50 protein-coding genes (2 of these 50 running past the window's edge) are annotated in these 56,122 nt (G+C 66.4%); 14 read left to right on the top strand and 36 right to left on the bottom strand.

Going from position 1 to position 56,122, the window contains the following annotated elements; all coding sequences use genetic code 11:
- Positions 1-1,228, bottom strand: partial view of a TCR/Tet family MFS transporter gene (locus BMY90_RS02855; protein WP_092701298.1) — the 5' portion only. It extends 119 nt beyond the left edge of the window; 1,228 of the gene's 1,347 nt are visible here — the first part of the coding sequence; its start codon is at positions 1,226-1,228; its stop codon lies beyond the left edge, outside the window.
- 104 nt (positions 1,229-1,332) lie between these two features.
- Positions 1,333-1,689, bottom strand: a complete 357-nt coding sequence (locus BMY90_RS02850) for an EF-hand domain-containing protein (protein WP_008216543.1) — start codon at positions 1,687-1,689, stop codon at positions 1,333-1,335.
- Positions 1,690-1,839: 150 nt separating this feature from the next.
- On the opposite strand from BMY90_RS02850, the gene cysK reads away from it, so the two are divergent.
- Entirely contained in the window at positions 1,840-2,796 is a 957-nt protein-coding gene (gene cysK, locus BMY90_RS02845) for a cysteine synthase A (protein ID WP_092701784.1), read from the top strand.
- A 27-nt stretch (positions 2,797-2,823) separates the two neighbouring features.
- Here the strand turns inward: cysK and folE are convergent, their stop codons facing one another.
- The 3 genes from folE to BMY90_RS02830 all read right to left on the bottom strand — a co-directional run bounded on the left by folE (position 2,824) and on the right by BMY90_RS02830 (position 5,817).
- On the bottom strand, positions 2,824-3,432 hold the full coding sequence (gene folE, locus BMY90_RS02840; RefSeq protein ID WP_008216546.1) for a GTP cyclohydrolase I FolE: 609 nt from the start codon (positions 3,430-3,432) through the stop codon (positions 2,824-2,826).
- 70 nt (positions 3,433-3,502) lie between these two features.
- Positions 3,503-4,375, bottom strand: coding sequence for a class I SAM-dependent methyltransferase (locus BMY90_RS02835; RefSeq protein ID WP_092701294.1), 873 nt, complete (start codon positions 4,373-4,375; stop codon positions 3,503-3,505).
- A gap of 5 nt (positions 4,376-4,380) precedes the next feature.
- Entirely contained in the window at positions 4,381-5,817 is a 1,437-nt protein-coding gene (locus tag BMY90_RS02830) for a DNA recombination protein RmuC (protein ID WP_092701291.1), read from the bottom strand.
- A gap of 195 nt (positions 5,818-6,012) precedes the next feature.
- Between BMY90_RS02830 and alaC the strand changes: the two genes are divergently transcribed.
- From alaC to BMY90_RS02815, 3 genes are all read left to right on the top strand, one after another.
- Positions 6,013-7,272, top strand: a complete 1,260-nt coding sequence (gene alaC, locus BMY90_RS02825) for an alanine transaminase (protein ID WP_092701288.1) — start codon at positions 6,013-6,015, stop codon at positions 7,270-7,272.
- 68 nt (positions 7,273-7,340) lie between these two features.
- A complete protein-coding gene (locus BMY90_RS02820; RefSeq protein WP_008216553.1) occupies positions 7,341-7,817 on the top strand; it encodes a GNAT family N-acetyltransferase in 477 nt (158 codons plus the stop codon).
- A gap of 145 nt (positions 7,818-7,962) precedes the next feature.
- Positions 7,963-9,156, top strand: coding sequence for an NAD(P)/FAD-dependent oxidoreductase (locus BMY90_RS02815; protein ID WP_092701285.1), 1,194 nt, complete (start codon positions 7,963-7,965; stop codon positions 9,154-9,156).
- A gap of 40 nt (positions 9,157-9,196) precedes the next feature.
- Here the strand turns inward: BMY90_RS02815 and BMY90_RS02810 are convergent, their stop codons facing one another.
- The 7 genes from BMY90_RS02810 to BMY90_RS02780 form a co-directional block, all read right to left on the bottom strand.
- Positions 9,197-10,030: an alpha/beta hydrolase gene (locus tag BMY90_RS02810; RefSeq protein WP_245734830.1), complete on the bottom strand. Its 834-nt coding sequence runs from the start codon at positions 10,028-10,030 to the stop codon at positions 9,197-9,199.
- 136 nt (positions 10,031-10,166) lie between these two features.
- A complete protein-coding gene (locus tag BMY90_RS02805; RefSeq protein WP_092701279.1) occupies positions 10,167-11,339 on the bottom strand; it encodes a class I SAM-dependent rRNA methyltransferase in 1,173 nt (390 codons plus the stop codon).
- Positions 11,340-11,375: 36 nt separating this feature from the next.
- Positions 11,376-11,813 (bottom strand): hypothetical protein, encoded by a 438-nt coding sequence (locus tag BMY90_RS02800; protein WP_092701276.1) that lies wholly within the window; start codon positions 11,811-11,813, stop codon positions 11,376-11,378.
- Between the two features lie 78 nt (positions 11,814-11,891).
- Complete coding sequence (locus BMY90_RS02795; RefSeq protein ID WP_092701274.1) at positions 11,892-13,070, bottom strand: glutathionylspermidine synthase family protein; 1,179 nt, start codon at positions 13,068-13,070, stop codon at positions 11,892-11,894.
- A complete protein-coding gene (locus BMY90_RS02790; RefSeq protein ID WP_092701271.1) occupies positions 13,070-13,681 on the bottom strand; it encodes a DUF1190 domain-containing protein in 612 nt (203 codons plus the stop codon). The genes BMY90_RS02795 and BMY90_RS02790 overlap by 1 nt, the downstream gene beginning before the upstream one ends.
- Positions 13,682-13,751: 70 nt before the next feature.
- Positions 13,752-14,696, bottom strand: a complete 945-nt coding sequence (locus BMY90_RS02785; protein ID WP_092701781.1) for a serine/threonine protein kinase — start codon at positions 14,694-14,696, stop codon at positions 13,752-13,754.
- A 475-nt stretch (positions 14,697-15,171) separates the two neighbouring features.
- Positions 15,172-15,609 (bottom strand): hotdog fold thioesterase, encoded by a 438-nt coding sequence (locus tag BMY90_RS02780; RefSeq protein WP_092701269.1) that lies wholly within the window; start codon positions 15,607-15,609, stop codon positions 15,172-15,174.
- A 24-nt stretch (positions 15,610-15,633) separates the two neighbouring features.
- Between BMY90_RS02780 and BMY90_RS02775 the strand changes: the two genes are divergently transcribed.
- Positions 15,634-16,740, top strand: coding sequence for a 2Fe-2S iron-sulfur cluster-binding protein (locus BMY90_RS02775; RefSeq protein WP_092701266.1), 1,107 nt, complete (start codon positions 15,634-15,636; stop codon positions 16,738-16,740).
- A 71-nt stretch (positions 16,741-16,811) separates the two neighbouring features.
- Here BMY90_RS02775 and BMY90_RS02770 read toward each other — a convergent pair whose 3' ends face one another.
- The 3 genes from BMY90_RS02770 to BMY90_RS02760 all read right to left on the bottom strand — a co-directional run bounded on the left by BMY90_RS02770 (position 16,812) and on the right by BMY90_RS02760 (position 18,328).
- Positions 16,812-17,258: a rhodanese-like domain-containing protein gene (locus BMY90_RS02770; protein ID WP_008216573.1), complete on the bottom strand. Its 447-nt coding sequence runs from the start codon at positions 17,256-17,258 to the stop codon at positions 16,812-16,814.
- 108 nt (positions 17,259-17,366) lie between these two features.
- Positions 17,367-17,777, bottom strand: a complete 411-nt coding sequence (locus BMY90_RS02765; RefSeq protein WP_092701263.1) for a hypothetical protein — start codon at positions 17,775-17,777, stop codon at positions 17,367-17,369.
- 26 nt (positions 17,778-17,803) lie between these two features.
- Positions 17,804-18,328 (bottom strand): YiiD C-terminal domain-containing protein, encoded by a 525-nt coding sequence (locus BMY90_RS02760; RefSeq protein WP_092701260.1) that lies wholly within the window; start codon positions 18,326-18,328, stop codon positions 17,804-17,806.
- A gap of 64 nt (positions 18,329-18,392) precedes the next feature.
- On the opposite strand from BMY90_RS02760, the gene BMY90_RS02755 reads away from it, so the two are divergent.
- From BMY90_RS02755 to BMY90_RS02740, 4 genes are all read left to right on the top strand, one after another.
- Positions 18,393-19,172 (top strand): uroporphyrinogen-III synthase, encoded by a 780-nt coding sequence (locus tag BMY90_RS02755; protein WP_092701257.1) that lies wholly within the window; start codon positions 18,393-18,395, stop codon positions 19,170-19,172.
- Positions 19,173-19,227: 55 nt separating this feature from the next.
- Complete coding sequence (locus BMY90_RS02750; RefSeq protein ID WP_092701254.1) at positions 19,228-20,361, top strand: uroporphyrinogen-III C-methyltransferase; 1,134 nt, start codon at positions 19,228-19,230, stop codon at positions 20,359-20,361.
- Positions 20,358-21,611 (top strand): heme biosynthesis HemY N-terminal domain-containing protein, encoded by a 1,254-nt coding sequence (locus tag BMY90_RS02745; protein ID WP_092701251.1) that lies wholly within the window; start codon positions 20,358-20,360, stop codon positions 21,609-21,611. The genes BMY90_RS02750 and BMY90_RS02745 overlap by 4 nt, the downstream gene beginning before the upstream one ends.
- 185 nt (positions 21,612-21,796) lie before the next feature.
- On the top strand, positions 21,797-23,797 hold the full coding sequence (locus BMY90_RS02740) for a multicopper oxidase domain-containing protein (RefSeq protein WP_008217146.1): 2,001 nt from the start codon (positions 21,797-21,799) through the stop codon (positions 23,795-23,797).
- A gap of 905 nt (positions 23,798-24,702) precedes the next feature.
- Here BMY90_RS02740 and BMY90_RS02730 read toward each other — a convergent pair.
- The 3 genes from BMY90_RS02730 to polA all read right to left on the bottom strand — a co-directional run bounded on the left by BMY90_RS02730 (position 24,703) and on the right by polA (position 30,649).
- Positions 24,703-26,985 carry a DNA helicase II gene (locus tag BMY90_RS02730; protein ID WP_092701245.1) on the bottom strand — a complete coding sequence of 761 codons (2,283 nt, stop codon included), beginning with the start codon at positions 26,983-26,985 and terminating at the stop codon, positions 24,703-24,705.
- A gap of 74 nt (positions 26,986-27,059) precedes the next feature.
- On the bottom strand, positions 27,060-27,278 hold the full coding sequence (locus tag BMY90_RS02725) for a hypothetical protein (protein WP_008217143.1): 219 nt from the start codon (positions 27,276-27,278) through the stop codon (positions 27,060-27,062).
- A gap of 593 nt (positions 27,279-27,871) precedes the next feature.
- The gene (polA, locus tag BMY90_RS02720) at positions 27,872-30,649 is read right to left on the bottom strand and encodes a DNA polymerase I (RefSeq protein WP_092701242.1); all 2,778 of its coding nucleotides are present in this window, start codon (positions 30,647-30,649) and stop codon (positions 27,872-27,874) included.
- Positions 30,650-30,736: 87 nt separating this feature from the next.
- Here polA and BMY90_RS02715 point away from each other — a divergent pair, with 87 nt between their 5' ends.
- Positions 30,737-31,252: a DUF2782 domain-containing protein gene (locus tag BMY90_RS02715; RefSeq protein ID WP_245734828.1), complete on the top strand. Its 516-nt coding sequence runs from the start codon at positions 30,737-30,739 to the stop codon at positions 31,250-31,252.
- 76 nt (positions 31,253-31,328) lie between these two features.
- Here the strand turns inward: BMY90_RS02715 and BMY90_RS02710 are convergent, their stop codons facing one another.
- Positions 31,329-32,231: a LysR family transcriptional regulator gene (locus BMY90_RS02710; RefSeq protein WP_092701239.1), complete on the bottom strand. Its 903-nt coding sequence runs from the start codon at positions 32,229-32,231 to the stop codon at positions 31,329-31,331.
- Positions 32,232-32,324: 93 nt separating this feature from the next.
- Between BMY90_RS02710 and BMY90_RS02705 the strand changes: the two genes are divergently transcribed.
- Positions 32,325-33,344: a bile acid:sodium symporter family protein gene (locus tag BMY90_RS02705; RefSeq protein ID WP_092701236.1), complete on the top strand. Its 1,020-nt coding sequence runs from the start codon at positions 32,325-32,327 to the stop codon at positions 33,342-33,344.
- A 192-nt stretch (positions 33,345-33,536) separates the two neighbouring features.
- Here BMY90_RS02705 and purH read toward each other — a convergent pair whose 3' ends face one another.
- From purH to cutA, 10 genes are all read right to left on the bottom strand, one after another.
- Entirely contained in the window at positions 33,537-35,162 is a 1,626-nt protein-coding gene (purH, locus tag BMY90_RS02700) for a bifunctional phosphoribosylaminoimidazolecarboxamide formyltransferase/IMP cyclohydrolase (protein ID WP_092701233.1), read from the bottom strand.
- 88 nt (positions 35,163-35,250) lie between these two features.
- Entirely contained in the window at positions 35,251-35,544 is a 294-nt protein-coding gene (locus tag BMY90_RS02695; protein ID WP_050984273.1) for a helix-turn-helix domain-containing protein, read from the bottom strand.
- A gap of 170 nt (positions 35,545-35,714) precedes the next feature.
- Complete coding sequence (locus BMY90_RS02690; protein ID WP_092701230.1) at positions 35,715-36,500, bottom strand: zinc-ribbon and DUF3426 domain-containing protein; 786 nt, start codon at positions 36,498-36,500, stop codon at positions 35,715-35,717.
- A gap of 77 nt (positions 36,501-36,577) precedes the next feature.
- Positions 36,578-37,480, bottom strand: a complete 903-nt coding sequence (prmA, locus tag BMY90_RS02685) for a 50S ribosomal protein L11 methyltransferase (protein ID WP_092701227.1) — start codon at positions 37,478-37,480, stop codon at positions 36,578-36,580.
- A gap of 104 nt (positions 37,481-37,584) precedes the next feature.
- The gene (gene accC, locus BMY90_RS02680; protein WP_092701224.1) at positions 37,585-38,967 is read right to left on the bottom strand and encodes an acetyl-CoA carboxylase biotin carboxylase subunit; all 1,383 of its coding nucleotides are present in this window, start codon (positions 38,965-38,967) and stop codon (positions 37,585-37,587) included.
- Between the two features lie 2 nt (positions 38,968-38,969).
- The gene (accB, locus tag BMY90_RS02675) at positions 38,970-39,434 is read right to left on the bottom strand and encodes an acetyl-CoA carboxylase biotin carboxyl carrier protein (RefSeq protein ID WP_092701220.1); all 465 of its coding nucleotides are present in this window, start codon (positions 39,432-39,434) and stop codon (positions 38,970-38,972) included.
- 69 nt (positions 39,435-39,503) lie between these two features.
- The gene (aroQ, locus tag BMY90_RS02670; RefSeq protein ID WP_008209816.1) at positions 39,504-39,947 is read right to left on the bottom strand and encodes a type II 3-dehydroquinate dehydratase; all 444 of its coding nucleotides are present in this window, start codon (positions 39,945-39,947) and stop codon (positions 39,504-39,506) included.
- Positions 39,948-40,096: 149 nt separating this feature from the next.
- Positions 40,097-40,639 (bottom strand): TlpA family protein disulfide reductase, encoded by a 543-nt coding sequence (locus BMY90_RS02665; protein WP_092701217.1) that lies wholly within the window; start codon positions 40,637-40,639, stop codon positions 40,097-40,099.
- Position 40,640: 1 nt separating this feature from the next.
- Entirely contained in the window at positions 40,641-42,875 is a 2,235-nt protein-coding gene (locus BMY90_RS02660; RefSeq protein ID WP_092701778.1) for a protein-disulfide reductase DsbD family protein, read from the bottom strand.
- 190 nt (positions 42,876-43,065) lie between these two features.
- Positions 43,066-43,389, bottom strand: coding sequence for a divalent-cation tolerance protein CutA (gene cutA, locus BMY90_RS02655; RefSeq protein WP_008215584.1), 324 nt, complete (start codon positions 43,387-43,389; stop codon positions 43,066-43,068).
- Between the two features lie 211 nt (positions 43,390-43,600).
- Between cutA and BMY90_RS02650 the strand changes: the two genes are divergently transcribed.
- Positions 43,601-43,894, top strand: coding sequence for a co-chaperone GroES (locus BMY90_RS02650; RefSeq protein WP_008213337.1), 294 nt, complete (start codon positions 43,601-43,603; stop codon positions 43,892-43,894).
- 102 nt (positions 43,895-43,996) lie between these two features.
- Positions 43,997-45,640 carry a chaperonin GroEL gene (groL, locus tag BMY90_RS02645; RefSeq protein ID WP_092701214.1) on the top strand — a complete coding sequence of 548 codons (1,644 nt, stop codon included), beginning with the start codon at positions 43,997-43,999 and terminating at the stop codon, positions 45,638-45,640.
- 315 nt (positions 45,641-45,955) lie between these two features.
- On the opposite strand, the gene BMY90_RS02640 is transcribed toward groL, so the two are convergent.
- The 4 genes from BMY90_RS02640 to cysG form a co-directional block, all read right to left on the bottom strand.
- Complete coding sequence (locus tag BMY90_RS02640; protein ID WP_037098430.1) at positions 45,956-46,471, bottom strand: hypothetical protein; 516 nt, start codon at positions 46,469-46,471, stop codon at positions 45,956-45,958.
- Positions 46,472-46,704: 233 nt separating this feature from the next.
- On the bottom strand, positions 46,705-48,585 hold the full coding sequence (locus BMY90_RS02635; RefSeq protein ID WP_092701211.1) for an LTA synthase family protein: 1,881 nt from the start codon (positions 48,583-48,585) through the stop codon (positions 46,705-46,707).
- A gap of 577 nt (positions 48,586-49,162) precedes the next feature.
- Entirely contained in the window at positions 49,163-49,819 is a 657-nt protein-coding gene (locus BMY90_RS02630; protein WP_092701208.1) for a peroxiredoxin, read from the bottom strand.
- A gap of 47 nt (positions 49,820-49,866) precedes the next feature.
- A complete protein-coding gene (gene cysG, locus BMY90_RS02625) occupies positions 49,867-51,318 on the bottom strand; it encodes a siroheme synthase CysG (RefSeq protein WP_092701205.1) in 1,452 nt (483 codons plus the stop codon).
- Between the two features lie 321 nt (positions 51,319-51,639).
- On the opposite strand from cysG, the gene BMY90_RS02620 reads away from it, so the two are divergent.
- A complete protein-coding gene (locus BMY90_RS02620) occupies positions 51,640-52,647 on the top strand; it encodes a LysR substrate-binding domain-containing protein (RefSeq protein ID WP_008210336.1) in 1,008 nt (335 codons plus the stop codon).
- 690 nt (positions 52,648-53,337) lie between these two features.
- On the opposite strand, the gene BMY90_RS02615 is transcribed toward BMY90_RS02620, so the two are convergent.
- The 3 genes in view from BMY90_RS02615 to cysI are tightly spaced (at most 5 nt apart) and all read right to left on the bottom strand, a layout consistent with a single transcriptional unit that may run on beyond the window.
- Complete coding sequence (locus BMY90_RS02615; RefSeq protein ID WP_175481479.1) at positions 53,338-53,892, bottom strand: bifunctional sulfate adenylyltransferase/adenylylsulfate kinase; 555 nt, start codon at positions 53,890-53,892, stop codon at positions 53,338-53,340.
- A 5-nt stretch (positions 53,893-53,897) separates the two neighbouring features.
- On the bottom strand, positions 53,898-54,605 hold the full coding sequence (locus tag BMY90_RS02610) for a phosphoadenylyl-sulfate reductase (RefSeq protein WP_092701199.1): 708 nt from the start codon (positions 54,603-54,605) through the stop codon (positions 53,898-53,900).
- A protein-coding gene (gene cysI, locus BMY90_RS02605; RefSeq protein WP_092701196.1) for an assimilatory sulfite reductase (NADPH) hemoprotein subunit crosses the window boundary here: on the bottom strand, positions 54,602-56,122 show its 3' portion. It continues 183 nt past the right edge of the window; the window shows 1,521 of its 1,704 coding nt (coding positions 184-1,704); the start codon falls outside the window, past its right edge; the stop codon is at positions 54,602-54,604. The genes BMY90_RS02610 and cysI overlap by 4 nt, the downstream gene beginning before the upstream one ends.

The following is a 56,122-nucleotide window of genomic DNA, read 5'->3' as shown; positions in this document are numbered from 1 at the left end:
GCGAGGGACGGGTGGCGCGCACGGCCACCAGGGTGGCGGCGGCCAGCAACAGCGCAGCCAGCACGAACGCGGCGCCGGGCAGATGGTGTACCGGCGCGTGGTTGCTGATGAATAGCGCGAAAAGATTGGCGAACAAGGCCGGGCCGAAGATGCCGGCGAGACTGGCCAGGCTGCTCAGCGCACCTTGCAGGCGACCCTGTTCGTGGGCGTCGACTTGATGCGTCACCAGCGCTTGCGCCGGCGGGCCGGCCAGCCCGCCGAGCGACAGCAGCGGGATGCCGAGCAGGAACAGCCAGGCGGTCGGCGCCAGGCCGAACAGCACGTAGCCGCCAATGCACAGCACCAGTCCCAGCAGGATCATCCGTCGCTCGCCCAGTGACGGCATCAACCGGCGCACCAGCACGGCCTGCACCAGCCCGCTGCACAGGCCGACCAGGCCCAGCGTGTAACCCACCACCTGCGGTCCCCAACCGAAGCGGTAGTCGGTGTACAGCACGTAGGTGGAGTTCAGCGAGAACTGCGCCAGGTTGATCAGGAAGAACACCGCCGCCAGCCCGAACACCTGCGGATAGCGGCGCAACAGCATGACGGCGCCCAGCGGGTTGGCGTGGCGCCATTCGAAGCGCTTGCTGCGGCGCTCCGGCGGCAGCGACTCGGGCAGCACGAACCAGCCATAGCAGAAATTCACCAGCGACAATCCGGCCGCCACCCAGAACGGCAGGCGGATCGACAGATGGCCGAGAAAGCCACCCAGCGCCGGGCCCACGATGAAACCGATGCCGAACGCCGCACCCAGCGTGCCAAACGCTGCCGCGCGCTTTTCCTTCGGCACAATGTCGGCGATATAGGCGTTCGCGGTGGTGAAGCTGGCAGCGCACATGCCCGATATCGCACGGCCCACGAACAGCAGCCACAACACCGGCGCCAACGCCATCACGATGAAATCCATGCCCAGTCCGAAGCTGGAAATCAGGATCACCGTGCGGCGACCGTAACGGTCCGACAACGCGCCCTGTACCGGCGAGAACACGAATTGCATCAGCATGAACAGTGCGCCGAACGCGCCCACCCACACCGCGGCCTGCGCAATGCTGCCGCCGATCAGTTCGACAATCAGGTGCGGCAACACCGGGATGATGATGCCGAACGCCAGCATGTCCACCGTCACCGTGACAAAGATGAAGGCGAGCGCGGCGTGGCGCGAGGGTGACGGCTTGGATGCGTCCATGGAAGCGAGGGCAGGTGGGGTGGGCACGATAGCGCATCTGCCGAGGGCCGGCGCGGGAAACAAGTCACCCGGCTCGCGTCCGTGGCGTTCGGCTTCGGCGGGGTTCAGCGCGGCGGTGCGGCCAGTTCGCGTGCGTCGAGATAGCCGTCGTGATTCCGGTCCAGGCGATGGAATTGCCGACGCAGGTTGGCCTGCCAGGATGTCAGCGTCACCGGGCGGCCGTGTCCACCGGGAAGCTCGCTGGCTTCCAGGATGCCGTCGCCGTTGCTGTCCATCCGATGGAAACCCTGGCTCATGTAGGCGACGTATTCGGCCATGCTGATCCGGCCATCGCCATTGCTGTCCATCTGGCGCAGATAGTCGGATGGCGTTCGCGGGTAACCCTGGGCGGCCAGCGTGGCGCAGGCGAGCATCAGCGGCAGGGCGAATCCGGAGCGGCGCAAGGGCATGAACGATGGCATGGGCCGTAGTGTGCGGCATGTCGATGAGGCGCGGCGAGACCGACCGCACGCCCGGTGCCACGCGGCCCGGATCGGTGGCGAAAAAGCGATGGCTTTTGCCGGTGAACAGGTTTAGCGTAACCGGCCCGGATGTCCATTTTCGAGGTCGCCATGATCTACGAAAGCATTCTCGACACCATCGGTGGTACGCCGGTTGTCCGGCTGCACCGGCTGGCACCCGCGCACGTCACGCTGTACGCCAAGGTGGAGGCGTTCAACCCCGGTGGTTCGGTGAAGGATCGCCTCGCCATCGCGGTGATCCTGGACGCCGAGCGCAAAGGCCTGCTCAAGCCCGGCGATACCGTGATCGAAGCCACCTCGGGCAATACCGGCGTGGCGTTGGCCATGGTTTGCGCGGCACGCGGTTACGGGTTCGTTGCCGTCATGGCCGAGACCTTCTCGGTGGAGCGCCGCAAGCTGATGCGCGCCTACGGCGCGAAGGTGATCCTCACGGCGGCGGCCGAACGCGGCACCGGCATGGTGCGCATCGCCGAAGAACTGGCGCAGAAGCATGGCTGGTTCCTGCCGCGCCAGTTCGACAATCCGGCCAACCCGGCTTACCACCGCAGCACGACGGCCGCAGAAATCCTCAGTGATTTTGCCGGTCGCCGGCTGGACGCCTTCGTCTCCGGCTGGGGTACCGGCGGCACGCTGACCGGCGTGGGCGAGATGCTCAAGCTGGCGCGGCCGGAGGTGAAGATCGTGGTCGCCGAACCCGCGGTGGCGTCGATGCTGGCGGGCAAGGAGTGGCAGCCGCACAAGATCCAGGGCTGGACGCCGGACTTCGTGCCCGGCGTGCTCAATCGCAAGGTGTTCGACGTGGACTTGCCGGTGGACGACATCGCCGCGCGTGATACCGCACGCCGGCTGGCCACGGAGGAAGGCATCTTCGTCGGAGTGTCCGCCGGCGCCACGGTGGCGGCGGCACTGGATTACGCGAAGACGGCGGAGCCGGGCAGCGTGATCCTGGCGATGTTGCCGGACACGGGCGAACGCTACCTGTCCACCTTCCTGCTCGAAGGCGTGGTTGAAGGCTCCGACGACGAGTGGCTGGCCGGCCTGGGTTGAACCACGCCAGCCGGTAACGCGCCGGCCTCAGCGCGAACGCACGCTGCCGTGCAGGCCGATGAATTCGAGGAACTCGGCGCGGGTACGGGCGTCGTCGCGGAACGAGCCCAGCATCTGGCTGGTCACCATCGACACGCCACGCTTGTGCACGCCACGGGTGGTCATGCATTCGTGGCTGGCGTCGATCACCACCGCCACGCCGGCCGGCTGCAGGTTTTCCTGGATGCAGTGGGCGATTTCCGCGGTGAGCTTTTCCTGCACCTGGAAACGCCGGGCGAAACCGTCCACCACGCGCGCCAGCTTGCTGATGCCGACCACGCGGTTGGTCGGCAGGTAACCGACGTGGGCGCGGCCGATGATCGGCGCCATGTGATGCTCGCAATGGCTTTCGAACTCGATGTCGCGCAACACCACCATCTCGTCGTAGCCCTCGACTTCCTTGAAGGTGCGAAGCAGGTAGTCGCCCGGGTCCTCGGCATAGCCGGCGAACCAGTCGCGATACGCCTTGACCACGCGCTTGGGCGTATCGAGCAGGCCTTCGCGCGAAGGATCCTCGCCGGCCCAGCGCAGCAGCGTGCGCACGGCATCCTCGGCTTGTTCGCGGGTGACGTCGGTGGGGTGGTTCGGCTCGCTCATGCGGGTTCCTGGGGGACGGCGCGGGTCTGCCAGTGTAGCGCCCGCCGAATCCGGCGGCGACGGGTGCGGTTCAAGCCGGCCGCGGCGCGATGGAGCAAAACACGGTGACCCGGTGCGGTTGCGGCGGTTCGAGCGGCACCAGCCATGCTTCGCCCGCGACGATCGCCGTACACGGGCCCAGCGTGGCCACGCGGATGCGACGGGCGGACGCCTCGCGCTGCAGCCGATCCAGCACGCTGCGCAAAACCGTGCCGGTGAACGGCGTGTAGAGGTAGAACACGGTGCCGGTGGAGAGATCGGCGGCGCGGGCATCCTGTTCGACGAAGGTGACGCCCGTGAGCGCCAGTGCTTCGGCGCAACGGCGGGCACAGGCGATATAAGCCGCGTTGCGCTCGATGCCGATGCAGCGCGCGCCCGTGCAGATCGTCGCCAGCAGCGGCACGTGGCCGAGGCCGGAGCCGAGGTCGACCAGCACGTCCGTTGCGTCGAGGCGAGTGCGCTCGATCATGTCGAGGATGTGGCGGGCCGGCGTGGGCTGGTAGAACACCATCTCGGCCGGCAACGCATCGTCGTCACCAGCGGGTTCGTCGAACGGCAGCACACCGGCGAGCACGCTGTCGAGGGCGTCGTAGGCCTGGCCATCCGGCGATGTGTCAGCCGGTGCGGCGAGTGCCTGCAGCCAGTGGCGCATGACGGCTTTGCCTTCGCCGTCACGAATGGCTGCACGGATGGCGAGGTAAGCCGTGTGGTTGACGGTTTCCAGCTGCCGCATCAACGCGCTGGCGTGCCGGCGGACCGCATCGGCCACGTCGTCGAAGAGCAGGGCATCCAGCCGGTCCATCGCCTCGATGCGTTCGCGCAGTCGCTCCGGGCGCTGCAGCGAGTCATCGCGTTCGATTTCCGCGATGCGCGCCTGCAGGACCGCCGTGGCATCGGGTGGCATGGGCGTCAGGCCTCGCTGTCTTCCTCGTCATCCGTGCCGGGGGATGGCAGCACGGCGCCGATCAGGTCGTCGGCCTCGTCCTCGGTCAACGATTCCACGCTGCGCAACCGGCGCTCGATCGCGCGGGTGCGCACGCCGGTGGCGTCGATGTGCTTGCCGGCCTCGTCGAGCTTCTTCTTGACCTTGTCCAGCACGTCGCCGAACTTGCCGAACTCGGTTTTCACCGCGCCGAGCACGCTCCATACCTCGCTGCTGCGCTTGGCGATGGCCAGCGTGCGGAAGCCCATCTGCAGGCTGTTGAGCAGGGCGCTCAGCGTGGTCGGGCCGGCGATGGTGATGCGGTGGTCGCGTTGCAGGTTTTCGAACAGGCCCGGTCGACGGATCACTTCGGCGTAAAGCCCCTCGGTGGGCAGGAACAGCACCGCGAAGTCGGTGGTGTGCGGCGGTGCCACGTACTTGCCGGCGATGCGCTTGGCCTCCTCGCGCACGCGCAGTTCCAGCGCGCGCCCGGCGAGCGCTGCGGCATCGGCATCGGCGGCATCCTGTGCGTCGAGCAGGCGCTGGTAATCCTCGACCGGGAACTTCGCGTCGATCGGCAGGTACAGCCGTCCGCCGTCCTGCTGGCCAGGCATGCAGATGGCGAATTCCACCCGCTCGCTGCTGCCCGGCACGGTGGCCACGTTGGATTCGTACTGGTCGGGAGTGAGCATTTGCTCCAGCAGGGCGCCCAGCTGCACTTCACCGTAGATGCCGCGGCTCTTCACGTTGGTCAGCACGCGCTTCAGGTCGCCGACGCCGGTGGCGAGGTTGCGCATCTCGCCCAGCCCTTGCTGCACGGCTTCGAGGTGGCGGGTGACGATCTGGAACGATTGCCCGAGCCGGGTTTCCAGCGTGCTCTGCAGCTTTTCGTCGACGGTGGCGCGCATCTGTTCCAGCTTGGCGGCGTTGTCCTGCTGGATCGCGCCGAGCTTGGCCTCCAGCGTGGCGCGCACTTCGCCCATGCGCTTCTCGTTGTCGGCGGTGAGGGCGCCCAGCCGCTGCTGCTGCTGTTCGCCGAAGCGGTTCAGCGCCAGCGTGAGTTCCTCGCGGCTCTTGCGTGCGTCATCGGCCAGGCGTTGTGCCAGCGTCTGCAGCCCGGCGCTGGTGCTGTCGGTGAGCGCGGCGAGCCGTTGGCCGAAGCCGTCGATGCGTTCGGCCTGCTGGCGCGACATGCCGGTCAGCTGCTCGCCGACGTGGTTGCGAAAGCGATCGAAGCCCTGCTGCAGCTCCTCGCGACCGGCGCGCTGTTCCTCGCGCAGCGTGCGCTGCAGGCGTTCGTTGTCGTCCTTCAGGGCATCGAGCCGGGCGCCCAGCTCGTGGCTGCCGGACTTGCGCAGCAGGATGAATACCTGCAATGCCAGCACGACGAGCACGGCCAGCAGGAGAATGTCGGTGATAGGCATGGATCGTTTCCGCGGATTCAAGGGTACAAGTTTACGCGCTGGCGTCTCAGTTTCCGGGACGGCGCGTCAACGCTGGACGTCGGGCCGATCGTGGCGATATGGTTGCCCGTATCGCGGCGCCACATGCCGTGACAGGCCGCATGGCGGCCGGCGTCGCTCGGACGGTTCCGGGCGCCTACGACCATCGAGATCATCATGACCGAGCCCGGTTCTCCGCGCCGTTTCGCGCGCATCGAACGTCTTCCGCCCTACGTTTTCAACATCACCGCCGAGCTGAAGATGGCGGCGCGTCGGCGCGGCGAGGACATCGTCGACTTCAGCATGGGCAACCCCGATGGCGCCACGCCGCCGCATATCGTGGAGAAGCTGTGCATGGTGGCGCAGCGGCCGGACACGCACGGCTATTCGACATCGAAGGGCATTCCGCGCTTGCGCCGCGCGATCGCGCATTGGTATGCCGATCGCTATGGCGTCGAGCTCGATCCCGAAAGCGAGGCCATCGTCACCATCGGCTCGAAAGAGGGCCTGGCGCACCTGATGCTGGCCACGCTGGATCGCGGCGACACCGTGCTCGTGCCCAATCCCAGTTACCCGATCCACATCTACGGCGCGGTGATCGCGGGCGCGCAAATCCGTTCGGTGCCGATGGCGCCGGGCATCGATTTCTTCGCCGAGCTCGAGCGCGGTATCCGCGAGAGCATTCCGAAGCCGAAGATGATGATTCTCGGCTTCCCGTCGAACCCCACCGCGCAGTGCGTGGAGCTGGACTTCTTCGAGCGGGTGATTGCGCTGGCCAGACAGTACGACGTGCTGGTGGTGCACGACCTGGCCTACGCCGACATCACTTACGACGGCTGGAAGGCGCCATCGATCATGCAGGTGTCCGGCGCGAAGGACATCGCGGTGGAATTCTTCACCCTGTCCAAGAGCTACAACATGGCCGGCTGGCGCATCGGTTTCATGGTCGGCAATGCCGAGCTGGTTGCAGCGCTGGCACGGATCAAGAGCTATCACGATTACGGCACCTTCACCCCGCTGCAAGTGGCTGCGATAGCTGCACTGGAAGGCGACCAGCAGTGCGTGCGCGACATTGCTCATCAATATCAGTTGCGCCGCGACGTACTCGTCAAGGGGCTGCATGAAGCCGGCTGGATGGTAGAGAACCCGCGTGCGTCGATGTACGTCTGGGCGAAAATTCCCGAGCCGTACCTGTCGCTCGGTTCGCTGGAGTTCGCCAAGAAGCTGCTGGCCGAGGCCAAGGTGTCCGTGTCGCCCGGCGTGGGTTTCGGTGATTACGGTGACGACCACGTGCGCTTCGCCCTGATCGAGAACCAGGATCGCATCCGCCAGGCGGTGCGCGGCATCAAGGCAATGTTCCGGAAGGATGGCCTGCTCCCCGCTGCGGCGAAGGCAGCAGGCGAGACGACGAAGGATGCGGGCGCCGGCACCGGCTGAGTTCATGCGGTCCGCCTGCCTGAGTCATCGTGGTCATTCCACGGGCAGGATTTTTCGGGAGGGGACGGTTGGAGATCCGGATCGACAAGCTGGAGAGCCCCGCGGTTCTTGCACTGCTTCGCGAGCATCTCGACTCGCTGGCGCCGACCGCGCCGGCAGAGAGTCGCCACGCACTGGATCTGGAGGGATTGCGTCGTGCCGACGTCACCTTTTGGTGTGTCTGGGATGGCGAGGCGCTGGCCGGGTTCGGGGCGCTGAAGCAGCTGACCGGATCGCATGCCGAGATCAAGTCCATGCGCACCGCCGCTTCGCATGTGCGGCGTGGCGTCGCTTCCATGCTGTTGCGGCACCTGGTGCAAGAGGCCATCACCCGCGGTTATTCGAGGCTGAGTCTGGAAACGGGCTCGATGGCATTCTTCGAGCCTGCACGGCGCTTGTATGCATCGTTCGGGTTCGAACCGTGTGCGCCTTTTGGAAGTTACAAACGCGATCCGAACAGTGTTTACATGACCCGGAAACTCGACGGACGGGCACCCGCTGGATGAGCCGGGCGCACAAGCGCGAACCGGTGCCCTCCGCGCGCTTCCGACTCCGTGCCGGATGGCAACCGGAGATGGGCGGCGGTGATTTCACGCTGTCGTATCCAGTGGCAGGTAAAGATGGTGCAATCCGTCCAACGTGGAGCCTGTCGTGGAATGCAGTCATGACTATCTGATCGTCGGGGGCGGCATGGCCGCAGATGCCGCCGCCAAATCCATTCGCGAGATCGATGCCGCTGCCGATGTCGGCATCGTGGGCGACGAGGCAGCGCCGCCCTATCAGCGGCCACCGTTGTCCAAGGCGTTGTGGAAGGGCGACAAGTCGCCGGGCGATATCGACCTGGATACGGCCGCCAGCGGAGCGGTGGTGCACGGTGGTCGGCGCATCGTGGCACTGGATCGTGCCGCGCACCTCGCGCGCGACGACCATGGCAACAGCTATCGCTATTGTCGATTGCTGCTGGCTACCGGCGCCACGCCGCGGCGACTGCCTTTCGATGCCGGCGAACGGATGATCCATTTCCGCACGCTGGACGACTATCGCGCATTGCGCCGCTTCGCGGTCAAGGGCGCGCACGTGGCGGTGGTCGGCGGCGGCTTCATCGGCAGCGAACTGGCCGCCTCGCTGGCGGGCGCGGGCTGCAAGGTGACAATGCTGTTCCCCGGGCCGTCGATCGGTGCGGGTCGCTATCCCGATGCGCTGTGTCATTTCCTCGACGACTACTACCGCGAACATGGCGTGACCGTGTCTGCCGGCGTGAACGTGGTAGATGGCAAGGCAGTTGGTGAGGGCGTGGAACTGGCGCTGTCCGATGGCGAGACCTTGCGCGTGGATGCAGTGGCGGTGGGCATTGGCGTGACGCCGAACGCCGAGTTGGCGGAACAGGCCGGGCTGAAAGTCGATAACGGCGTTGTCGTCGATGACCGTCTGCGCAGCAGCGACGCCGACATCTGGGCCGCCGGCGATATCGCCAATTTCCGCAACCCGGCGCTGGATCGACGCCTGCGCGTGGAACACGAGGACGCCGCCGTCGGCATGGGCAAGCACGCCGGCCGCGTGATGGCCGGCATCGACGAGCCATACGACACGCTGCCGTTCTTCTACTCCGACCTGTTCGACCTGGGCTATGAAGCCGTCGGCCTGCTCGACAGCCACCTCGACGTGGTCGAGGACTGGCGCGAACCGTGCCGCGAAGGCGTGGTGTATTACCTCGACGGTGGCCGCGTGCGCGGCGTGCTGCTGTGGAATACCTGGGACCAGGTGGACGCGGCGCGCGAGTTGATTGCGCAAGCGGGGCCGTTCGACGCGTCGTCGTTGCGCGGGCGCTTGCCGCACAGCACCTGAAATGCGTGGCGTGTCAAAGGCGACTCCCCTCCCCTGATTGTCAGGTGCGAGGTGCTCGAAGCATGGTCAAGGCCGTCTGCATGGTCCGATCCCGCGCCAGTAGGTCCGTGGTCGAGTGCGTCCCGCCCGAAACCACGACAAGCTTCAGGTTGCCGGGCATGCCCGCCGCTCGTAAATCCGAGAGCGGAGTCTCTCTATCCGCCGTACCCTGAAATACGACGGCTGGTACATCCCGCATGCTCGACAGCGCTTCAGCAAGCGAATAGTCATGCGCGAGGAGCCTTGGAACAGGCAGCAATGCCAGTGGTGCCAGATACCAGCGGGCGTTTAGGCGAAGGCGAATCGCTGAAGAGAACGAGCGTGCTGCGCTGTCGAGAATGAGTCCCGCGGGATGAGTTTTTGCGGCAGCGTAGGCTGCGACCATGGAGCCCAGGGAGCGACCGTACAGCACTATTCGGTGGCCCGGACATGTAGCTTGGGCAGCCTCGGCTGTCTGCGTGGCGAGCACCATGATTTCGTGCAGATGATGAGGTGTGCCAGGGGCGCCATTTTGCCCCGGGTAGGCGACGGCCAGAACGGCAATGCCATGAGCGACGAATGCAGGGAACAGGTTCCTTATGTACGCAGAGATGTTGCCATGTTGGCCGGGAAAGAAGACGACGCAGCCCACCTTCGGTGTTCCGTAGCGCCGAACCAGAATGGCATTGCCGTCATCACCGCCGATGCGCAAGAACAGCGGTGCCGTTGTTTGTGCGGAGAGGGCAACGTGTGGCAATACCAGCGATTCAACCCCGAATCGAAAAAAGCATGCTCCTGCAACGAAGTAGAAGAGCACGAATGCTGCAATCGTGAGCAGGGGCGTGCGGATCTTCATGAGGTGGCGGGCACCTGGCACCTGGATAAAACTGCCGGGATATCTGTAGGAGCGCACCCTGTGCGCGATGCTTTTTATCGACACTTGAAGCAAGAGCATCGCGCACAAGGTGCGCTCCTACAACAGCCACGTGGGATCAATCCACCCGGCAGAACACCGCCTTCAGGTAACGGCTTTCCGGTACGTCGGTGCGCACCGGGTGGTCGGCGCCGGCGCCGCGTACTTCCAGTACCTGGATCTCGCGGCCGGCGTTCAGGGCCACCCGGCGCAGCATCTCCAGGAAGTCCGCTTCGCTGACCAGTCCGGTACACGAGCAGGTGAGCAGCAGGCCGCCGGGCGGGATCACGTCCAGCGCCAGCCGGTTCATCGCGAAGTATTTCTTCAGCGCGTCGAACACCTTGTTGCGGTCGCGGGTGAGCTTGGCCGGGTCGAGAATCACCGCGTCGTATTGCTCGCCACGCGCCACGGCGGCGCGCAGCCAGTCGAAGATATCGGCCTGCTGGAAATCCACCGTGACGCCATTGGCGGTGGCGTTGGCACGGGCGATATCGAGGATGCCCGCGTCCATGTCCACGCCGACCGCTTCGCGCGCGCCCGCGGCCATGGCGTGCACGGCGAAGCCGCCGGCGTTGCAGCACAGATCCAGTACACGGCGGCCCTTGGCCAGTTCGGCGAAGCGACGGCGGTTGTCGCGCTGGTCGGCGAAGAAACCGGTCTTGTGGCCGCAGCCGGGCGCCGCGTGGAAGCGTAGGCCGTGCTCGTGCACCTCTACTGCGTCGGGCACGTCGGCCGCGCGGCAGTCGAACGATTCCTGCTTCTGCACGTGGCTTTCGGCAAACCAGTACAAACGTGCGCCGGGGAAGTGTTGCAGCAGCGCGGCGTGGATGGTGTCGCGGAACTTCCACATGCCGGCGGCGAAGTATTCGATCACCAGGATGTCGGCGTAGCGGTCCACGATCAGCCCGGAAAGGCCGTCGCCCTCGCTGTGCACCACACGCCAGGCATCGCTGGCGTCATCCAGTCGCAGCAGTTCGTGGCGCAACTGCACGGCGCGGTGGATGCGCGCGGCGATCCACTCGGCATCGATCGCTTCGGCCGGGTTGCTGGTCAGCAGGCGCAGCGCGATGCGCGCATGGCCGTTCCAGAATGCCTGGCCGATGAAGCGATTCTTCGCATCGCGCACTTCCACCACGCTGCCCGGCGGGATGCGCGCTTCCGGCTTGTGGACCTGGGCGGACCAGATCCACGGATGGCCGGGCGTGCGGTCGGATTTGAGGCGGATCGGAGGATGGGCGACGGGCGTATTCATCCGCCCATGATAGCTGGCTTCGGCGTGGACTCTCGCTCAGCGCAGCCGCAACGCCAGCCAGGACAACAGCGCCAGCAGGTTGAGGCCCAGTCGCGAGGTTGCCGGACCGGCCAGCGCCAGCCCGAAGCCTTCGCTGCCCAGGCGCCAGGTGATGCCCGGGTGTACCGGCAGGTGCAGCGTGGCGAACACGTCGACGTAAGCACCGCAGTGCATGGCGTAGCTGAAGATCGGCGTGGCGATCAACGGTAGCTGCAGCAGTTGGGCCCAGCTCGACAGACGGATGCCGCGCTCGCTGCCTTCCAGCAGCAGCACGCCGGCGACCATCACGAAAGCGTAGGCAGCCAGCGCGATCAGTGCCGGCAGCGCGTTGTGCAGCGAGCCGGGCGGCAGCAGCCGGCGCAGCATGGTGGCAAAGCCGTACAGGCCACCGGCCACTTCGAGGATGCCGATCAGGCGGAACAAAACGGTACGCACGCGGCAAGCCTCGTTCGAAAGGGACGCAAGCATAGAGCCACCACCGCAGCGTGGGCCAGCCACGCCGCTGGCCCGTGTTCAGGCCAGCAGGATGCCGCGCGGCTCCTCCAGGATGACGTGCGGCACGAAGCGCGCGCTGTCGCGAGTGACCAGGGTGGCGTCCTCGCGCAGGCCGATGCCGCAGGCACGGTCGCCCACCACCCAACTGCCGACCAGCGGGTAGTGGCCGTTGAATGCGGTGAGCGGGTGGCAGGCCTGGCGGATGCACGGGCCGCGATAAGGGCCTTCGGTGGCCAGCTCGCGACCGTCGGCCAGGTGCATGGCGATGTTGGCGCCCTCACGCGAATGCAGCGGCTTGCGCACCCAGCCACGCGGCAGCTCGCCGCCGGCATCGAAGGCAGCCGGCAGCAGGTTGGGATGGCCGGGGTAGGCGTCCCACAGCAGCGGGAGAATGCCCTTGTTGCTGAGCAGCGCCTTCCACGGCGGCTCGATCAATTGCAGCCCGGATGCGGGCAGGTAGCGGCCAAACGCGTCCTGGAACAGGTCTTCCAGCGGATAGAGCTTGAACAGGCAACCGATGACGCGGTCGTCAAGATCGGTGAAGCGGCCGTCGACGGTGCGGCCGATATCCTCGATGGCGATGAACTCGCCATCGATGCCGGCTTGCAGCGCGCAGTCACGCAGATAGGCGACGGTGCCGCGGTCTTCCTCCGAATCGCGTACGGCCGCGAAGCGGAACGGACGCCGGATGGTGCGCGCGATGCTGCCGAAGGCTTCCACCAGCGCTTCCTGGATCGAGTTGAACTGGTCGGTGTCGGGTGGCAACCGGTCGCCGGCAAGCAGGTCCTCCAGCCATTGCCACTGGAAGAAGGCGGCCTCGAACAGCGCGGTGGGCGTGTCGTAGTTCAGCTCGTAGAGCTTGGCGGGGCCGGTGCCGTCGTAGGCGAAATCCATGCGTCCGTACAGGTGCGGCGAGCGCGTCTCCCAGCTCCGGGCAATCCAGTCCCGGTAATGTTCGGGAATGCCGAGTCGGGCCAGTGCGGCCTCGTCGCGCACGATGCGCTCGACCATGTCCAGCGCCATCGCGTGCAGCTCTTCGGTGGGTGCCTCGATGTCGTCTTCGATCTCGCGCAGGTTGAAGGCGTAGTACGCCGTTTCATCCCAATACGGCGCATCGTCGATGGTGTGGAAGCCGAAGCCGCAGGCGGCGGCCTTGGCGCGCCAGTCCGGGCGCTCGGCGCTGACGATGCGGCGCATCAGCCGCCGAAACCATGGAAGCCGTGGAAGCCGTGCGATCCGCCGGAGCGGCCGAAGCCGCCGCGGCTGACCGTGATCGCGCGGTCCGGCGTGGCGGAGACCCGCGTCATCGACCGGCCGGTGCCGCTGCGGTATACGCCGCCGTAGCTGCCGCCGGCGTAACCGCTGCCGCCATAACTTCCACCAGCGGGATTGTCCGGGCGCTTGTCATCGGCCGGGCGCCGCCAGCTGTTCCAGCGGTCGCGGAAAGCCGGTGCACTGTTGAAGCCGTTGGCGGCGCGGCCGTGGTGCATCATTTGCGACAGGAAGAAGCCGGTCATCAGCGGACCATAGAAACTGTGCTGGCCGCTGCCGCGCTGGATGCACTGATCGAGTCCGAAGTCGGCTTCGCATGTTGCGGCCGTGGCGTAGTGTGGTGCTTCGGCTTCGGCCTCCTGGTGCGCTTTCAGGTAGGCATCGCTGCAGGTGGCGACATCGTGGGTGGCGGCGGTACAGGCCTCCACCGAGGTGTACAGGCCGCTGCGCGTGGCGTCGGGTTCGTTGTTGCAGGCACTCAGCAGCAGGGGTGTGGCGCCCATCGCGAGCAGGACGGCGGTGCGGGATCGCTTCATGGTTTCGTTCCGTGAAATCAGTCGGCGAAGTGTCTCAGTTCGCGCGGCGCCGGGAAAGGTGGCGCGAAGCCTATTCGAGCTCGTCGGCCAGCTCGTGCAGGTCGGCGATGTGCTGCTCCCACCAGCGGGGTTCGGCGGCAAACGGGAACGCGGCGGGAAAGGCGGGGTCGTGCCAGCGCTGGGCGATCCAGCCGGCATGGTGCACCTGGCGCATCGCGCGCAGCACGGGCACCAGCGCCAGTTCGGCCGGGTCGAAATCGCGCATGGACGTATAGCCATCCAGCAGCGACTGCATGGCGTGCTCGTCGTGGGCGAGCATCCACAGGTCCTGCACGGCCGGGCCGCCGCGGGCGTCGTCGAGATCCACGAAATGCGGGCCGGCGTCGGTCCACAGCAGATTGCCGGGGTGGCAATCGCCGTGCAGGCGCAGCGAACGCACGGGGCCGACAGCGTCCTGGCGTGCGGCTGCCGCCGCATCCAGCCGTTGCGCGGCGTTGCGATAGTTTGCGTGCAGCGACTCGGGCAGCAGCGACGAGGCCAGCACGGCTTGTACCGGTTGTTCGATCAGGGTGGCGTGATCGATCCGGCCACGGTGCGCGAAGGGTTCGCGCGCGCCGACAGCATGCATGCGCGCGATCAGTCGCCCCAACCATTCCAGTTGCTCGGTCGATTCCAGCGTGGGCGCGCGTCCGCCGCGGCGTGGCGTCAGTGCGTAGCGGAAGCCGCCGTGATGCAACAGTGTGCGGCCACTGAAGACCAGTGGTGCCACCACCGGCAGCTCGGCATCGGCCAGTTCCTGCGCGAAGGCGTGTTCCTCAAGGATCGCCGCATCGGTCCAGCGGCCCGGGCGGTAGAACTTGGCGATGACTGGCGCTTCGTCCTCGATGCCCACCTGCCACACACGGTTCTCGTAGCTGTTCAACGCCAGCAGGCGGCCGTCCGGCCACAGCCCGCAGGCGCTTACGGCGTCGAGCACGAGGTCCGGGGTGAGGTTGGCGTAGGGGGCATCAATCATGCGAAGCCCCATGCCCCGAAGGTGCGCGCGTATCCGGGGCGCGCAAGTGTGCGAACCCGCACGGCACGCTCGCCTCCTCTCCCCTCCGGGGAGAGGATTGAGGCGAGGGGCGGGTGCTCGCGACAGCGCGCATCGAAAGCCGCTTCGAAGCGGCCATGACGCAAGAGTGTCCCCTCACCCCAGCCCTCTCCCCGGCGGGGAGAGGGAGTAAAAAGCATGCGAACCCGCACGGCACGTTCGCCTCCTCTCCCCTTTGGGGAGAGGATTGAGGTGAGGGGCGGGTGCTCGCGACAGCACGCATCGAAAGCCGCTTCGAAGCGGCCATGACGCAAGAGTGTCCCCTCACCCCAGCTCTCCCCCCGGCGGGGAGAGGGCGTAAAAGGCATGCAAACTTGCCCGATGCGTTCACTCTCTCCCCAAAAGGGAGAGGGGGAAACGTGAGGCTTCTCCCTCCGTGTGGGAGAAAGCTGCGATCTCACTTGCCCACCACCGCAACGGGCACCACCGCCATGGTCAGTCGCGACATGCACACCAGCTGGCCGGCTTCGTTCTCGATGCGGATTTCCCAGACCTGGGTGGAGCGCCCCAGATGCAATGCCTTGGCGGTGCCGGTGACGATGCCTTCGCGTACGCCGCGCACGTGGTTGGCGTTGATGTCCAGGCCCACCGCGCGTTCGCGTGCAGGATCCAGCGTAAGCATGGCGGCGACGCTGCCCAGCGTTTCGGCCAGCGCCACCGAGGCACCGCCGTGCAGCAGGCCGTAGGGCTGGTGCGTGCGATGGTCCACCGGCATCGTGCCTTGCAGCCAGTCGTCGCCCGCGGCAGTGACGCGGATGTCGAGCGATTCCAGCATCGTGTTGGCGCGCCAGCTGTTGATGTGCTCGAGGTCGATGTCCTGCTTCCAGATGCTCATGGCCGGATACTCTTTGGATGGTTCATGCGAAAGGTCGCATTGTCGACGGAGTGCCATCGCGGCGACAATGCATGCGTGTTCACCGTAACCCTGAAAAGTTCCGGCCGCCATTTCGACGTGGCCGCTGGCGAGACCGTGCTGGAGGCCGCGCAGCGAGCCGGCATCGCGTTGCCGTATTCGTGCCGTGCCGGGGTCTGTGGCAGTTGCAAGGCCACCTTGCTGGCTGGCCGCTGCGTCTACCCGCGCAATCCGCCCACCGCGCTGGATGCGCACGAGCGTGCCCATCACGCGGTGCTGCTGTGCCAGGCGGTGCCGGCCAGCGACCTGCTGCTGGAAGCGCGTGAAGTAACCTCGGTGGAGGACATCGCGCGCCGGCAGTTGCGCGTGCGCGTAGCCGACAAATGGACGCTGGCGCCCGACGTGACCGGTCTGCGCCTGTTGCCGGATGAAGGCGTGCCGCGCCTGCGCTGGCTGCCCGGGCAGTATCTCGACGTGCTGCTGGAAGAGGGCCGGCGCCGGCCGTTCTCCATTGCCAACGGGCCGCAGGCCGACGGCGCGATCGAATTGCATGTGCGCCATGTCGCCGGCGGCGGCTTCACTTCGTGGGTGGCGGACCGGTTGCAGGTGGGCGACACGCTGCGCATCGAGGGCCCGTTGGGCACGCTGGTGGCGCGCGAGGATTCGGAGCGGCCGATGGTGTTCATGGCCGGTGGCACCGGTTTCGCACCGGTGAAGGCAATCGTCGAACATTTCATCGAGCTGGGTACGCGTCGCGAGATGGATGTGTACTGGGGCGCGCGCAACGCGGCCGATCTGTACCTGCGCGAAGAAGTGGAGGGCTGGGCAGCCAGGCTGCCGAACCTGCGCTTCCACCCGGTGTTGTCCGAGCCGGACCAGGCGCAATGCCCGGGCTTGCGCGAGGGACTGGTGCACGAGGCGGTGCTGGCCGATCACCCGGATCTGTCCGGTCACGACGTCTACATGAGCGGACCGCCGGCGATGGTCGACGCTGCCCGCCATCGCTTCACCGATGCGGGTCTGCCGGATGACCGGCTGTATTACGACTCGTTCGACTATGCGCCCGACGTGCTGGCGCAGATCATGGCTGGCCGGGCCGGGCTGCACCCGTAGGCGCGACTTCAGCCGCGATGCCTTGCGGGCGTGCGGGCGTCATGCAAGAAGCATCGCCCGCACGCGGATTCCTACTTGGCGCCCTTGGCCACCGGCAATTGCGCCGCGTGCCAGCCCAGCACGCCGCCGCCCAGCACGTAGACCTTGCCGAAGCCGGCCTTGACCAGGCGCGGCGCGGCCTTCGCCGAGTTGCCACGACCGTCCTTGTCCATCACCACCACCGGCAAGTCCTTCGCCTTGGCCAGGTCCTTGTTCTCGGGATCGAACTGGCTCATCGCCACGTGCTTCGCGCCGGGGATATGCATCTTCTCGAAATCGGCGCGGGCCGACAGGTCGATCATCAGCGGGCTTTCGCGGTTGATCAGCATGGTCAGCGCGGCCGGAGTGAGTTCCTTGTACTTGCGGAACAGCACGGCCACGTAGGTGACGATCACCGCCAGCAGCAGGATCACGAACAGCGCCGACAGCGCGAGGTGATGGTTCACGAACTGGGGCAGTTTGTGCAGAAAATCGTTCATCGCGCGTCCACTTCGCGCAGCACGGCCGCGCGGATCCGGGTAAACCGTCGATTATACGGCATGCGTACGGCCTCCGGCCCGATCTGACCAGCCCGGTCGAGCGCGCGCCTACTGGGTGATGTCCGGCAGGCCGCTTTCCAGCCACCAGCGCTTGGCCACGGGGTCGTAGCACCAGGTCTGGTGGTCGATCACGCTGCGCTCGGACTGGGTGTTGCGGTTGATCAGGCTGATCTTGACCACCTGGGTCACCTGGTTCTTGCCGTCGGGAACCGCGCCGTTGCCATCGTCGTAATCGCTGACCCGCACCTGCTGGAAACGGGCCTGGTCCAGCGAAGTCAGCGGGTGCTTTTTGCGCACCTTGGGATCGACGAACTGCCACGCGCTGGGAAAACCGTCCCAGCGCACGGCGTTGGCGTAAGCCAGCAGGGTCTCGGTCAGCGCGTTACTGCGCTGGTCGGCGGCACAGCCGCCCAGCAGGAGTGCACTCAGTGCAACAAGGCAGGTGATGGTGCGGCGCATGGACGATCTCCCCCGGATGGAAGCGATCATTTTGCCGCATTCGCGCTGGCGGCGTCCGTGCGCGGGTGCGCGCGACGCTTGGCCACGAAACGGGCGGACAGCGTCGCGGCTGGCTTGCCCTCATCACCCGGCACCGCGCAGGTTACCTCGATGCGGGCCTTGCCACGAGCGGCGAGGGTGCCGAAGAACGTGGCCCAGTCGGCTTCAGGGGCCAATTGTGCCGCGCTGAGGAAGTCGTCCCATACCGGGCTGAGATAGCGCACGGTGGATTCGCCCACGAACACGTCGCAATCCTCGTTGCGTGCGCGCAGCGCCAGTTCCACCAGGCCCCAGCCGGTCAGCGTCATCACGCTGACCAGGCTGCCGCCAAAGGCGCAGCCCTTGTCGTTGACGTTGGGTGCCAGTGGCGCGGCCAGGGTCAGTTGTTCGCCATCGTAGTGGTGCAGTTGCAGCGCCATGTCGCGCGCCAGCGGAATGCCTTCATGGATGAAATCGACCAGTGCCTGCGCGGCCTCGTGCCGGTCGGTCGGAGAGGGTGCGGTGGAAACCATCGGTAGCTCGTGTTGCGGGGGTGGGGACCCGAAGTGTAGACGCTACACTGCATCGGACTCCCTGATGGAAGGTCCCGGCGTGGCAACACAACCCGCATCGCAGGCCAGGGCGCTGAACGGGCGCACGCTGGTGATCACCCGTCCGGTGGGTACGGCCGGGGCCATGGCGCGACAAATCCGTGCGCGCGGTGGCGTGCCGGTACTGCTGCCGAGTTTGTCGCTGCGCGCGGCGGATGATGCGGTCGCCACCCGCGCCGCCCTGCGCGAGGCGCTGGATGCCGAGCTGCTGCTGTTCACCAGCCCCGCTGCGGTGCGCTTTGCCGCCGCGCTGCTGCCGCTGGAAACCCGGGCCAGCGTGCTGGCCGTGGGGCAAGGATCGGCGCGCGCCCTGCATCGACATGGGCTGACGGCGCAGGCGCCCGAACAGCGGCAGGACAGCGAAGGCCTGCTGGCGCTGCCGGTGCTGCAATCGCTGCAAGGGCGGCGCGTGGCGCTGGTCGGCGCCCCCGGTGGTCGCGGCCTGTTGCGCGATCAGCTGCGCGCACGCGGTGCCCATCTGCATGAGGTGCAGGTGTACCAGCGCGTGCCACCCCGGCTGGGGCCGCGGCACCTGGAGCTCGTGCGGCATCTGCCCGCCGATGCACGGGTCCTCCTGTCCAGCGCCGAAGCCTTGCAGAACCTGCAGGCGGCGTTGGCGCCTGCCCTCTGGCGGCGTTTGTGTATGGCTTTGGCGGTGGTCAGCAGCGAGCGGCTCGCGTCGATTGCCGATGCCGCGGGATTCAGCCGGGTGCAGAAGGCGGCCTCGGCGCGCGGCGTCGATCTGCTCGCCGCTGCGGCCATGTGAGTGCTCTTCACCCGACGACAACGAAGCCGCGTGCGCGGGCTGGTAGCATGCGCGCATGAGCCAGGACGATCTCACCCGTGACCCCGCCGCGCCTACGGGCGCGCCTTCCGATTCCCGCCGCGCGAAAGTCGCCGCCGCACCGCCGCGCCGTTCCGGCGGTGGCACGCTGACGCTGGCCTTGTTGCTGGCCTTGCTGGCGATCGCCGGCACCGGCTATGTCGGTTGGCAGCAATGGCGACAGATGCAGCATCGCGGCGCCAGCGAACGTGCCGCGACCGACATGCAGCAACGCGTCAGCGTGCTCGAGCACACGCTGGCCGGCGTCAGCAGCAACGGCAGCTCGTTGCAGCAGCGCCTGAACGACGCCGAGCAGGTCAACAACGCCCTGCGCGAGCAGTTGCTGGGGCAGAACGATCGCCTGCGCGCGCTGGAAAGCGCGGTCGGCAAGCTGTCGGAGAAAACCCTCTCCGGTCACGACGCGATGTTGCTGGACAACACCGAATCGCTGCTGCGCATGGGCCAGCAGCGCTACGAGCTGTTCCACGACGCACGTGGCGCGGCGGCGGCTTATGCGCTGGCCGAACAGACGCTGGCGGCGGTGGACGACCAGGCCTTCGCCGGCCTGCGTCAAAGCATCGAGGCCGAGCGCAACGCGTTGCTGCAGAGCGCACCGGCCAGTCGCGATGCCATGCTTGCCAGCGTGGCGCAGTTGCGCGCCGATGCGGTGAAGCTGCCGCTCAAGCCGCTGGATAGCGACGCCACGCCGGACCAGGGCGCGTGGGCGCGCGTGAGCCGGGCCTTGTCCAGCGTCATCAGCATCCACCGCGACAACGGTGCGCCGCTGGCGGTGGCCGATGCCGGACTGGTGCGTGAATTGCTCGGGCTCGACCTGGCCCAGGCGCAGGCCGCCCTGCTGGCGCGCGATGCCGCTGCCGCCGATGCCGCGCTCAAGCGCGCCGATGCCAGCCTTGTCGCCAGCTTCGATGCCCAGGCCGACGAGGTGAAGCAGGCGCACGCGCAAATTGCCACGTTGCTCCAGCAGATCAAGCCTGCCGCGCCAGTGCAGTTGGGTGCTGCGTTGAGTGAATTGCGCAACCTGCGTTCGGTGCATGCATTGGCTGGCAGCAACACGTCGCCGTCAACCGCGGCGCCGGCGCCCGCTTCGTCCAGCCACGGGGCCCAGCCATGAGGTTGTGGCGCTGGATCCTGTTGCTGGTGATCGTCGCCGCGCTGGCCGCGTTCGGCTGGCATTGGGTGGCGGCCGATCCGGGTTACGTGCTGGTGCGCATCCGCGGTTGGCAGGTGGAAACCTCGCTGCTGGCCGCGGTGGTGATCGTGCTGGTGGCGTGGGCCGTGCTGGTCGGCCTGTGGCGCCTGGTGCGCTGGCCGTTCGGCGCGTTGTCGCGGCGCCATCGCCGGCTCAGCCACCAGCGGCTGGGCGAAGGCCTGGTCGCGCTGACCGAAGGACGCCACGGCGATGCCGAGCGCGACCTTAACCGCGCCTCGCGGCTGCCGGCATTGCGTGGCCCGTCGCTGCTGGCTTCGGCGGAAGCCTCTTCGCGTCGCGGCGAGCATGCCCGTGCGCTGGAAACCCTCGACCAGGCGGCCCAGGTCGCACCGCAAGCCGCGCGCGTGTTGCGTGCGCGCGTGTTGCGCCGTGACGGCAAGCCGGCCGAAGCCGTGGCCCTGCTGGCACCGGACGCTGACGCCAACAAACTCACCCCCGGTGGCTGGCGCGAACTCGCGCTCGCCGCACTGGCCTGTGGCGACACCTGGCGTGCCCGCGAAGCACTGGAACCGTTGCAGAAAAGCGGCGCGCTCGGCACGCGTGGCCAGTCCGCGCTGGAGGCACAGGTGCTGGTTGCCAGCATCGACGCCGCGCCCGATGGCGCCGCGGTCAACACACTGTGGTCGCAGCTGCCCAAGGCCCAGCGCCGCGTGCCGCTGGTGATCGATGCCTATGCCCGTCGCGCCGCGGGCTTCGGCCTGGTGCTGCCGGCGATGGACGAAGTGGAATCCGCGCTGCGCCGCGAGTGGTCGCCGACCCTGGTCGAAACCTGGGGCGCATTGCCCGGTGGCGACCTGGAATCGCGCCTGCGCCGCGCCGAAGGCTGGCTCGACGCCCACCCCAACGACCCCAGCCTGCTGCTGGCGCTGGGCCGCATGTGCGTGCGCCTCAAGCTGTGGGGCAAGGCGCGGCAATACCTGGAACGCTCGATCGCGCTGGCGCCCAGTGCCGGTGCGTGGGAAGCGCTCGGCGATGCCTGCGCCGACCAGGGTGATGCGACCCAGGCGCAGCGCTGCTATCGCAACGCGCTGGCTGCCGTGCGCGGCGAAATCGCGCAGCGTCCATCGGCTGCGCCGGCGGGAACCGTCGATACCAGCGCCATCGCCGTCGAAGAACGTGACGCACACGGCATGCCACGACTGGGGAAATAAGATTTTTTAGGTACGTTATAAGTGGCGGCTAGGGCACCCGGATGTCGCCGTGGTTTCCTTTTCGGGTGAGGCTGTAGATCCATGGCCATGACTGCGATGTCATGCCGCAGCCTGGTTGGGGAATTCAGATCTACATAGCCGCTGATAGCTCGTTTTGTTCTGGATCGAATAAAGGAGAGCACCGCATGTCGCAGGTTCAGCATCACAGCATCACCCCCAATGCTTGGCCGGCTATCGCCACTGCCGCATTGCGGGTCGCCTTCGGTGTCATCTGGGCGGTAGGCGCCGCGCTGACATGGTCGCCTGATTTCGCGGTTCACTACGTCGGCTACCTGCACAATGCGGCGCAGGGACAGCCCGGTTGGCTGGCAGGCTGGTTCCAGCTATGGATCGGTCTGGTAACACCGCACGCGGTGTTGTTCACCTGGCTCACGCGGATCGTCGAAAGCGTAATTGCATTGGCTCTGCTCACCGGCTTTGCGCGCAAGACCCTGTACGTGGTCGGTGTGCTTTTCAGCCTGCTGGTGTGGAGTACCGCCGAAGGTTTTGGTGGTCCCTACACAGTAGGCGCCACCAACATGGGAACCGCGATCAGTTACGTGCTGATCTTCGTGGCCCTGATCGGTATCGACAGTCGCGGTGGTCACAACCCTTACAGCGTGGACTACTTCATCGAGAAGCGCTGGCCGGGCTGGTGCCGGTTTGCAGAATGGGGTCGTCACAAGGTGATCGAGCGCGAACCCGAGCGCCTGCCGTGGGGCGTGCAGATTCCCGCCATGCTGGCTGTGCTGGTGTTGGTGATTTTCCTGATCGGCGGCCTGCACAGCACCTTGCACGTCAAGGCCGCTTCGCCGGTATCGGCGGCGGCTGCCGTATCGCCGCTATCGCTGGCTTCCAGCACGCCGGATGCAAAGCCGCGCGATGCGCGCCTGCCGCCACTGATTGGCACCGGCGACAGCGTCGACGTGCATCTTGAGGCGTCGGACCACACGGTATCCATCGCCAATGGCGTCAATTACCAGGCGTGGACATTTGGCGGCACGGTGCCTGGTCCGATCATCCACGTACGGCAGGGCCAGACGGTCAACGTGACTTTCACCAATCACGGCACGATGCAGCACTCCATCGATTTCCATGCCGCGATCACCCCGCCCAGCCTGCATTACATCGAGGTCCAGCCCGGCAAGTCGATCAAGTTTTCCTTCGTGGCGAACGTGCCCGGTGCTTTCCTCTATCACTGCGGCACGCCGCCGGTGTTGCTGCACATCGCCAACGGCATGTACGGCGTGATTGTGGTGGATCCGGCCACGCCGTTGCCGCCGGCTGCCGACAGTTACGTGCTGGTGCAAAGCGAGTGGTATACCCAGCAGGTGTCAGGTCACCTGATGGGGCCCAACTTCGAACGTATGTCCGAAGAGCGGCCGGATGAAGTGGTGTTCAATGGCTCGGCCTTCCAGTACCGCGACCATCCGCTGATCGCCGAGGCAGGCAAGCGCGTTCGCCTCTACGTGGTCGACGCCGGCCCGGATCTGTGGAGCTCGTTTCATGTCATCGGCGCCATCTTTGACAAGGTCTATACCGATGCGGATACCGCGCACGCGCAAAGCGGCGTGTCCACCTACTCGGTGGGTCCGGGTGCCGGTGCGATCTTCGACCTGGTGATCCCGGAGCCGGGCAAGTATCCCTTCGTCGATCACGATATGGCGCACGCGTCGCTCGGTGCGATCGGCGTGCTCGAAGTCCGTGGCACCGATGGCGCGCCGCCACCGGAACCGGAAGCAGTTGCGCCGGAACCAACACCCGCCGCGCCGGCGAAAGACATGGCTGCGGAATCAGTCGCGCTGGGTCCGTACCACTTCGATGCGACCAAGGGCGCGGCCCTGTACGGCGCCAACTGTGCCGCATGCCATCAGCCCACCGGGCAGGGCCTACCCGGTGCATTCCCGCCACTCAAGGGCAATGCCGCCGTGCTGGATGCCAACCCCGCGAAACACATCGAAGTGGTACTGAACGGCCTGCATGGCGAAAACATCGGCGGCGTGACCTACGCTACCCCGATGCCACCGTTCAAGGATTCATTGAACGACGCCCAGATCGCCGACATCATCAATCACGAACGCACCTCCTGGGGAAACCAGGGCAAGCAGATCACCGCCGATGAAGTGAAGGCTCTGCGGGCGAAATGAGACAGTGGTAGGCCAGCGGTGTTGTCGCTGCTGGCCTGCTTGCGTGGGTCGGGATATAAAGCCCGGTCCACTCCTTGGGTGTGAGACGCAACCAGCGTGATATCGGTCGCCTTTGTGTGACATGCCGATCGCGATCAGTGAGCGCGATGAGCACATGGCGCCGCGATCGTATGGGCAGGTGCAATCAGCGGCGCGCGTAGCTCGTTCGCTGGTTTGAGGCGTCCGGTGGACCGCCATGCAAGATCGTGTAGGGTGCCGGCCCGCAGAGCACCCGGAACTTTTGCACCGTAACAAGCGCGCCATCGTAAACCATATCGTACCCGTACTGGTATGTTGCCGCGCTGACAATCTGACCGTTATTCAAGCGGACCCAAGCTTCTACGCCGCCGATGCCGCAGCCCCCACTCATCGGCGTAAAGTGATAGGACACAACAACTGCTGGCCGCGGCGATGACGGCGGCGATGTGGGCTGTTTGACTGTGCGGACTATGAGGGCGGCGGCGGCTGCCAAGGTAACAGCCCACATCATTATTGATTTCCACGACCATGAACCTATGAAGATCCTGAAGTCGTCGAACCATTCGTGAACGTGTCCTGCCATTGGCTTTCCTTGTGCAGCGCGGCTTTCAAAATCCGACTATTGAATATGCGAACCTGTAGGGCCGGTTAACATATCTCGCGGTGCGTGCCCCGAAGGTGATGCCAAAGCGTAATTCTTGACTTTGCCCGGTCCTGCCCGGCCCATCATACGTTGTGTAGTCACCATCCAAGATGGCATCGTCATCAGGCTTCCGCTCTGTTCAGTCAGAGCCAACAGAGCATGCCATGGCCGGGCACTACCTGCCCACTGGATAGGCGCGGCGACCGACACTTCTGGCCGATTGTTGACGTTGAATAGGCGCGGCCTACAACGATGTCAGGTTCGCATAGGCCGCCACCAGCCACTTGCTGCCGGCATCCTCGAAATTGATCTGCAAACGCGTGTGCGGGCCGCTGCCTTCGGCGGCGATCACGATGCCTTCGCCGAAGCTGGGGTGACTGACGCGCTGGCCGAGTTTCACCGGTGGTTCTTCCTGCCACGAGGTGGCAGCGCCGCCGGGGCGGCCGGCGTACATCGGGCGGGTGACGTGCACGCGCGGGCGTACTTCGTCGATCAGTTCGGGCGGAATCTCGCCGAGGAAGCGCGAGGGGCGCGCCAGCATTTCGGTGCCGTGCATGCGACGCGATTCGGCATGGGTGACGACGAGTCGCTCGCGGGCGCGGGTGATGCCGACGTAGGCAAGCCGGCGCTCTTCTTCCAGCCGACCTTCGTCATCGACCGAGCGCTGGCTGGGGAACAGGCCTTCTTCCATGCCGACCAGGAACACCAGCGGGAATTCCAGGCCCTTGGCCGAGTGCAGCGTCATCAGCTGCACGCAGTCGTCCCACGCTTCGCCCTGGCCTTCGCCGGCTTCCAGCGCGGCGTGCGAGAGGAAGGCGGAGAGCTCGCTGAGACCGGCGTCGATATCGTCTTGGGTGAGCTCGAAACGGCTGGCCACGTTGACCAGTTCGTCGAGATTTTCCACGCGGGCCTCGCCATTGCCGCGGCTGTCCTTTTCGTAGTGATCGCGCAGGCCGGTGTGGGTGATGGCGTGTTCGATCTGTTCGGCGAGGGGTAGCGTTGAAGCCCTCTCCCCTGCGGGGAGAGGGTTGGGTGAGGGGTTGTCCGGAGCGGAAGTTTCCGGCAAGCCCGGCCCCTCACCCCGACCCTCTCCCCGCGGGGGAGAGGGAGAAAAATCGTGGGCCATCTGGTCGATCAGGGCGAGGAAGGCTTTCACCGCATTCTTCGCGCGACCGGCCAGCTCGCTGCTGGCCAGTTCGCCGAGCGCGGCTTCCCACATCGAGGTGTTGTCGCTGCGCGCGCGACGGCGCAGCACGTCCAGCGTGCGGTCGCCGATGCCGCGCGGCGGGGTGTTCACCGCACGCTCGAAGGCGGCATCGTCGTGGCGGTTGGAGGTCAGCCGCAGATAGGCCAGTGCGTCCTTGATCTCGGCGCGCTCGAAGAAGCGCTGGCCGCCGTAGACGCGGTACTTGATGGCGTGCTGGGTGAGTTGTTCCTCGAAATTTCGCGATTGCGCGTTGGAGCGGTAGAGGATGGCGCAATCCTTCGCGTCGCCGTATTCGGCGACGTATTCGCGGATGCGCTCGATCACGAATCGTGCTTCGTCCTGTTCGTTGTAGGCGGCGTACAGCGCGATGCGCTCGCCGTCGTCGCCGGCGGTCCACAGTTCCTTGCCAAGGCGGCCGCCGTTGCGTGCAATCACGCTGTTGGCGGCTTTCAGGATGGTGGCGGTGGAGCGGTAGTTCTGTTCCAGTTTGATCGTGCGCGCACCGGGAAAATCGCGCAGGAACTGCTGCATGTTTTCCACCTTGGCGCCGCGCCAGCCGTAGATCGACTGGTCATCGTCGCCGACGGCGAAGACTTTGTTGGTGGCGCCGGCGAGCACGCGAATCCACGCGTACTGCAGCGCGTTGGTATCCTGGAATTCGTCGATCAGGAGATGACGCCAGCGCTGCTGGTAATGCTCCAGCACGGCCGGGTGTTTCAGCCACAGTTCGTGCGCGCGCAGCAGCAATTCGGCGAAGTCGACCAGACCGGCACGGCGGCAGGCGTCTTCGTAGGCCTGGTAGACCTGCACCAGGGTGCGGGTGACCGGATGATCGTGGTGTTCGATATCGCCCGGGCGCTTGCCTTCGTCCTTCCAGCCGTTGATGGTCCAGGTGGCCTGGCGCGGCGGGAAGCGGGCCTCGTCCAGCCCCAGTCCGGTGACCACGCGTTTCACCAGCCGCTGCTGGTCGTCGGCGTCGAGGATCTGGAAGCCTTCCGGCAGTCCGGCTTCCTGCCAGTGACGACGCAACAGGCGGTGCGCGATGCCGTGGAAGGTGCCCACGGTGATGCCCTGGGTCTGGCCGGGGATCAGCGATTCCAGCCGCGCGCGCATTTCGCCGGCAGCCTTGTTGGTGAAGGTGACGGCGAGGATCGCCCACGGTGGCGCGTGTTCCACCTGGGTGAGCCAGCCGATCCGGCGGGTGAGCACGCTGGTCTTGCCGGAACCGGCGCCAGCGAGGACGAGATAGTGGCCGGGCGGGGCGCAAACGGCTTCGCGCTGCGCGTCGTTGAGCGTGTCGATCAGGTGCGAGACATCCATTGCACCCATTGTAGCGGGGCGGATGCGAAAACCGCCGCGAAAGCGGCGGTTTTCGGGTCGATCCGGTCTGCGGATCAGTTCTTCCTGACAAAGCCCGCGATGGCCAGGCCGGCGCCCACCACGATGCCGGCAATGCCGACCCATTGCGGCACGAGCTTGTCGTGCGTGGCGGTGAGCTTGGCCGAGCCCACCTTTACCAGGGTGTCGGTCTGCTCGTAGCTGCCATGACCCAGTACCACCCATAGCCCGGCGACCAGCAAGATGATGCCCACGATGATCAGTCCAACGCGCATGGATTGCCTCCTCCTGTTGTATGTGCGCTCGAGTATGCCGGCTGTACATGTGTACGTGGAGTCAGCGTGGGGATATCCGATAAGTGACTGTGCTCGGCCGCGGATGGCGACGACGCTGAGGCGCGAGGAAGAGGAGCCTCTTCGACTTCAGCCCTGCGGGCCTACGCTCAGGGCACGGGGCGCGGGTGGGTTTCGATGCCAGTCGGGTGGCGGTGTGAGTGCATTGCGGGGTCGGGCGCATAAAAAGGCCCCGAGGACTTAGGGGGGGTCCTCGGGGCCGGGGAAACGAAGCCCAGGGGAGAGGTTCGTTTCCGGGTGGCAACTCAGGGAGGTGAGCGCCGTGGGTGCCGTTGCGTGCATCCGATGGATTGGAACGCGGTTTCGCGGAAAAGTTGCACGCCGGGCGCGAAAAATTTCGTGGCGATTCATGGTCACGAAAAGCTAACAAATCGGGCTGGAAGAGCACCCCTCCCCGGCCCTCCCCTGCAAGCAGGGGAGGGAGGCAAAGCAGGCTGGGTTCTGCGAGCTTTGCTCCTCCCCCTGCGAGCAGGGGGAGGCTGGGAGGGGGTAGCTCTTTGCGCGATCCGCCGTGCTCAGTGCGCCTCGTCCCAGTTCGCGCCCACGCCCACGCCGACCAGCAACGGTACGTCCAGCTTCGCCGCGCCGCACATCAGTTCGGTGACAGCGGCCTGCACGGTTTCCACCGCGTCGGCACGCACTTCGAAGACCAGTTCATCGTGCACTTGCATGAGCATGTGCGCGTCGTCGCGGTCGGCCAGCCAGGCGGCCACGGCAATCATCGCGCGCTTGATGATGTCGGCGGCGGTGCCTTGCATGGGGGCGTTCACGGCGGCGCGCTCGGCGCCCTGGCGCAGGCCCTGGTTGCGCGAGGTGAGGTTATCCAGATACAGCCGGCGACCGAACAGGGTTTCCACGTAGCCGTCGCGGTGCGCCTGCTCGCGGGTGGCTTCCATGAAGGCGTGCACGCCGGGGTAGCGGGCGAAGTAGCGTGCCATGTAGTCGCTGGCTTCGCCGCGGTCGACGCCGAGCTGGCGGGCCAGCCCGAACGCACTCATGCCGTACATCAGGCCGAAGTTGATCGCCTTGGCGGCGCGGCGCTGGTTGGCGCTGACCTCCTCGGGCTGCACGCCGAACACCTCGGCGGCGGTGGCGCGGTGCACGTCGCCGCCTTCGTGGAAGGCCTTGAGCAGGCCTTCGTCGCCGGACAGGTGCGCCATGATGCGCAGTTCGATCTGCGAGTAGTCGGCGGCCAGCACGCGCCAGCCCTCCGGCGCCACGAAAGCCTGGCGGATGCGGCGGCCTTCCTCGGTACGTATGGGGATGTTCTGCAGGTTGGGATCGGACGAGGAGATGCGTCCGGTGGCCACCGATCCCTGGTGGTAGCTGGTGTGCACGCGGCCGGTGCGCGGATTGACGATGCCGGCCAGCTTGTCGGTATAGGTAGAGCGCAGCTTGGCCAGGCCGCGGTAGTCGAGGATCAGCCGTGGCAGCGCGTGCGCGTCGGCGATCGCTTCCAGCGCTTCCTCGTTGGTGGATGGCTGGCCCTTGGGCGTCTTCACCTTGGCCGGCAGGCCCAGTTCGTCGAACAGGATTGCCTGCAACTGCTTGGGCGAATCCAGATTGAATTCGCGGCCGGCGACGTCGTAGGCCTGCTGCTGCAATTCCAGCATGCGCTTGCCCAGTTGCTGGCTCTGCTTGCGCAGTTCGTTGACGTCGATCAGCACGCCACGCTGTTCCATGCCGGCGAGCACCGGCACCAGCGGGATCTCGATGTCCTCGTACACACCACGCAGTGTCGGTTCGCTTTCCAGCTTCGGCCACAGCGCATGGTGCAGGCGCAGGGTGATGTCGGCGTCTTCGGCGGCGTAGCGGCAGGCGGTATTCAGGTCCACGTGCGAGAACGGAATCTGTTTGGCGCCCTTGCCAGCCACTTCTTCGTACTTGATGGTCTGGTAGCCGAGGTATTTCTGCGCCAGCGAATCCATGTCGTGGCGCGTGGCAGTGGCGTTCCACACGTAGGATTCCAGCATCGAATCGTGCCTGAGTCCCTGCACGGCAATGCCGTAGTTCGACAGGATGTTCATGTCGTACTTGGCGTGCTGGCCGAGCTTGGGACGGGCGGCATCCTCAAGGATCGGCTTCAGCGCAGCCAGCACTGCATCGCGACCCAGTTGCGCCGGCACGCCGGGATAGTCGTGCGCCAGCGGGATGTAGCAGGCCTTGCCCGGTTCCACCGCGAGACTGAGGCCGACGATATCGGCGAGCATCGGGTCGAGGCCGGTGGTCTCGGTGTCGAAGGCGATCAGCTCGGCGCCGCGCAGTTTTTCCAGCCACGCATCGAGTTGCGCCTGGGTGGTGACCAGCTCGTATTCGCCCGGGGCTGAGAGCTCGGAGCCCCTCTCCCCTCGGGAGAGGGGTTGGGGTGAGGGTTCGGCCGGGCCTTGCGCTTCGCACGGACCCTCTCCCCCGGCCCCTCTCCCGAGGGGAGAGGGGGGCAAGGGCGCCGATGTGCTGTCCAGCTCCTTCAGCGCCGCCTTGAAGTCGTAGCGCGTGTACAGCTCGCGCAGTGCCGCGGTGTCGGCTTCGCGCAGGGCCAGTTCGGTGGGGCCGGCGTCCAGTGGCACGTCGGTCTTGATCGTTACCAGCTCGCGCGACAGCGGCAGGTTCGGCAACGCCTCGCGCAGGTATTCGCCGATCTTGCCGCCGATCTTGTCGGCGTGCGCGATCACCCCGTCCAGCGAGTCGTATTCGGCCAGCCACTTGGCGGCGGTCTTGGGACCGCATTTGTGCACGCCGGGCACGTTGTCGATGCTGTCACCGGTAAGCGTGAGGAAGTCGATGATGCGGTTCGGTGGCACGCCGAACTTCGCTTCCACGCCGGCGTCGTCCATGGTGGTGCTGGTCATGGTGTTGACCAGGGTGATGCCCGGGCGTACCAGTTGGGCCATGTCCTTGTCGCCGGTGGAAATCTCCACCTCGATGCCTTGCGCATGCGCCTGCACGGCCAGCGTGCCGATCACGTCGTCGGCTTCCACGCCGGAGACGCGCAGGATCGGGAAGCCGAGTGCGCCGACGATGGCCAGCATCGGCTCGACCTGCGCGCGCAGGTCGTCGGGCATCGGAGGGCGGTTCGCCTTGTACTGGTCGTACATGTCGTTGCGGAAGGTGGGGCCGGAGGCGTCGCTGACGAAGGCGACGTAGTCGGGCCGGGCCTTCAGCGTGGCGCGCAACATGTTGACCACACCGAACAGCGCGCCGGTGGGCTCGCCTTGCGCGTTGGTGAGCGGAGGCAGCGCGTGGAAGGCGCGATAAAGGTATGAGGAACCGTCGATCAGGGTGAGCTTTGCCATGGGGGCGATTCTCGCACGCTTGCCGCCGGTTCACGGGGCGCCATCGCCGGCGCTGTTATGCTCCGTTTCCCCACCGAGAATGCCGCCATGAAATCCGTCACCTGCCTGTTCGCCCTTGCCGCCTTTGCCGCATTGCCGGCTTTCGCGCAGTCGACCGCTCCGGCCAAGCCGCATTTCACCCCCGCGCCGCCGCCGCCGGGGATGAACGATCCGGGTGTGCAGCCGGTCGCGCCGGTACCTGCGCACACCGCGCCGGCGCCGGCCGAGACTCCGGCCGAACCGACCCCGAGCACGTATCCGAGCAAGCCGATCCCGATGCCGCGGATGCCGGGTGACACGTCCACGCCTGCCGCCAGCCAGGCTCCGCCGGATGTCAGCGTGCACCAGCAGGGCGACAACACCGTCGAGGAATTCAAGCAGAACGGTCGCGTCTACATGGTCGTGGTGCGGCCCAAGCATGGTGTGCCACAGACCTACATGGTCGACCCGCAGGGCCGCTTCCACGCGCAGAACGGCGCGCCGCCGGTGCAGCCGGTGATGTACAAGATCCTGGAGTGGGGCAAGAGCAAGCCGGCCGAAGCTTCCTCGTCGGGCGGCAACTGAGACACCGGGTCAGGTGATGCCGGAGGGCGGGTCGCCGCTCGTTGGCTGTCCAGCGTCGGTTGCCGTTTCGCGCTGATCAGCGCCGGGCACGCCGCTCGCGCGCAGTGGCCACTTCACGCAGGCGATTCCAGACTAGTTCGGCCACCGGCGACAACGAGCGCTGGCGGCGGTGGATCAGGGTGATCGCGCGCTTCACCACCGGCGTCAGCGGCCGCGTCACCAACTGCGGGGATTCGGGCAGCGACAGACCGGGCGTGATGCTGCTGCCCAATCCTGCCTCGACCATGCGGAAGGCGGTGTGCGTGTGGTTGGTCTGCTGGGTCACCTCGACGCTGATGTGGCGGTCGTCGAGGATCTGATCGATCAACCGGCGGCTGCCCGAGGAGTAGTCGAGCAGCACCATCGGCTCGCCCTGCAATTTCTTCCACGGGATGCGTTCGAGCCGGGCCAGCGGATGGTCGCGGCGACAGACCAGCACGAACGGGTCATGCATGATCGTTTCGCGGGCGAACTCGCCGCTGTCGGGCGGATCGATCGCCACGCCGAAATCCACTTCGCCGCCGCGCACGCTGTCGAGCACCTGGGTCTGGGTCAGGTCGCGCAGGTGCAGGCTCAGTTCTGGATAGTCGCGCGCGCATTCGGCGATGCATTGCGGCAACAGTTCGGCCGACGGCGTGGGACCGGCGGCCACGCGCACCGTACCGCGGCGGCTTTCGCCCTCGGAATGGACGTAAGCGAGCACGCCTTCCAGTTCGTCCAGCACCCGTTCCACCGCGTGGTACAGGTAGCGTCCGGCTTCGGTCGGCACCACCTCGCGGGTGTTGCGATCGAACAGGCGCACGCCCAGTTCCGCTTCCAGTTCGGCGATGTGCCGGCTCACCGCCGGCTGGGTCAGATGCACCTGGTTGGCCGCGCGGCGAAAGTGCCGCTGACGCGACACCGCCAGGAAGGCGCGCAACTGGCGCAGGCTGATATTCATGCCATTAGTGTATCAGTGGATCAGATAAAACGATTTGATTTATCAATGGGCGGACGTTGCAATAGCCATCCATCCCGCCAGATCCCTTTCTCCATGTTGCGTCGCTTGCTGCCCGACCGTTTCACCTGCGCGCTGCTCGGCACCGTGCTGCTGGCCAGCGTGTTGCCGTGCCGTGGCGTGACGGCGCAGGCGTTCGGCGTGCTGACCGATGTCGCCATCGCGTTGCTGTTCTTCCTGCATGGCGCCAAGCTGTCACGCGCCTCGGTGCTGGCGGGCATCACCCACTGGCGGCTGCATCTCACCGTGCTGGCCAGCACGTTCGTGCTGTTCCCGCTGATGGGCCTGTTGCTGCGACCGCTGCTGTCGCCACTGGTGACGCCGGGTTTGTATCTGGGTGTGCTGTTTCTGTGCACGTTGCCGTCGACCGTGCAGTCGTCGATTGCCTTCACCTCGATGGCGCGTGGCAACGTGTCGGCGGCGGTGTGCGCGGCATCGGCGTCGAGCCTGCTCGGCATCTTCATCACCCCGCTGCTGGTGGGCGTGATGATGGAATCGCACGGTGGCGGCGAGTTGTCGTGGGATGCGGTGGGCGAGATCGTGCTGCAGCTGCTGGTGCCGTTCGTGGCCGGGCAGGTGGCGCAGCGCTGGATTGGTGGCTGGGTGCAGCGGCATCGCGCGCTGGTCGGCGTGGTGGATCAGGGCTCGATCCTGCTGGTGGTGTACACCGCGTTCAGTGCATCGGTGTTGCAGGGCTTGTGGAAGCACACGCCGCTGCCGGTACTCGGCGGCCTGCTGGTGATCTGCGGTGTGTTGCTGGCGCTGGCGTTGCTGCTGACCCGCTACGGTTCGCGTGCGCTCGGCTTCGGCAAGCAGGACGAGATCACCATCGTGTTCTGCGGCTCGAAGAAGAGCCTGGCCAGCGGCATCCCGATGGCCAAGGTGCTGTTCGCCGGGCATCCGCTGGGCATGATCGTGCTGCCGATCATGCTGTTTCACCAGATCCAGTTGATGGTTTGCGCGGTGCTGGCGCGGCAGTATGCGCGACGCGACGACACTGCTGCTGCGGAGAGTGTGTCGCTTGATGCGTCACTGGATGACGCGCAGGCGGATTGAGTCGACATGGCAGGACGCGCCTTGTGCGCGATGGCTTCCTCGGCAAAGACCGAAAAGCATCGCGCACAGGGTGCGCTCCTACCAAGAGCAATGGCGGAGCGCCTGATTTACTTCCGCCACTTTCAATGGCGGAGCGCCTGATTTATTTCCGTCGCTTTCAGTGACGGAGTGCTTGATTTACTTCCGCCACTTTCAGTGCCGGAAGTGCCGCATCCCGGTGAATACCATGGCCATGCCGTGTTCGTCGGCGGCGGCGATGGTTTCGGCGTCGCGCATGGAGCCGCCGGGCTGGATCACGGCGCTGATGCCGGCTTCGGCAGCGGCGTCGATGCCGTCGCGGAACGGGAAGAAAGCGTCCGAGGCCATCACCGAGCCGCGCACTTCGAGTTTCTCGTCGGCGGCCTTGATGCCGGCGATCTTCGCACTGTAGACGCGGCTCATCTGGCCGGCGCCGATGCCGATGGTCTGACGGTTCTTCGCATAGACGATGGCGTTGGACTTGACGTACTTGGCCACCTTCCAGGCGAAGATCAGGTCATCGATCTGCGAGGGCGTGGGGGCGAGCTTGGTCACCACCTTGAGATCAGCCGCCGTGACCATGCCGGTGTCGGCGCTCTGCAACAGCAGGCCCGAACCCACGCGCTTGGAGTTCATGCCCGGATGTGCGGTGGCCAGGCCGCCGTGCTCCAGGTCGGCGCCGGGCGGCGGCGGGATCACCAACACACGCACGTTGCCCTTCTTCTTGAACGCCTCCAGCGCGGCGGGTTCGTAGCCCGGCGCCAGCACCACTTCCACGAACTGGCGCGCCACGATGGCGGCGGCGGTGGCACCGTCCAGCACGCGGTTGAAGGCGATGATGCCGCCGAAGGCCGAGGTGGGGTCGGTCTGGTACGCCAGGTCGTAGGCCTTGCCGACGCCGTCGAGACTGACCGCCACGCCGCACGGGTTGGCGTGCTTGACGATCACGCAGGCCGGCTTGTGGAAGCTGCGCACGCACTCCCACGCCGCGTCGGCGTCGGCGATGTTGTTGAAGGAGAGCTCCTTGCCCTGCAGCTGCTCGAAGGTGGCCAGCGTGCCGGGCGCCGGGCACAGGTCGCGGTAGAACGCGGCGCTCTGGTGCGGGTTCTCGCCGTAGCGCAGGTCCATCACCTTCTCAAAGCGGCTGTTGACCTGCGCTGGGAAGGCATCGTGGCCGGTGATGGCTTCGTGGGCATCGTCGAGCTTGAGGCCTGACAGGAAATCGCTGATCGCGCCGCCGTAGTTGGCCACGCGGTTGAATGCAGTCACCGCCAGCTTGAAGCGCGTGGCGCGCGACAGGCCGCCATGCTGCTCGATCTCGGCCAGTGCCTCGGCATATTGATCAGGCGAGGTGAGCACGCCGACGTCGTTCCAGTTCTTCGCCGCCGAGCGCAGCATCGCCGGACCGCCGATGTCGATGTTCTCGATGGCGTCTTCCAGCGTGCAGTCGGGCTTGGCCACCGTCGCCTCGAACGGGTACAGGTTCAGCACCAGCAGGTCGATCGGTGCGATGCCGAGTTCGGCCATCACCGCGTCGTCGGTGCCGCGCCGGCCGAGCAGGCCGCCATGTACTTTCGGGTGCAGCGTCTTGACGCGACCGTCCATGATCTCGGGGAAGCCGGTGACGTCGCTGACGTCGGTCACCGCGATGCCAGCCTCGCGCAGGGCCTTCGCGCTGCCGCCAGTGGAGAGCAGCGTCACGCCCGCCGCTTCAAGCCGGCGACCCAGTTCGATCAGGCCGGTCTTGTCGGAAACACTTAGCAGTGCGCGGCGGATGGAGGTGACGGCGGGGGCGGGCATGGCGGGTTTCCGTAGGGGGAAAGCCGCACATTATAGCCGGATTGGCCTGGCGCCGCCGGCGCGTTTGGATGGCCAAACGTGAAGCGGCTCAGAGCAGGCCGAGCGAGGTGAGTTTCTTGCGCAAGGTGGCGCGATTGATACCGAGCGCGGCGGCGGCGCGGCTCTGGTTGCCATCATGGAACGCCAGCACCTCGCGCAGCAGCGGGCCTTCGACCTCGCGGATCACCAGCGCGTGCAGGCCTTCGCCGCAGTCCGCATCGCCAATGTCGGCGAGATAGCGGCGCACGGTGCGGCTGACGCATTCGCCCAGCGCGCTCTGGCCCTGCGACAAGGCTTCCCTGTTCGCCCCGTTGGCAGGCAGTCTGACGGCGTTCACGGGCATGTCCCCTCACGAGCTGACGCGACGGCTGCATGGGCCATCGCCTGAGTTTATGTCTTTGCCGCGTGCTGCGGCGAATGTGCAACCCGCGCCGAAAGATCGCGCGGGGCTACCGAGTGTACCCGCGCGGGGCGACAAAATTAAGTGCGGCGTTCGGAAAAAACAGAAGCGTCCTACTCGAAATCCAGCGAAAAGGTCACCGCACGCTGGCCCGGGTCGTCCACCTCGAACACCAGGGCCGTGGTCGCGCCGGGCGCCAGGCCTTGCTGCTGCTCGGCACGGTCGCCAAGGTATTCGTACGGACGCAGCCGGCGCATCGCCAGTCGCTTGCCGTTCACGTCGAGCAGGGTGATCGCCACCGTCGGCCAGGGCTGGGCGAAGGCGGCGTTGTTGCGCACGGTGGCACTGATCAACAGTGCGCCAGGCACGGATGGATGGGTTTGCACGTCACGCGCAAGCAGTTGCAGCTTGTGCACGTCGCGCACCAGCGGCAGGCGGCAGTGGAGCACGCTGCAGGTCTGGCGCAACAGGTTGCCCGTGGCGGGATTCGCGATCAGCGTGTCGCGGCATGCCCAGCCCAGCTGGGCGGCGAGCAGCAGTGTCAGCAGGACGCAGACGGCAATCCACGGCCAGCGCCGCGGCCCCGCTTCGCGTGGTTGCGCAAAGCGGGGGGCGAAAGACAGTCCGGCGAAATCTTCCGGTTCGGGCGTCGGGGTGGTCGTGGGCTCGGGCTCCGTCGAGCGCGGCCGGTACACCACCAGGTCGAGATGCGGCGGCTCGAACGCCGGCTCGTTCGGCGGCAGTTCGCGGAACGGTTCGGGCGGCAATTGTTCGGTGAGCGTGGCGAGACTGTCGAAACCGGCGCTGCAATGCCCGCACATCACGTAGCCGTGCGCCTGCGCGAGCGTGCGCGCATCCAGCGAGAATACGGAGAGGCATTCAGGGCATTGCGTGTACATGCGGGTCGTTTCGGTCGAATCGCCGCAAGCTTAGCAGGCGCTGGCGGCGCATCGAACCGGTGCGCGCCGGCACGGTATCAATGGATGCGACGACGACCGCTGATGCGCACCCAATCCTCGCGCGTGTCCACGCGCAGTTCGTCGAACCAGCACGCGTAGCGCTGCAGCAGCTCATCCTGCTGGCCGGCGAGGATGCCGGAGATGGCAAACGGTGCACCGGGTTTGGCGGCGGCGGCGAAGGTGGGTGCAAGTTCGCCCAGCGGGCCGGCGAGGATGTTCGCGACGAAGATATCGGCCGGCTCCACCACGTGGTCCTCGGGCAGGAACAGCGCGAAGTGGCTGGCCACGCCGTTGCGTTCGGCATTGTCGGCCGAGGCGGTGAGTGCTTGCGGGTCATTGTCCACGCCCACCGCTTGCGCGGCACCGAGCTTCAGCGCGGCGATGGCGAGGATGCCCGAGCCGCAGCCGTAGTCGATCACCGACTTGCCGGCCAGTTCCAGCCCGTCCAGCCACTCCAGGCACAGCGCGGTGGTGGGATGCGTGCCGCTGCCGAAGGCGAGGCCGGGGTCGAGGCGGATCACCACCAGCGCGTCGTCTTCCGGCGGCTCGATGTTCCACGGGTAGATCCACAGCCGGCGGCCGAATGGCATCGGCTTGAACTGGTCCATCCACGCACGCTCCCAATCCTCGTCGGCCACTTCCTGGAAGCCGAGCTGGTCGGGTTCCAGCCAGGGCAGCAGTTCCCCGAGCGCTTCGAGCAGGCCGCGACGATCGCTGTCGGCATCGAACAGTGCGCTCAGCGTGAGCGTGGGCCACAGTGGCAGCTCGCCCACGCCCGGCTCGAAGATCGCCTGTTCGTCCGGCGTTTCCGCGTCGGCGTCACGCAGCGTGATCGACATGGCGCCGAGGTCGTCCAGCGCCTCCTCGGTGCGGGGCTGCTGTTCGACGCGGACGGTGAGGGTGAGTTCGAGGAAGGGCATGGAGGGAGAGGAGTGAGGATCGAGAAGTGAGGAGTGAGAGCAGGCAATGCGTGGCGGCGAGTGGTCGGAGTGAGCGCTTTCTCTCACTCCTCACTCCTCTTCACTCACTCCTTGGCTTCGCCGGCCACCTTGTGTTCCTTCTGCTCGGCCATGCGCTTTTCCAGGTAGTGGATGTTCTGTCCACCTTGCTGGAAACCCACGTCGGCCATGATCCGCTGCTGCAACGGGATGTTGCACTTCACGCCTTCGATCACCGTCTCGGCCAGGGCCAGGCGCATGCGCGCGATGGCGGTGGCGCGGTCCGGGCCGTGCACGATCAGCTTGCCGATCATCGAGTCGTAGTTCGGCGGGATGCGGTAGCCGTCGTACAGGTGCGTGTCCACGCGCACGCCGGGGCCGCCGGGGGCCTCGAAGCGCTTCACCGTGCCGGGGCAGGGCAGGAAGCTGTCCGGGTCCTCGGCGTTGATGCGGCATTCGATGGCGTGGCCGGTGACGTGGATGTCTTCCTGGCGGATCGACAGCTTTTCGCCGCCGGCGATCAGCAGCTGTTCGCGCACCAGATCCACGCCGGTGATGAACTCGGTCACCGGATGTTCCACCTGGATGCGGGTGTTCATCTCGATGAAGTAGAAGCGGCCGTTCTCGAACAGGAATTCGAAGGTGCCGGCGCCGCGATAGCCGATGCGGATGCACGCATCCACGCAGACCTTGCCGATCTCGGCGCGCAGTTCCGGCGTGATGCCCGGTGCCGGCGCTTCCTCGACCACCTTCTGGTGGCGGCGCTGCATCGAGCAATCGCGCTCGGCCAGGTGGATGGCATTGCCCTGGCCGTCGGCCAGCACCTGGATTTCCACGTGGCGCGGATTTTCCAGGAACTTCTCCATGTACACCTGATCGTTGCCGAAGGCCGCCTTGGCCTCCTGCTTGGTCATCACGATGGAGTTGCCCAGGTGTGCCTCGGTGCGCACCACGCGCATGCCGCGACCGCCGCCGCCGCCGGACGCCTTGATGATCACCGGATAGCCGATTTCGCGGGCGATCTTCATGCTGGCTTCGACATTGTCGTCGAGCGGGCCGCCGGAGCCTGGCACGCACGGCACGCCGGCCGCCTTCATGGCGCGGATGGCTTCCACCTTGTCGCCCATCAGGCGAATCACCTTGGCGGTCGGGCCGATGAAGATGAAGCCGGACTCTTCCACCTGCTCGGCGAAGTCGGCGCGTTCGGAAAGGAAACCGTAGCCGGGATGAATCGCGTTGGCGTCGGTGATCTCGGCCGCAGCAATGATGCGCGGGATGTTGAGATAGCTGTCCGCCGACGGGCCCGGGCCGATGCAGATCGACTCGTCGGCCAGACCCACGTGCTTCAGGTTGCGGTCCGTGGTGGAGTGCACCGCCACGGTCTTGATGCCCAGGCTGTGGCAGGCGCGCAGCACCCGCAGGGCGATTTCGCCGCGGTTGGCGATGAGGACTTTCTCGAGCTTGGGCATGGTCAGGCGATCACGAACATGGGCTCGTCGAATTCGACCGGCTGGCCGTTCTCGACCAGGATGGCCTGCACGGTACCGGCCACGTCGGCTTCGATCTGGTTGAACATCTTCATTGCCTCGATCACGCCCAGCGTCTCGCCGGCCTTGACCTGCTGGCCGACCTTGACGAACGGCGCGGCGCCCGGAGACGACGAGGCGTAGAACGTGCCGACCATCGGCGCCTTCACCACGTGGCCCGCGGGCAATGCGTCGGCGGCGGGGGCGGCATCGGCCGGCGCGGCGGCCACCGGGGCTGCAACGGCGATCGGGGCGGGCGCGACGGCGACGGGAGCCGGGGCGGCCATCACCGCGTTGCCCTTGGGCACGCGCGACAGGCGCACCACTTCCTCGCCTTCCTTGATTTCCAGTTCGGCGAGGTTGGATTCCTCGAGCAGATCAATCAGCTTCTTGATTTTGCGCAAATCCATCGGATCGGCCTTCTTTTACAGTTCGTGGATGCCGCGCGCGGCGGCAGGATAATGAATGGGGTGGGCGGCTCAGACCGCCGACAACCGCCGCAGCGCGGCGTCCAGCGCCAGCGTGTAGCTGTCGCTGCCGAAGCCGCAGATCACGCCGACGGCAATGTCGGAAAGATACGAGTGGTGCCGGAACGGCTCGCGGGCGAACACGTTGGACAAGTGCACCTCGATGAACGGAATCGCCACGCCGGCCAGGGCGTCGCGCAGGGCCACGCTGGTGTGGGTGAATGCGCCGGCGTTGCACAGGATCATCGCCACTCGTTCGTCGCGGGCCTGGTGGATGCGGCCGGTCAGCTCGTGCTCGGCGTTGGACTGGAACCAGAACAGCTCGTGTCCGGCCGCCTGGGCCTGTTCGGCCAGCTGCGCGTTGATGTCGGCCAGCGTGCCATGGCCGTAGATATCCGGCTCGCGCACGCCCAGCAGATTGAGGTTGGGTCCGTGCAGGACCAGGATCTTCGCCACACGACGACCTTGCGACAGCGTCCGGGAAAGTCGGAACGCGCGCAGTGTGCGCGCACTCACTCATATTGTCCAGTTCGCCGCAGTTCGGCGATGTTTGGCGGAGAAGTGCGCGTTAAACCGTGCGGTGACGTATGTCGCGGGGTGGCGCCTCAGGGTTTGCCCGGGGCCAGCCACGCGTGCAGTTGCGCCTGCTGCAGCGGGCCGCGGCGCACGGCCAGCACGCGTCCGGTGGCGTCCAGCAGCACGCTGTAGGGCAGCACTTCGGCCGTGTCACCGAGCCGCAGCGAGGTGCTGGGCGCGTCCAACTGGCCGATCAGAACCGGGTAATCCAGCGGATGCGCGGCGAGGAATCGGCGCACGTGGGCCGGGTCGTCCATCGCGATGCCGACAATGCGCACGCCGCCAGCACCGTAATCGGCCTGTGCCTGGTCCAGCAGGGGCATCTCGTCCAGGCAGGGTCCGCACCAGGTGGCCCAGAAGTTCAGCAGGACGCGGCGGCCGCTGTAATCCGAGAGCCGATGCGTTTGGCCGTCCGGGTCGGGCAGGGCCAGATCCGGGCGAAGATCGCCGACGTTCGCCACCTGCACGCCGGCCGGCACATGCGCCAGCCGGCTGCGGTGCTGCAGCCAGCCACCGGCCGCGGCGGCCAGGATTGCGATGGCGAGAATCAGCCAGGTCTGCCGGGTGAACATCTCAGTCGGTGGCCGTCAGCGTCCGGGTCATTAGCGCCGAGGTCAGCACGGTCGGCAGTTGCCGTCCTTCGCCGCCGCCCTTCGGGAACATCACGTACAACGGCACGCCGGGCGAGTGGTAATGCTGCAGGAAGGCGGTGATCGCCGGGTCCTCGTTGGTCCAGTCCCCCTTCATGTAGACCGTGCCGGTGCGCTTGAGCAGGTCGCGGAACGAGGCGGTATCCAGCACGGCGTGTTCGTTGGCCTGGCAGGTGATGCACCAGTCGGCGGTCATGTCCACCAGCACCGGCGTTCCGGCAGCACGCAAGGCCGCCAGCTTCTGCGGGCTGTAGGCCACCACGCCGGTCTGGGTCTGGGCGACCTGTGTGGGTGCAGGCACCTGTCCCAGGTAGTACAGCGACGCGAGGACCAGTACGGCCGGCAGCACCACCAGCGCGCGACCGAACGTGCCGTGTGCGCGGCTGCGCTCGAACCACCACAAGGTCAGCGCCAGCAGCACCATCGCCACCAGCAGCAGGCCCACCGCATTGGCGCCACGCTGATGCGCCAGCACCCAGGTCAGCCATACGGCGGTGAGATACATCGGGAACGCCAGAATCTGCTTCAGCGTTTCCATCCAGCGACCGGGTCGTGGCAACCAGCGGGCCAGCGCGGGCACGAAGCCGATCAGCAGGAACGGCAGTGCCAGGCCCACGCCCAGCATCAGGAATACCAGCAGCGCGGCGAGTTTCGAGGCGGCAAACGCGTACGCCAGTGCGCCGCCCATGAATGGTGCTGTGCAGGGGCTGGCCACCACCACCGCCAGCACGCCGGTGAAGAAGTCGCCGGCCGCGCCACCGCGATTGGCCAGTGCGGCCCCCGTATTGCCCAGCGAGGCGCCGAACTGCACGACGCCGGACATCGACAGTCCCACCGCGAAAATCACGCAAGCCAGCACGCCGACCAGCAGCGGCTGCTGCAATTGCGAACCCCAGCCCAGCGCATGGCCGCTGGCGCGCAAGGCCACGATGGCGATGCCGACGACCGCGAACGAACACAGTACGCCGCCGGTATAGGCCAGTGCCTGGCGCCGTCGACGGGCCGGGCTTTCGCCGCTTTCCAGCACGCTGACCGCCTTGATCGACAGCACCGGCAACACGCATGGCATCAGGTTCAGCACCAGCCCGCCGCCGAGCGCCAGCAGCAGGGCGGCCAACAGGCTGGTGCGCAGCGGTGCGGTCGCCGGTGGCGTGGCGGTGGTCGCGGCCGATGCGGTGTCCGCATGCGCGGCGGGTGGTGTGGGCGTTGCCGCGGCGACACCGGAGGCGATTGCGCCGCTGGACAGATCGACCGTCACGTCACGCGTCATCAGCGGATAGCACAGACCGCCGTCCTGGCAGCCCTGGAAGCTGGCTTCCACGGTGAGCTGGTGCCGGCCGGCGAGGTCGCCCTTGATCGGCACCGGCAATTCGAGCTGGCCGAAGTACACGGTGACGTGGCCGTAGTGCGCATCCTGGTGTGCGGTGCCGGTCGGCCACTCGGGCGTGCCAAGGCTCAGGCCGTCGGCGTCTTTCAGGCGCAGCGTGGTCTGGTCGCGATACAGGTAGTAGCCCTTCGGCATCGTCCACTGCAGCAGCAGGTGATGGGCATCCTGCGCCAGCGCGGCGAAGCGGAACGCCTGTTCGGGCGGCAACGCGGCGCCATCCATGCCACTGGTGGGGGCGCTGCCCAGCTGGTGTAGCGCACTGCTGAGCGGGTTGCTGCCGGGGTGGTCGCTCGGCGCGGCGGCATCGGCTGTGGTTGCTGCCGGCAGCGGCAGGTCGAGCTGCTCGGTATGCGGCGGGTAGCAGATCTTCGGCTCCACTTCGTGGCAACCCTGGAATTGCACGCTCAGGCGCAATCGGGTGGTGCCGGGCGCCACGGTGTAGGGAATGCTGGCATCGATTGCGTGGTGGTAGGTCTCCACCGGGCCGAGGTACGGGTCGACGTGCTTCTCGCCGGCCGGCAGTTGCGCCTGGCCCAGCGTCACGCCCTCGCCGGCGGTGAACTTCATCCGGCCGCGATACAGGTAGTAGTCCGGCGCGATGGTCCAGTGCAGCTTCAGCACGCCGGGCGTGCTGGCGTCGGCCTTGAGCTGGTAGGCCTCGGTGACGGGCAGGATGCCGTTGTCCTGCGCCAGGGCCACGGGCACGGCGAGTAGCAGGACGGACAAGGCCAGCAGGCAGGCGGCCAAGTGGCGGGGCAGGGAAAAACGCATGGCAGCTCCAACATCGATCGGGTCGCGCGCGGGCGACACGGCATTATGGCCCAGCCGTCGCGGGCGGTTTGGGGATGCGGCAGGATGCCCGGCCGAAGTCGGCAAGGCCCTGCCCTGACGCCCTCCGCTTGCCGGCAGACCATCAGAGTATTCGTCGGTGTGAACCGTTGGGTTACCTGGATCCGGGACTTCAGTCGCCGACAGAGTGACGAATCCAGTCCAGATAGGCGGCATGGCCGCGTTCCACCGGTACGGCGATCAATTCGGGCAACTCGTAGGGGTGCAGTGCCAGCAGACGGGTTTTCAGCGCCTCGAAGCGGCTGGCGACGGTCTTGATCAGCAGCAGTTCCTCGGCGTCCGTGGTCACCTGGCCCTGCCAGCAGTAGGTGGATGCCACGCCTGGCAGGCGGTTGACGCAGGCGGCCAGCCGCTCACCGATCAGCGCCTCGGCGATGGCCTGTGCGCTGGCGGCATCGGGGCAGGTGCAATAGCAAAGCAGGACGGGGTCGGGCATCGCGAAGTCGGGGCGGCAGGGACGCTGCCGAGGGTAGCGTGTCGCCCCTTGAAATGTCGGCTGAACGCTCCATGTCAGAGCCAGAGACGCGGTACAAGCCCCCTTGCAGAGGCGTTCTGCGTCATTACAATTGGCACTCACTGGCCCAGAGTGCTAACAACGGCACCCGGGTCGCCCCTTTCTCAATCCACATAACCTAGCTGGAGTCGTCATGAGCAAACTGCGTCCGCTGCACGATCGCGTCATCGTCAAGCGTCTGGAAGAAGAGCGTATTTCCGCCGGCGGCATCGTCATCCCGGACAGCGCCACCGAGAAGCCGACCCGTGGCAAGGTCGTGGCTGCCGGCACCGGCCTGATCATGGCTGACGGCAAGGTCCGTCCGATGTCGCTGAAGGAAGGCGACACCGTGCTGTTCGGCAAGTATGCCGGCCAGGAAATCAAGATCGACGGCGAAGACCTCGTGTTCCTGAAGGAAGACGACATCGTGGCCGTGATCGAAGGCTGAGCGCGTCACCGCGCTCGCCCGTTGCCGGAAGCTTGCTTCGGCGACGCTCTCGAAACGACAAACCCCCTTTCCTTATTTCAAAATTTTTGAGGCAAAAATTTTATGGCCGCTAAAGAAGTCCGCTTCGGCGAAGACGCCCGTTCGCGCATCCTGAAGGGCGTGAACACGCTCGCCAACGCCGTCAAGGTCACGCTGGGCCCGAAGGGTCGCAACGTGGTGCTGCAGAAGAGCTTCGGCTCGCCGACGATCACCAAGGACGGCGTTTCCGTCGCCAAGGAAATCGAGCTGGCCGACGCCTACGAGAACATGGGCGCGCAGATCGTCAAGGAAGCCGCCTCCAAGACCTCCGACAACGCCGGTGACGGCACCACCACCGCCACCGTGCTGGCGCAGGCATTCATCCGGGAAGGCCTGAAGGCTGTGGCCGCCGGCATCAACCCGATGGATCTGAAGCGCGGCATCGACAAGGCCGTGGTGGCCGCCGTCGGCGAGCTGAAGAGCCTGAGCAAACCCACCGCCGACGACAAGGCGATCGCCCAGGTCGGCACGATCTCGGCCAACTCCGACACCAACATCGGCGACATCATTGCCACCGCGATGAAGAAGGTCGGCAAGGAAGGCGTGATCACCGTCGAAGAGGGTTCGGGCCTGGACAATGAACTCGATGTGGTCGAGGGCATGCAGTTCGATCGCGGCTACCTGTCGCCGTACTTCATCAACAACCAGCAGAGCCAGCAGGTCGAGCTGGACGACCCGTACATCCTGATCCACGACAAGAAGGTCTCCAACGTGCGCGAGCTGCTGCCCGTGCTGGAAGCCGTCGCCAAGGCTGGCAAGCCGCTGCTGATCGTCGCCGAGGAAGTGGAAGGCGAGGCGCTGGCCACGCTGGTGGTCAACACCATCCGCGGCATCGTCAAGGTCGCCGCCGTCAAGGCGCCGGGCTTCGGTGATCGTCGCAAGGCCATCCTGGAAGACATCGCGATCCTGACCAACGGCCAGGTGATTTCCGAGGAAGTCGGCCTGCAGCTGGAGAAGGCCACGATCAACGATCTGGGCCGTGCCAAGCGCGTCGTCATCACCAAGGAAAACACCACCATCATCGACGGTGCCGGCGAAGCGCAAAAGATCCAGGCGCGCATCGGCCAGGTCAAGGCGCAGATCGAGGAGACCTCCTCGGACTACGACCGCGAGAAGCTGCAGGAACGCGTGGCCAAGCTGGCCGGCGGCGTGGCCGTCATCAAGGTCGGTGCCGCTACCGAAGTCGAGATGAAGGAAAAGAAGGCTCGCGTCGAAGACGCCCTGCACGCAACCCGTGCGGCCGTTGAAGAAGGCGTGGTCCCCGGTGGTGGCGTGGCGCTGATCCGCGCGCTGAAGGCTGTCGAAGGCTTGAAGGGCGACAACGAAGACCAGAACCTCGGCATCGCGATCACCCGCCGCGCGCTCGAAGCGCCGCTGCGCGAGATCGTGTTCAATGCCGGTGGCGAGCCCAGCGTAGTCGTCAACCAGGTCAAGGAAGGCAAGGGCAACTACGGCTACAACGCCGCGACCGGCGAGTTCGGCGACATGATCGAGTTCGGCATCCTGGACCCGACCAAGGTCACCCGTTCGGCCCTGCAGTACGCCTCGTCGGTGGCCGGTCTGGCGATCACCACCGAAGCGATGGTGGCCGAGCTGCCGAAGAAGGAAGAGCACAGCCACGGCGGCGCCCCCGGCGGCATGGGTGGCATGGGCGGCATGGATTTCTGATCCGGCCCCAGCCGTTCGCCCCAGACGTTGCCGCATGGCGGCGGCGTCGAAGGGCAAACCACAAAAAACCCCGCTTCGGCGGGGTTTTTTGTGGCTTGTTTCTGGTCGAGCCCGACGGATCGGCGGGGCTCGTGACATTCACGCCTGGGAGCGTGGGCGGTAGAAACTTCCGAGGCGAAAAAGTGGCTGCGTGAGGACAGATTTTCGACGATTCGCCGGCCCATAGTGGTTCTATGGGCCAAGAAGCGACGGGCATATGGACCACGCAGCCACTTCTGCAGCCCGGAAGATTTCTGCCGCCCACGCTCCTAGGGCTTAGTGGCCGTGTACCTGGGCGCTGGCCGAACCGCCGGCATGGATACCCTTTGCGGCATGGCCGATGGCGCCGGCCGTATGCTCGCCGGACTGCAGGGCTTGGTGGGTGGTGTCGCGGACCTGGCCGGCTGCGCTGCGACCGGCTGCGCCGGCTTTGCCGGCAGCCGCGGAGGTGTCGAGTCCGGCACCCATGCTTGCACTGGTATCGGTATTCGCGCCTGCCGCACCGGCGTGGATCGAGGCGTTGGTGCGAGTATCGACCCGGGCATGGCTGCGGGAGTGCGCGGCATTTTCGGCGCGATGCGTGGCGTGGCGGGCACGGTGGGCGGTGTGCTGCAACGTCTGGTCCGCCTGCATGCCGGCGTGTCCGGCTGTCTGCATGGCGCTGTGCGTCAGTCCGCCGGTTTGTACGCCAACGCCAAGCCGTCCGCCACCACCCACGGCCACCTGGGCAAAGGCGGGGATGGAAAGCGCGAAGCTGGTGGCAACGATGGTGGCGATCACGGTCTTGCGCATGGGTGGGACTCCTCGATGATGGAACTGCGGGCAGGCATGCGCCGCAGTGGTCATCACGCTAGGCGTGCGGTTCTGGCTGGTGCCTGAATCCGGGGGGAGGGCGTTTTGGCAGCGGACAGCTGGCTGAATGGTTGCCGTAATTGCGCGTGGCCGGGTTTCCGGCGCGGTCTCCCATCGTCCGTTGTTCCGCGACCTGGAGCGCCGGCGCGGAACAACGGGGATATAGGCCAGGCTCAGTGCGCGGTGCCCGCACTGGTCGACATCGCCGCGGGTTGGCCGGCGTAGTTCGACGGAGTGCCGGGAGCGCTGACAGGCAGCAATTTTTCCAGCTTGCCCTTCATGCGCAGCAGGGCGACGCTGGCCATGTCGGTGTCGACTTGCTGCTGCCCGGAAGATTCGTCGGACAAGGGAGCGCCCGGGGCCCGGGTGAGCCTGGCCAGCTGCGGGACCAGCAGCTGGGTCAGCGCGAAGTAGGCGTCGTCGTGGATGCCGGCGGTGTCGAGCAGTTTGCCGGGAAGCATCCACGAGGCGATGTCTTCGTGCACGGCCTTGCGCGGATGGGCCGGGTCGACCAGCAGCCAGGTGCCCGGTTCGCTCAGCATGTTGCCGCCGTCGACGAAACCGAGCGTGTGGTAGACATTGGTCAGTGCGGGCAGGTGGTCGCCGTAGAACAGCAGCAGGGTCGGGCGGCTGCGCTTGGCGAGCAACGCGGCGAGCCGGCCCAGCTCATGGTCGGCATGCTGGATGTGATAGATGTAATCCTGCAGCTCGAGCTTTTCCTTGCCCTCGATGCCGGCGGGTACGCGGATGGCATCGCGCTCGGCGGTGTTCGCCGGCTCCACATCGTACGGACCGTGCGCCTCGATGCTGATCGCGAACAGGAATTGCGGCGGACCGCTGTCCTTCAGCTGGTCCATGATCTCGTCGGTCATCGCGCTGTCGGCCATGTACTTGCCGTCCATCGCCGCGTTGGCCGGGAATTGTGTGCGCGAGACGAAACGGTCGAAACCCAGCGCCTTGAATGCCGTGGTGCGGTTCCAGAATGCCGGATCGTTGCCGTGGATGGCCACGGTCTCGTAGCCGCGCGCATTCAGTGCGCGCACCATGCTCGGCACCAGCTTGCGGTTCATCTGCAGATAGGGGAACTGCATGTCCTCGAAGTAGCGCAGCGACAGGCCGGTAAGCACTTCGAACTCGGTACGGATGGTGCCGCCGCCGAAAGTGGGGACGTACAGCGGGCCGCTGGTGCCTTCCGCCTGCAGCCGGCGCAGGTTGGGGGTGAGGTCGGCGTGTTCGTAGCCACGCAGGGTCGACGGATCGAAGAACGATTCGCTCTGGATCACCACGATGTCCGGCAGCGCGCTCGCCGGCGTGGCCGGCATCTGCATGTGCTGCTGCAGCGCCGGTTCGTTCTGTGCGAGCAGTTGTTTCACCGCGGCCGGATCGGCCTTGCGCTTGGCGTGGCCGTACTGGATGTGGAACATCAGCAACGAGCTGACCAGCCCCGAGTGGATGGTGGTGGAAGCGGCCGACCACGGTTCCAGCCATAGCGTGCGACCGTTGTAGAAACCGGCCCAGGCCGAACTGCCGGCGAGCAGGCTGCCCAGCGTGACGGCCAGCACGGCGCCACCGACCAGCCGCTTGCCGCGGGTGCGGCGCGCGAACAGCGGCGGCTCGAAGTGCCACAACGCGATGATTGCGGCAAGGCCGGCCAGCAAGGCCAGGTACGGCCATGGGCTGTGCGGCAGATAACCGGCGAGCAGGTGGAAGCCGCCCTTGCGCAACTGGCCGACCATGCGGAAGTCGGCCGGCATCAGCGGCGTGCCGAGGTTTTCCACCTTCAGCGCGTTGACGCCATACAGCACGGCCTGCAGCAGGTACGCCAGCCCGAACGACCACAACAGGCGTCGGCTCAGCAGCAGCAACAGGCCGCCCAGCAGCAGCCCGGGCAAGGCGTTGGCCAGCGGGAATTTCGGCTGGATCAGCAATCGCAACGGCGCCACGCCCTTGTGCCCGTCGATCAAGCCGGTGAGCAGGACGAAGAGGATGGCTACCGCGACCAACAGGGCGAGTCGGGCAAGGCGGGACTGGGGAAGGGCGAGGCGTGTCGTCATGGCGGTCCGGTGGCCTGGTCGCAGGCAAGCTGCGGACTGTAACGCGGGCGACATGAACGCGTTGTCAGGTGAATATCGCGTGTTGCCCCGGGTTCATCGGTCGGGTGATTCCAGGTTATTGGCCTTGGCCGTCGTCCCGGCCTGCGCCCACTGCTGTCCGGAATAATTTTGCGAAGGCATGACGGCAGCCGAATCCGTCATTCCAGCGAAAGCTGGAATCCAGTCGAACATGCGTGCGAAGCACACAAAAACAAGAAGTTGAGTGTGCTTCGCACAGCATCTTAACTGGATCCCAGCTTTCGCTGGGATGACGAGACGGGGCGTGGTCGATAACTCTGAAATTTGGGTCTCATGCAAACTCAATGGTTGCAAAGTTGTACTGCTCGGGGCCTTCCACGCATCGCGCATTTTTATTCCGGACAGCAGTGGGCCTTCGCCGGGATGACAAGAAAAAGCACGGGGGCATGACGAGTCGCGTGACTTCATTTCTTCCACGTCTACCCAAAAAAGAAGGGCCGGCGCATGGCACGCCGGCCCGAATGCGCCCGTTGCGGGACGCGGCTGAAGCAGGGTTGGATCAGGCGTTGACGGCTTTCTTGAGCGCGTCCGTCACCTTCAGCAGGCGCAGGTAGGGCTTGAGGGTCTTCCAGCCCTGCGGGTATTCCTTGCGGGCGTCCTCGTCGGAGACCGACGGCGCGATGATCACGTCGTCGCCCGGCTGCCAGTCCACCGGCGTGGTGAGCTTGCGGCCGTCGGTGAGCTGCAGCGAGTCGAGTACGCGCAGCACCTCGTCGACATTGCGGCCGGCACTCGGCGGGTAGGTCAGGGTCAGGCGCACTTTCTTCTGCGGATCGATGATGAACACCGTGCGCACGGTGACCTTGGGGTCGGCCTTGGGGTGGATCATGCCGTACAGGTTCGCCACCTTCAGCTCGGTATCGGCCAGCAGCGGATAGTTGATCGCGGCGCCGGTGACGTCCTCGACGTCCTTCGACCAACCCTTGTGGTCGGCCACCGAATCCACCGACAGGCCAAGCAGCTTGGTGTCACGCTGGGCGAACTCGCCCTTGCGGCGGGCGAAGGCGCCCAGCTCGGTGGTGCACACCGGGGTGAAATCCTTCGGGTGCGAGAAGAACACCAGCCACTGCTTGCCGATGTAATCGTGCAGGTGGATCTGGCCTTCGGTGGAATCGAGGGTGAAGTCGGGGGCGGTATCGCCCAGTTGCAGGCTCATGATGGTCTCCTTCGACGAGCGATTGCGGGATGCGGGATGCGGATGGATCAGGCAGCGTCGGCCAGGGCGGCGGACGGCTGGTGGGACGAGCGGGCGGGGCGTCGACAGCTTTCCAGCAGCTCGCCATGCCAGTGCAGGCGATGGGCGAGTGCCGCGACTTCGCCGATGATCAGCAACGCAGGCGCGGCGATGGCATGCTGGCGTGCCAGCGCGGGCAATTCGTCCAGCGTGCCGGTGAGCGTGCGTTGCTGCGGCAGCGAACCGTTTTCCACCAGCGCGAAGGGCGTCGATGCCGCACGTCCGTGCGTAATGAGTTTCCGCGACACGGTGTCGAGCTGGCCTACGCCCATGTAGAACGCCAGCGTCTGGCGTTCCCGGGCCAGCGCCGCCCAGTCCAGCGTGTCCAGCGAATCGCGGCAGTGCGCGGTCACCATGCGCACCGACTGGGCGTGTTCGCGATGAGTCAGCGGCACGCCGGCGAAGGCGGCGCAGGCCACGGCCGCGGTGATGCCGGGCACCACTTCGAAGGCGATGCCATGGCGTTGCAGGAATTCCAGTTCCTCGCCACCGCGACCGAACACGAACGGATCGCCGCCCTTCAGTCGAACCACGCGGCGACCGGCGCGGGCGTGCTCCAGCAGCAGCGCGTGGATGGCATCTTGCGCGGTATGCGTGCCACCGCCGCGCTTGCCCACGGCGATGCGCGCGGCATCGCGCCGGGCCAGTTCGAGCACGGCGGGCGACACCAGGGCGTCGTGCAGGATCACGTCGGCCTCGTTCAACGCACGCAGCGCGCGCAAGGTGAGCAAGCCGGGATCGCCGGGGCCGGCGCCGACCAGCACCACCGAGCCGACCGCTGCGGGTGTCGATGCGGCATCCAGCGCCACCTGCAAGGCATGTTCGGCCAGGGCGGGTTGCGCGGCACGCAATAAATTGCGGACCGGGCCATCGTGCAGCCAATCATAGAAACGTCGGCGATGGGCCATGTCCGGATGACGCTGGCGGATATGCGGACGGTAGCGCTGGGCCAGTTGCAGCAGCGGGCCCAATGCGGGGTCGAGCAAGCTCTCGATGCGTTCGCGCAACCGCCGTGCCAGCACCGGTGCCGTGCCGTTGGTGGAAATGGCTACTTGCAACGGCGCGCGGTTGATCACCGCCGGCACCTGGAAACTGGACAGCGCGGGATCGTCCACCACGTTCACCAGTCGTCGCCGCGCGGTGCCTTCGGCAGCGATGCGCGCATTGAGCCACGGGTCGCCGGTAGCGGCGATCACCAGCCATGCGCCGTTCTGCCATTCCTTGCGATAGCGGCCCGGCAGGTAGGTGATGCGTTGCTGCGAGACCCACTCGTGCAGGGTGGCGGTGAGCGCGGGGGCGCCGACACGCACCCGGGCGCCGGCGGCCAGCAATGCCTCGGCCTTGCGCTCGGCTACCACGCCGCCACCCACCACCAGGACGGGGCGGTCGACAAGATCGGCGAAGAGCGGATAAAGCGGCATGGCGGTCGAGGGCACGTGTCGGGAAGGATGGATTCACGCTAACGGTGCCGGGGTTTGGCTGGAAATGATGGCTGCGACCGAGGTTATGCCGACCTGGCATGATGTGGTGGTGCATGACTTCCGACGTATTCGAATGGATGGATAGACGTCCAAAACATTCGTGTGTTAAGGTCGCGTGCAGTCGACCCGGCATGGTGCCGGTGTGTGGAGATTGGTCATGCTCAACATCAAGCAGATTCGTTCGGCGGAAAACATGCCCTGTCCGTGTCGTGCTTCGTGCATTGACGCTCGCCATCCACGTACACCCCAAGGCAGGACATCATGACGCTCACCCAACTGCGCTACATCGTCGCCATCGCCGACGCCGGTCTCAACATCACGCTCGCGGCGGAGAACGTCTACGCCACCCAGTCGGGCATCAGCAAGCAGCTCAAGCAACTCGAAGGCGAACTCGGTTTCCAGGTGTTCACCCGTCGCGGCAAGAGCCTGGACACGATCACGCCCGCCGGTGCCCAGGTACTGGAGCGCGCGCGCATCATCCTCAACGAATCGCACAACATCCGCGCGCTGGCAGCGAACCTGCGCGAGGAATCGCACGGCGAGCTGGCACTGGCCACCACGCACACCCAGGCCCGCTTCGTGTTGCCCGAGCCGATTGCACGGCTCAAGCAGCAGTATCCCGATCTGAGCGTGCACATCCGCCCGCAGGGCGAGAGTCGTGTCATCAGCCTGTTTGAAAGCGGCGAGGTCGACCTGGCCATCGTCAGCACCAGCGGCGCGCAGCCGGAAGGCGGCATCGCGGTACCGCTGTATCGCTGGCATCGACGCGCCATCGTGCCGCGCGGCCATGCGCTGGCACGCCTGAAGCGACCGCTGCGCCTGGCCGACCTGGCCGATCTGCCGCTGGTCAGCTACGAATCCTCGCTGCAACCGGATTCCTCGCTGCGCCGGGCTTTCAGCTCGGTCGGCATCGAGCCGCGCATTGCCTGCACCTCGGCCGATGCCGACCTGATCAAGACCTACGTGCTGGCCGGCCTGGGCGTGGGTATCCTCGCCGAGATGGCGCTGGGCGATGCCGATGCGCGCGAACTGGTGGTGCTCGACATCGACCCGCTGCTGCCCGAGTGCACCAGCTGGCTGGTCCTGCGTCGTGATCGCGTGCTGCGCAGCTACGTCGCGCAACTGGCCACGCTGGTCGCCCCGCAACTCGACGAAGCCGAACTTCGCCGCGTCGTCGCCGGTCACGCCGAGCCGGCATGGCCGAAAGCGCCACTGTGGCGCGAGACCGGCCGGCGCGGCAAGCGTGCGGCGGCGTTGCACGCGGCTTGAGGTGAGTTCTGCCGCGTGGCGGCAGTATTCGTGGAGGGTGGGGTTTACGTGTTGCGCACGGCTTGCGGGCGGCGCGTCTTGACCCATGGTTTCGGCAACCTGCCGTCACCTATGGTGCCGGGGTTTCGACCACCTGCCGGTGGCCGAGTCACTTTCTCTCGCTTGCCCGAGAGAAAGTAACCCAAGAGAGGGGCACCCTGCGTTCGCGCCCACCGGCTCTACGAGCCGGCGGGTCCGCGCCCGGCTGCGGGGTTCGCCGACAGGGCTTCCTGCCCTGGCGTCGAACTGGCCGGCATCCCTGCCGGCCACCCTGCGGGCCTGATCCTCCGCCGTGCGCCGCTTCTCGAAGGGGGATGAAAAAGCCGCACACCACAGCGCCAAGCTCGACCACACGCCCCTGCTCTTCCTAACCCTCAGTTTTCGGTGACGGCGCGGTGTGGCCGCCCGTGTAACAGGAAGAGCCACGCAAGTTCCAAACACCTCGATCGCCAAGGCTTGTAGGGTCGGCGGGTCCCATAGGCCATTTCTCTGGGTTACGTCTCTTTGGGCCAGCAAAGAGAGGTAACTCGGGCGCCGGTAGGCGCTCGAAAGCCCGCCGCAGGCGAGCCACCCACCGACCACGTCAGAACGAGCAAAAGCCCGCCACAGGCGAGCCATCTGGCGATCAGGCAAGTTCGCAGCAGTAGCGAGTCAGTGCAGCAAATGACTCACGCAGGCCCCCACCGGCTCGATCGCATGGAGGCTTCCATTGCCACCCCACAAATCGTGCGACGAGGACACCGTTCCAACGGCGTCATCAAGCGGCCTCCGCGGTGCCGCAACACCGCGCCAATTGTGTACCCGTCCACCCAGATAAACCGCCCCCGTATGCCGCAACAGCTGCACGATCGCCGGATGCCGGCGATCCATGTGCCCGTACAACAGACGCGCCTCGCGCAAATGATCCGGGTAGTAGATGTCGCTGAGGTCGAGCCGTGCGAGTGGTTCGCCATGCGGGCTGCACAGCGCGATGCGCGCGCCTGCGTCGAGCGTGGCGGCGAAGGCTTCGTCCACGTCCAGTGTCACCGGGAACGGCCACGGCGTGCCGTCGGCCAGGTGCATCGCGGCCAGCACGCTGTCGTAGTCGGCGCGGCCGAGAAAACCGTGCAACGGAGCCAGTTCGTTGTCCAGCAGGCGTTCCAGCCAGCGTTGCTGGCGTGGGCGCAGAATCCAGCGCGGTGCGTGCTCGCGAGTGTGGTCATGCATGGCGTTCAGACGTCCAGATGAATGCCGCATTCGCGCTTGAGGCCGAAGAAGCGGGTGTCTTCCTCGCGCATGCCCGGTTCCCAGCGGCGCGTGGTGTGGGTGTCGCCGATCGACACGTAGCCCTGGTCCCACAGCGGGTGATAAGGCAGCTCGTGGCGCTTGAGGTACATGCCCACGTCGCGGTCGGTCCAGTCCGCGATGGGATGGACCTTCCAGCGCACATGGCGGCGCTCCAGCACCGGGGCATCCGCGCGGCTGTGCGATTGTTGCCGGCGCAGGCCGGCGAACCAGGTGCCGGCGCCGAGCTGGTCCAGCGCTTCGCGCAGCGGCTCCACCTTGGCCAGTCGGTTGTAGCGATCGATGCCGTCGCGCCCGTCCTTCCACAACTGGCCATGGCGGGCTTCGAGCCAACCGGGCGACAGCGAAGGACGGGCCACGTGCAGGTTGAGCTGAAGTCGCTCGGTGAGTTGGTCGATGAAGCGGTAGGTCTCGGGGAACAGGTAGCCGGTATCGATGACCACGACCGGAATGTCCGGCCGTTGCCGGGTCACCAGATGCAGCATGACCGCAGCCTGTGCGCCGAAACTGGAGGACAGCACGTAAGGGCCGGGCAGGTGTTCGAGCGCCCAGCGCACGCGCTCGACGGCATCCAGCGATTCGAGCATGCGCTCGGCGCCGTCGAACTGCGAGGTGTCGACGGCCCGCACGCTCATGACGCGAAGTCCAGTGCTGGCCGGCGCCGTGGCGGTTCGACCACGCCGGTGCGGGCGATGAAATCGCCGAAGCGTTCATCGCCTTGCCGCTCGCTGGCGAAGCGGCCGAACAGTTCGTCCAGCGTGGCGACGATGGCGGCTTCGTCGATGTTTTCGCGGTAGAGGGCGTTGAGCCGCTCGCCGCGATGATCGGCACCCAGGCGCAGGTCGTAGCGGCCCACGGCGCGGCCGATCAGGGCGATCTCGCCGAGGTACGGACGCGAGCAGCCGTTGGGGCAGCCGGACATGCGGAAGTGGATCGGTTCGTCGCGCAGGCCGTGCTTGTCCAGCACGGTTTCCAGCCGGTCCAGGATGGTCGGCAAATAGCGTTCGCTTTCGGCCATGGCCAGGCCGCAGGTCGGCAGCGCCACGCAGGCGATGGCGTGCTGGCGGACGCCACTGGCGCGCTTGTAGTCATCCAGGCCGTGTTGTTCCACCAGCGCATCGATGGCGGCCCGGTCGGCTGCGGCCACGTCCGCGATGATCACGTTCTGGTCGCAGGTCATGCGGAATTCGCCGGTGTGCATGCGGGCGATGTCGCGCAGGCCGGTTTGGCGCGTGTGGCCTTTCGTGTCCAGCAGCCGACCGCTGGGAATCTGCAGGGTCAGGTGCCAGCGTCCGTCGCTGCCTTCGGTCCAGCCGTAGCGGTCGCCGTTGTGCTCGAAGTGGTAGTCGCGCGGTGCTTGCAGGGGGAAGTCGAGTCGTGATTGCAGTTCGTTGCGATACCAGTCCAGGCCGCGGTCGTCGATGGTGTACTTCAGGCGCGCATGCAGGCGTTCGACGCGGTCGCCGAAATCGCGTTGCACGGCGATGGCATGCCAGCACGCGTCGAGAATCTGCCCGGGTTCGACGAAGCCGATCAGGTCGCCCAGCTGCGGGTAGGTGGCCGGGTTGCCGGCGCTCGCGCCCATGCTGCCGCCGGGGGCGAGGTTGAAGCCGGCCAACTGGCCGTGTTCGTCGAGGATGGCGATCAGGCCCAGGTCCTGCGCGAACACGTCGATGTCGTTGTACGGCGGGATGGCGATGCCGATCTTGAACTTGCGCGGCAGGTAGGTTTTGCCCAGCAGCGGTTCGCTGTCCTGGCTGCCGTCGCTAGTACGTTCCAGCTTGTCGACCCACAGTTCCTTGTAGGCCGAAGTGCGCGGCTCCAGGTGGCGCATGATTCGGAGCGCCCAGTCGTACGCCTCGGCGTGGGCCGGGGACAGCCGCGGGTTGACCGAGCAGATCACGTTGCGCACGTCATCGCCGCAGGCGGCCAGGGTGCTCAGGCCGGTGTCGTTGATGCCGCCGATCATGTCGCGCAGATGTTCCTTGGCAATGCCGTGGAACTGGAAGGTCTGCCGCGTGGTGATGCGCAGGCCGCTGCTGGCGTGGGCGCGGGCCAGCTGGTCCAGGTCCAGCCATTGCCGCGGCGTCAGCACGCCGCCGGGCAGGCGCACGCGCACCATGAACTGGTAGTCCGGCTCCAGTTTCTGGCG

The sequence above is a fragment of the Rhodanobacter glycinis genome (assembly GCF_900114325.1).
Classification (GTDB): Bacteria; Pseudomonadota; Gammaproteobacteria; order Xanthomonadales; family Rhodanobacteraceae; genus Rhodanobacter_A; species Rhodanobacter_A glycinis.
This window is presented reverse-complemented; position numbering and strand designations above follow the sequence as displayed.

Excerpts from the sequence above, each read along its gene's own strand:
- cutA (WP_008215584.1), bottom strand. The coding sequence starts at position 43,389 with ATGCCCGACCCCGTCCTGCTTTGCTATTGCACCTGCCCCGATGCCGCC.
- cysK (WP_092701784.1), top strand. The coding sequence starts at position 1,840 with ATGATCTACGAAAGCATTCTCGACACCATCGGTGGTACGCCGGTTGTC.
- BMY90_RS02610 (WP_092701199.1), bottom strand. The coding sequence starts at position 54,605 with ATGAGCGTGCGGGCCGTCGACACCTCGCAGTTCGACGGCGCCGAGCGC.
- BMY90_RS02715 (WP_245734828.1), top strand. The coding sequence starts at position 30,737 with ATGAAATCCGTCACCTGCCTGTTCGCCCTTGCCGCCTTTGCCGCATTG.
- BMY90_RS02805 (WP_092701279.1), bottom strand. The coding sequence starts at position 11,339 with ATGAATACGCCCGTCGCCCATCCTCCGATCCGCCTCAAATCCGACCGC.
- BMY90_RS02640 (WP_037098430.1), bottom strand. The coding sequence starts at position 46,471 with ATGCGCAAGACCGTGATCGCCACCATCGTTGCCACCAGCTTCGCGCTT.
- accC (WP_092701224.1), bottom strand. The coding sequence starts at position 38,967 with ATGCCCAAGCTCGAGAAAGTCCTCATCGCCAACCGCGGCGAAATCGCC.
- BMY90_RS02775 (WP_092701266.1), top strand. The coding sequence starts at position 15,634 with ATGCGAAAGGTCGCATTGTCGACGGAGTGCCATCGCGGCGACAATGCA.
- accB (WP_092701220.1), bottom strand. The coding sequence starts at position 39,434 with ATGGATTTGCGCAAAATCAAGAAGCTGATTGATCTGCTCGAGGAATCC.
- BMY90_RS02835 (WP_092701294.1), bottom strand. The coding sequence starts at position 4,375 with ATGCCACCCGATGCCACGGCGGTCCTGCAGGCGCGCATCGCGGAAATC.
- BMY90_RS02635 (WP_092701211.1), bottom strand. The coding sequence starts at position 48,585 with ATGACGACACGCCTCGCCCTTCCCCAGTCCCGCCTTGCCCGACTCGCC.
- BMY90_RS02615 (WP_175481479.1), bottom strand. The coding sequence starts at position 53,892 with ATGCATGACCACACTCGCGAGCACGCACCGCGCTGGATTCTGCGCCCA.
- BMY90_RS02755 (WP_092701257.1), top strand. The coding sequence starts at position 18,393 with ATGGAAGGTCCCGGCGTGGCAACACAACCCGCATCGCAGGCCAGGGCG.
- polA (WP_092701242.1), bottom strand. The coding sequence starts at position 30,649 with ATGGCAAAGCTCACCCTGATCGACGGTTCCTCATACCTTTATCGCGCC.
- BMY90_RS02770 (WP_008216573.1), bottom strand. The coding sequence starts at position 17,258 with ATGAACGATTTTCTGCACAAACTGCCCCAGTTCGTGAACCATCACCTC.
- groL (WP_092701214.1), top strand. The coding sequence starts at position 43,997 with ATGGCCGCTAAAGAAGTCCGCTTCGGCGAAGACGCCCGTTCGCGCATC.
- BMY90_RS02665 (WP_092701217.1), bottom strand. The coding sequence starts at position 40,639 with ATGTTCACCCGGCAGACCTGGCTGATTCTCGCCATCGCAATCCTGGCC.
- prmA (WP_092701227.1), bottom strand. The coding sequence starts at position 37,480 with ATGCCCTTCCTCGAACTCACCCTCACCGTCCGCGTCGAACAGCAGCCC.
- BMY90_RS02725 (WP_008217143.1), bottom strand. The coding sequence starts at position 27,278 with ATGCGCGTTGGACTGATCATCGTGGGCATCATCTTGCTGGTCGCCGGG.
- BMY90_RS02780 (WP_092701269.1), bottom strand. The coding sequence starts at position 15,609 with ATGAGCATCTGGAAGCAGGACATCGACCTCGAGCACATCAACAGCTGG.
- BMY90_RS02620 (WP_008210336.1), top strand. The coding sequence starts at position 51,640 with ATGACGCTCACCCAACTGCGCTACATCGTCGCCATCGCCGACGCCGGT.
- folE (WP_008216546.1), bottom strand. The coding sequence starts at position 3,432 with ATGAGCGAGCCGAACCACCCCACCGACGTCACCCGCGAACAAGCCGAG.
- BMY90_RS02795 (WP_092701274.1), bottom strand. The coding sequence starts at position 13,070 with ATGCGCCGCATCGTCAGCGCCGAGCGCCCGGACTGGCGCGCCAAGGCC.
- BMY90_RS02790 (WP_092701271.1), bottom strand. The coding sequence starts at position 13,681 with ATGAAGCGATCCCGCACCGCCGTCCTGCTCGCGATGGGCGCCACACCC.
- BMY90_RS02690 (WP_092701230.1), bottom strand. The coding sequence starts at position 36,500 with ATGTACACGCAATGCCCTGAATGCCTCTCCGTATTCTCGCTGGATGCG.
- BMY90_RS02750 (WP_092701254.1), top strand. The coding sequence starts at position 19,228 with ATGAGCCAGGACGATCTCACCCGTGACCCCGCCGCGCCTACGGGCGCG.
- BMY90_RS02765 (WP_092701263.1), bottom strand. The coding sequence starts at position 17,777 with ATGCGCCGCACCATCACCTGCCTTGTTGCACTGAGTGCACTCCTGCTG.
- purH (WP_092701233.1), bottom strand. The coding sequence starts at position 35,162 with ATGCCCGCCCCCGCCGTCACCTCCATCCGCCGCGCACTGCTAAGTGTT.
- BMY90_RS02695 (WP_050984273.1), bottom strand. The coding sequence starts at position 35,544 with ATGCCCGTGAACGCCGTCAGACTGCCTGCCAACGGGGCGAACAGGGAA.
- BMY90_RS02650 (WP_008213337.1), top strand. The coding sequence starts at position 43,601 with ATGAGCAAACTGCGTCCGCTGCACGATCGCGTCATCGTCAAGCGTCTG.
- BMY90_RS02705 (WP_092701236.1), top strand. The coding sequence starts at position 32,325 with ATGTTGCGTCGCTTGCTGCCCGACCGTTTCACCTGCGCGCTGCTCGGC.
- BMY90_RS02745 (WP_092701251.1), top strand. The coding sequence starts at position 20,358 with ATGAGGTTGTGGCGCTGGATCCTGTTGCTGGTGATCGTCGCCGCGCTG.
- alaC (WP_092701288.1), top strand. The coding sequence starts at position 6,013 with ATGACCGAGCCCGGTTCTCCGCGCCGTTTCGCGCGCATCGAACGTCTT.
- BMY90_RS02830 (WP_092701291.1), bottom strand. The coding sequence starts at position 5,817 with ATGCCTATCACCGACATTCTCCTGCTGGCCGTGCTCGTCGTGCTGGCA.
- cysG (WP_092701205.1), bottom strand. The coding sequence starts at position 51,318 with ATGCCGCTTTATCCGCTCTTCGCCGATCTTGTCGACCGCCCCGTCCTG.
- BMY90_RS02850 (WP_008216543.1), bottom strand. The coding sequence starts at position 1,689 with ATGCCATCGTTCATGCCCTTGCGCCGCTCCGGATTCGCCCTGCCGCTG.
- BMY90_RS02710 (WP_092701239.1), bottom strand. The coding sequence starts at position 32,231 with ATGAATATCAGCCTGCGCCAGTTGCGCGCCTTCCTGGCGGTGTCGCGT.
- BMY90_RS02740 (WP_008217146.1), top strand. The coding sequence starts at position 21,797 with ATGTCGCAGGTTCAGCATCACAGCATCACCCCCAATGCTTGGCCGGCT.
- BMY90_RS02630 (WP_092701208.1), bottom strand. The coding sequence starts at position 49,819 with ATGAGCCTGCAACTGGGCGATACCGCCCCCGACTTCACCCTCGATTCC.
- BMY90_RS02660 (WP_092701778.1), bottom strand. The coding sequence starts at position 42,875 with ATGCGTTTTTCCCTGCCCCGCCACTTGGCCGCCTGCCTGCTGGCCTTG.
- BMY90_RS02785 (WP_092701781.1), bottom strand. The coding sequence starts at position 14,696 with ATGATTGATGCCCCCTACGCCAACCTCACCCCGGACCTCGTGCTCGAC.
- BMY90_RS02760 (WP_092701260.1), bottom strand. The coding sequence starts at position 18,328 with ATGGTTTCCACCGCACCCTCTCCGACCGACCGGCACGAGGCCGCGCAG.
- BMY90_RS02810 (WP_245734830.1), bottom strand. The coding sequence starts at position 10,030 with ATGAAGATCCGCACGCCCCTGCTCACGATTGCAGCATTCGTGCTCTTC.
- BMY90_RS02730 (WP_092701245.1), bottom strand. The coding sequence starts at position 26,985 with ATGGATGTCTCGCACCTGATCGACACGCTCAACGACGCGCAGCGCGAA.